Origin of the sequence: Streptomyces sp. NPDC057424, from assembly GCF_042803315.1 — a bacterium.
In the GTDB taxonomy this organism is placed as follows: Bacteria; Actinomycetota; Actinomycetes; order Streptomycetales; family Streptomycetaceae; genus Streptomyces.
On the sequence record NZ_JBHVCP010000015.1, the window covers coordinates 56,820 to 113,171 of the forward strand.

Genomic DNA, 56,352 nt, shown 5'->3' on the forward strand with positions numbered 1-56,352 from the left:
GTAGTCGTCGCCGAAGACCGAGATCGCCTCGCGCCTGCCCTGCGCGACCTGCAGGACCAGCGGGATCAGGTGGGACTCGGGGTCGTGGCGCTCGCCGTACTCGCCGTAGGCGCCCGCCACGTTGAAGTAGCGCAGCGAGACCGCGCCCAGTCCGTGGGCGGCCGCCTCGCCGGTGATCATGTGGTCGACGGCGAGCTTCGAGGCGCCGTACGGGTTCGTCGGGGACGTCGGGGCCGACTCGACGATCGGGACCTCCTCCGGTTCGCCGTACGTGGCCGCCGTGGAGGAGAAGACGAGCTTGCGGACGCCCGCCTCACGCATCGCGGCCAGCAGCGCCATGGTGCCGCCGACGTTGTTGTCCCAGTACTTCTCCGGCTGCACGACCGACTCGCCGACCTGCGAGAACGCGGCGAAGTGCAGCACGCCGTCGAACGACGCGTCCAGCCATTTGGCCGCGTCGCGGATGTCGCCCTCGACGAACGACGCGCCCGCCGGGACGCCCTCGCGGAAGCCCGTGGAGAGGTTGTCGAGGACGACGACCTCGTGACCGGCCTCCAGCAGGTGCTGCGCGACCACGCTGCCGACGTATCCCGCGCCGCCCGTCACCAGGTACTTCCCGCTCATGAACTCGCTACCTCTCGCAGTCGCTGGGCCGCGCGCTCCGGCGGCACGTCGTTGATGAACACGTTCATGCCGGACTCGGAACCCGCGAGGAACTTCAGCTTGCCGGAAGTGCGGCGGATGGTGAAAAGCTCGAGGTGCAGCGCGAAGTCCTCGCGCACGACACCGTCGAATTCCTCCAGCGCGCCGAACGGGGCCTGGTGCCAGGCCGCGATGTACGGCGTCGGAGGCTCGCCCGCGGAGCCTTCCCCTCCGTCCCGCCCATCGAAGATCCGGTCGAAGCGCCTCAAGAGTTCCAGATAGACCTTGGGGAACTCTGTGCGCGCGCCCTCGTCCAGGCCGAGCAGGTCGGGCACGCGGCGCTTGGGGTACAGGTGGACCTCGTACGGCCAGTGCGCCGCGTACGGCACGAAGGCCGCCCAGTGTTCACCCTCCAGGACGACCCGCTCGCCGGCGAGTTCACGCTCCAGGACGGCGTCGAAGAGGTTCTCCCCGCCGGTCATCTCCTTGTGGGCCGCGACCGAGCGGAGCGTCAGCGCGGTGCGGGGCGTGGTGAAGGGGTAGGCGTAGATCTGCCCGTGGGGGTGCTGGAGGGTCACGCCGATCTCGGCCCCCCGGTTCTCGAAGCAGAACACCTGCTCGACGGAGGGGAGATGGGACAGCTCCGACGTACGGTCCGTCCACGCTTCCAGCACCAGGCCCGCCTGCTCCTCGGTGAGCTCGCCGAAGGACGCGTGGTGGTCGGAGGTGAAGCAGACGACCTCGCAGCGGCCCGAGTCGCCGGCGAGTGAGGGGAAGCGGTTCTCGAAGACGACGACGTCGTACGACGCGTCCGGGATCTCGCTCAGGCGATCGCCCGCCGACGGGCACAGGGGGCACTCGTCGGCCGGGGGGTGGTAGGTGCGGCCCTGGCGGTGGGAGGCGATGGCGACGGAGTCACCGAGCAGAGGGTCGCGGCGGATCTCGGACGTGGTGACGGTGCGGTCGAGCGGGCGGCGGTCGGCCGCGTCGCGCACGCTGTCGTCACGCAGGTCGTAGTAGATGAGCTCGCGACCGTCGGCCAGCCGGGTCGAGGTCTTCTTCACGCCGGACTCCTCATCCTTCAAACATAACCCAACATATCAAAACACCACCCGCCCACATTCGTCAACATCACAATCAAACAAAGGGCATCAGCAGACGTGTTCCATCGCTGAACGCGGAGAAGGAGATCCCGCGACGTATCAGTTCGCGCAACGAAGCGAGGGCTCATGCATCCCCCCACCCACCTGGCAGCCGAGCTGCGGCTCCCCACCAACTGGCTCGACTACACGATCCTCGGCATCTACTTCGTCGTCGTCCTCGGCATCGGCTTCGCCGCCCGCCGCTCGGTGAGGACCAGTCTCGACTTCTTCCTCTCCGGCCGGTCCCTGCCCGCCTGGGTCACCGGTCTCGCGTTCATCGCCGCCAACCTGGGCGCCACCGAGATCCTGGGCATGGCCGCCAACAGCGCCCAGTACGGCGTCTACACCACGCACTGGTACTGGATCGGCGCCATCCCGGCCATGGTCTTCCTCGGCCTGGTGATGATGCCCTTCTACTACGGCTCCAAGGTCCGCTCGGTCCCCGAGTTCCTGCTGCTGCGCTTCGACAGGGCGGCACACCTGCTCAGTTCGGTCCTCTTCGCCCTCGCCGCGATCCTCATCGCCGGCGTCAACCTCTACGCCCTGGCCATCGTCGTCGAGGCGCTGCTGGGCTGGCCGGAGTGGGTGGCGATCGTCGTCGCCGGCTTCTTCGTCCTCGCCTACATCACCCTCGGCGGCCTGTCCTCTGCGATCTACAACGAGGTCCTGCAGTTCTTCGTCATCCTCGCCGCGCTCATCCCGATCACGGTGCTCGGCCTGAAGAAGGTCGGCGGCTGGGACGGCCTGTCCGACTCCCTCACCGAGAGCCGCGGCGCCGACTTCATGACGTCCTGGGGCGGCACGGGCATCGGCAGCGACAACCCGCTCGGCGCGAACTGGCTCACGATCGTCCTGGGCCTCGGTTTCGTCCTCTCCTTCGGCTACTGGACGACGAACTTCGCCGAGGTGCAGCGCGCGCTCTCCGCGAAGAACCTCTCGGCAGCCCAGCGCACCCCGCTGATCGCCGCGTTCCCGAAGATCTTCATCGTGTTCCTGGTGATGATCCCGGGTCTCGTCGCCGCGGTGCTCGTCCCGAAGATCGGCACCTCCGGCTCCGACCTCCAGTACAACGACGCCATCCCGTACCTGATGGAGCAACTGCTGCCCAACGGTGTGCTGGGCATCGCCGTCACCGGCCTGCTCGCGGCGTTCATGGCGGGAATGGCGGCGAACGTGTCGTCCTTCAACACCGTGTTCACGACGGACATCTGGGCGAAGTACGTCGTCAAGGGCCGCCAGGACGAGTACTACGTGCGCTTCGGCCGGCTCATCACCGCGATCGGCGTCCTGGCCTCCATCGGCACGGCGTTCCTGGCGCGGTCCTTCTCGAACATCATGGCCTACCTCCAGACGCTGTTCTCCTTCTTCAACGTGCCGATGTTCGTCGTCTTCATCATCGGCATGTTCTGGAAGCGGGCCTCGATGAAGTCCGGCTTCTGGGGGCTGCTCGCGGGCACCGCTGCGGCCATGGTCAACTACTTCGTCCTCTACAAGCAGGACGTCATCGACATCCCCTCCGACCAGGGCGCGAACTTCGTCTCGGCGATCGCGGGATTCGTCGCGGGCGCGGTCGTCATGGTCGCGGTGTCGCTCTTCACCGCGCCGAAGCCCGCCGAGGAACTCCAGGGACTGGTCTACGGCACGACCTCGCCCGGCATGGCGGAGCCGCCGGCCCCCGGGGACGAGGCCTGGTACCGCAAGCCGGCGCTGCTGGGCTGGGGCGCGGTCGTCCTGGCCGCGGCCTGCTACATCCCGTTCTCGTTCTGACCGAGGGAGGATCGACAGATGTCCGAGTTCTACTCCGAGAAGGACGTGCAGCGGGAAGTCACCGAGCTGCAGGGCAAGTCGGCGACCGCTGCGCGGCTGTTCGACATCCGGCGGATCATCGGCGGGCTGTTCGTGGTCTACGGCGTCATCGTCACGATCGCGGGGTTCACGGCGTCCGACGCCGACATCGACAAGGCGGAGGGCGTCAACATCAACCTGTGGACCGGGCTGGGGATGCTCGCCCTGGGGCTGTTCTTCCTGGTCTGGCTGAAGCTGAGGCCCGCGGCACCGGCCCCTCCGGGGGTTGAGCCGAAGGACGACCAGGGGGTGGAGTAGCCCGGGGTCGTCCGGTGCCCGGCGTCGGTGCCCGCAGCGGTCGGCGCGTCAACGCCAGTCGGCCGGGATGACACCCCATCGCGCCGTTCCGAGGACGGACACCCCCCGACCCGGCCCCGGCCCGCACCGGACGGCGTGCGCCACACGCTCATGGCTCCCGCTGGACCGGCCCCGCCCGGTCCAGCAGACCCGTCCGCGCCGCCAGAGCCGCCGCCTCCAACCGCGAACCCACGCCCAGTTTCATCAGCACCCTCTGCACATGCGTACGCGCCGTCGACGGTGCGATGCCCATGCCCGCCGCGATCAGGCGGGTGTCCTCGCCGTCGGCGACACGGACCAGGACCTCCACCTCGCGCGGCGTGAGCATCTGGAGCAGCCGCTGGCCCTCGTCGTCCGGTTGGGCCGCCGGGTTGAGCAACTCGCTGAACGCTCCCTGCAGCAGCTGCGGCGCCACCGCCGCCTCCCCCGCCCGCGCCTTCATGATCGCCCGCTCGACACCCTCTATGCGCTCATCGTGCCGCACATAGCCGGAGGCCCCCGCCGCGAAGGCCGCCGCGATGCCCCGAGGGTTCGGCACCGGCCCCAGCACCAGCACCGCGACCTGCGGCCGCTCCCGCTTGATCTTCACCACCGGGTCGAAGATCCCCGGCTCCGCCGGCGTCGCCGTCCCCAGCAGGCACACCTCCGGCGCCCGTGTGATCACCAGCTCGGCCGCCCCCGCGGCCGGCGCCGCCGCGGCCAGCACCCGGTGCCCCCGCAGCTTCAACGCCGAAGCCAGCGCCTCGGCCAGCAAACGGTGGTCGTCGACCACCATGAGCCGCACTCCCATCGAGCAACCCCCCAGTCACCCCAGCCCCCCATGGAAGCCCCCCGGCTCCCCCGCCTTCATGCCCCCGGAAGCTACACGCTTGTTCGACGTTGCGCTCCCCCTACCCGCGAGAATCGCCCCGGATCGCCGATATTCCTCTCACGCCAGGTTGACCGCGCCCCACACGAACGGCCCCGCCCCTGAACAGGGACGGGGCCGCATCAGCCACCAGTCGATCAAGAACCGGTCAGAGCCCGGTCAGTGCCCGATCAGCTCGTACCGAAGCCGACCGCCAGGTACTCCTTCTCCCTCGTCGTCGACCGCTTGCTCGCGTACACCTTGGACATGTAGAGGTGCCCCTCGGAGTAGAGGAACTCGGAGTACTCCGGCGACATGCTGGTCTCCACATCGCGGACCCTGTCCGTCGCGGGGTTCTCCAGCAGCACCGTCTCCTTGAAGCTGCCCCCGGCGATGCTCACGATCTGTCCGCCCTTGTCGTACGGGGGACGCTTGTACGCGATCAGGTTGCCGCCGTCCATGCGCAGCGGCGAGATCGTGTAGCCGTCGCCCGCGTCGGCCCGCTGCCCGGTCTGCTTGCCGGTGGCGAGGTCGAAGGCGACGATCTCGTTGGTCTGGCTGTACTTGCCGGTGCCGTCGTGCTCCTCGGTCGGCAGGTACAGCCGGTCGTTGCCGACGGCCAGCAGGTTGCAGGCCTCGACGCGGGTGATGCCCTCGCAGCGGGCCGCGAACTGCTCGCCCGGCGCGGAGATGCGCGTGCGCAGCTTGCCGGTCTTGCCGTCGATGGAGAAGAAGTCGGAGATGCCGCTGCCGTCGCCCGCGGAGTCGCCGACGTCGGCGGCCACGAGCAGCGGGTTGGTCGACACGATGCTCGCGTACTCGATGCCCTTGGCCATCTTGTACTCCGAGATCACCTTCCCGGACTTCGGGTCGATGGTCTGGATGTGCAGCTGTCGCTGGTCGTAGGGGCCGCACTTGCGCACCGCGACCAGCTTCTCACCCCCGCCGTACCCGGCGTCGTAGCAGGAGTCGGCCGGCTTCGGGCTCCACAGGAGCTTGCCGGAGACGTCGAAGGCGGCGCCGCCGCTGGTGCTGCCGACGGCGATGGTCTTCCCGCTGAGGGTGACGTTGTCGAAGGTGATCAGCTCGTCACCGGTCTTGACGGTCTTGGTCCAGAGCCTCTTGCCGGCGTCGAGGTCGATGAGCGCGACCTGGCTGCACCCGTGCGAGGGGTCGGCCTTGGTGGGCATCGCCGGCTGGTAGAGGATCGCCGTCAGGTTGTCGTCGGTGACGTGGCGGCTGGCCTGGCAGACCGGGCCGTCCAGCGGGATCTTCCACAGCTCGCCGCCCTTGTCGCGGTCGTAGCCGACGATCTGGGCGATGCCGCTCTTGACGTACGCCTTGTCGGTGAGCCACGAGCCGGAGACGACGACCGTGCTGTCGTTCTTCACCTCGGGCGCCGGGACCTGGAAGAGGACCTTGGCGCTGGGGTCGGACGGTGCCTTCTCCTTGCCGGAGGCGGCACCGCCGTTGTTGTCGTCCGTGCCGCCGGTGCCGCCGCTGGAGCCGGCGGTGTCGTCCTTCTTGCCCTCGTCCCCGCCGGACTTGGCGTACCAGACACCGCCGCCGATGATCAGGGCGATCGCCACGACCGCGGCGACGATGATGGCCATCTGCGCGTTGACCTTCTTGCCACCGCCCGGCTGTCCGGCCTGCGGCTGGTGCGGCATGGTCTGCTGCGGATAGCCGTAACCGGGCTGCTGCCCGTACCCCGGCTGCCCGTACCCCGGCTGCCCGTATCCCGGCTGCCCGTAGGGCGCCTGCTGCGGCTGCCCGTACGGCCCCGGCTGCTGACCGGGGTAGCCGTAGCCGGGCGGGGCCTGCGGAGGCTGGGGCGCGGGTGCGCCCTGCGGATAGCCGTACCCCTGCGGAGGCTGGGGCGGGGTCTGCGGGGCGGCCGGCGGAGGGGTCTGCGGCGCCTGGGGGTAGCCGTATCCCGGCTCCGGGGCCTTGCCGAGGTCCGGCCCGGCCGCGGGCGGCGGCGGGGTCTGCGACTGCTGGTCCTGGGGCGGCTGGCCCTGGGGCGGCCCGAAGCCGTCCCCCTGCGGGGGCTGCTGGGGCGGCGGGGGCGGCGGCTGGGTCATGGCGTGGACACCTCGGGGAAGGGGACGGACGACGGGGGAGTTCGGAAGGAGGAGGAGTCACTTGCCGTAGGCGAGCATCAACTTCTCCTTCGTGTCGTCGTTCCCGCTCAGCCGGGTCGTCGAGATGTAGAAACGCCCGTCGGCCCAGTCGATGTCCTTGGAGAAGAAGCTGTCCTCGATGTCCGCTGCATTCTGCGGGTTCTGCAGCAGCTTGGACGGCTTGTGGCTGCCGCCGCCGGTCGGGATGGACACGATCTGCCCGCCCGCGTCGTACGACGGCTCCACATAGGCGATGAGCTTGCCGCGCTCGGTCTTGACCGGCAGCATCGACTCGTCGGAGGGCGACTTCACGCGCCACTTCTCCTTGCCGTCGGCGAGGTTGACCGCGACGATCTCGTTGGCGCCGGAGGTGGCCTCGGTCGGCAGGTACAGCGTGGTGTCGTCGACGGCGACGCCCTCGCAGCCCGTGAGGTCACGTTCGAGGATGGCCCAGCCGCACTCGGGAGCGAAGTCCTCGTCGAAGCCGACCTGCGAGCGGAACTTGCCGCCGGAGGTGAAGCTGGAGATGTTCCAGGCCTTCTTGTCCTCGTTGGTGCTGTAGACGACCAGCGGGCTGACCGAGTAGGTGCGCGCGACCCGCCAGCCCTTGTCGAACGGCTGGGTCCACTTGGCGTCGCCGGTCTTCGGGTCGAGCTCCTGGACCTCGTCGTGTTGCTTGTCGGTGCCGGCACCGCAGGAGGAGACGGCGATCAGCTTCTCGCCGCCGGCGAACGCGACGGGGAAGCAGGCGTCGCCGTACTTCTTCTTGTCGAAGAGCTTGTCGCCGTCGGTGACGTCGTACGCCGTGCCGGACTGGGAGCGGCCCACCATCAGCGTCTTGCCGGTGATGGACAGTTCGACGGAGCGCGTGGAGTCGAACAGGGCGCCGTCGGCGACCTCTTCCTTCCAGCCCTTCTCGCCGGTGCCGAGGTCGATCTCCTGCAGCTGGTTGCACTTGGCGCGGTCGCTGCTGCCGCTCATGTACGCGACGACGATCTTGTCGTCGGTCGTCTTCTGCGGAGTCGTCGCGCAGATCTTCTGCGGGAAGGTGATCGCGTCCCAGGCCGGTTTGCCGTCACCGACGTTGTAGGCGAAGAGCTGCTTGTAGGCAGCCTTCACGGCGGTCTTGCCGGTGATCCACATGCCGTCGGCGTCCGCGCCGGAGCCGGGGGCGTCGGGCGCCTCCTTGTACCAGAGGACCTTGGCCTCGCCGGCCTGGCGGCCCTCGTTGAGGTCCTCCGGGTCCTCGCCGCCGTCGCCGCTGCCGTCACCGGGGTTGACCGGGGCGGAGGAGGCGGGCTTGGCGTCGTCGGTCTTCTGGGCGACCGGCTTCTTCCCGCCCTTGCCGTCGTCGCCGGTGACGGCCCACACGGTGCCGCCGACGACGAGCAGCGCGACGACGGCCGCGCCGATGATGAGGGCCGGCCTGCTCTTGAAGGGGTTGCGCGAGCCCCCGGGCGGGGTGCCGGGCGCGCCGGGGTACTGCGGCTGCTGCGGGTAGCCGTAGCCGGGCTGGCCGTACGGCCCGGGCTGCTGCGGCTGGCCGTAGGGGCCGGAGTTGTACGGTCCCGGCTGCCCGTACGGACCGGGCTGCTGCGGAGGCTGCTGCGGGTAGCCGTACCCGGGCTGCGGCGGGCCCTGCGGGGGCGGCGGCGTCTGGGGCGGGCCCTGGGGCGGTGGCGGGGTCTGCGGTGCCCCGTAACCACCGCCCTGCGGCGGCTGGTTCTGCGGTGCTCCGAAGCCACCGTGCGGTGGCTGACTGGGCGGCTGAGTCATCAGCGGCTCCCCCGTTCGATCACTGATTTTTAGCCACGCCCTGAGGTACACAATGGGCTCAGAGTCGCTTCATGAAGTTCTAAGACGACTCTTTCTATCACCAGGTTCCGACAGGCACCGGGCCCGATCAGCCCCTGTTCCCAAGGGAGGACCGGCCCGTGATGCCGTCGTTATGCGCCTTCACGCACCCTTCACGCATCCTCGGCGAGTTCCAGCCAGCGCATCTCCAGCTCCTCGCGCTGACCGGCCAACTCGCGCAACTCCGCATCCAGTTCGGCGACCTTTGCGAAGTCCGTGGCGTTTTCGGCGATTTGGGCGTGGAGCTTGGTCTCCTTCTCGGAGACCTTGTCGAGCTGCCGCTCGATCTTCTGGAGCTCCTTCTTGGCGGCGCGCTGGCCGGCGGAGCTCTTCTCCGGGGCGGCGGCCTGCGAGACGGCGGCGGGGGCCGAGGCGGCAGCGGCCTCCTCCATGCGCCGGCGCCGCTCCAGGTACTCGTCGATGCCGCGCGGCAGCATCCGCAGGGCGCCGTCGCCGAGCAGCGCGAACACCCGGTCGGTGGTGCGCTCGATGAAGAACCGGTCGTGGGAGATGACGATCATCGAGCCGGGCCAGCCGTCGAGCACGTCCTCCAGCTGGTTCAGCGTCTCGATGTCGAGATCGTTGGTGGGCTCGTCGAGGAAGAGGACGTTGGGCTCGTCCATGAGCAGGCGCAGCAGCTGGAGCCTGCGGCGCTCACCGCCGGACAGGTCGCCGACGGGCGTCCACTGCTTCTCCTTGGTGAAGCCGAACGTCTCGCACAGCTGGCCGGCGGTCATCTCGCGGCCCTTGCCGAGGTCGACGCGCTCGCGCACCTGCTGCACGGCCTCCAGCACCCGCGTGGCCGGGGCGAGTTCGGCGACCTCCTGGGAGAGGTAAGCCAGCTTCACCGTCCTGCCGACACGGACGCGCCCGCCGACGGGCTGGGTCTCTCCGTCCGATCTGGCGGCCTCGGCCATGGCCCGCAGCAGGGACGTCTTCCCGGCGCCGTTGACGCCGACGAGGCCGATCCGGTCGCCGGGCCCGAGCTGCCAGGTGACGTGCTTGAGGAGGACCTTGGGGCCCGCCTGGACGGTGATGTCCTCCAGGTCGAAGACGGTCTTGCCCAGCCGGGTGGAGGCGAACTTCATCAGCTCGCTGCTGTCCCGGGGCGGCGGTACGTCGGCGATGAGCTCGTTGGCGGCCTCGACGCGGAAGCGCGGCTTGGACGTACGGGCGGGAGCCCCGCGGCGCAGCCAGGCCAGCTCCTTGCGGACCAGGTTCTGCCGCTTGACCTCCTCGGTCGCGGCGATGCGCTCGCGCTCGGCCCGGGCGAAGACGTAGTCGGAGTAGCCGCCCTCGTACTCGAAGACCGATCCGCGCTGGACGTCCCACATGCGGGTGCACACCTGGTCCAGGAACCACCGGTCGTGGGTGACGCACACCAGCGCCGACCTGCGGTTCTGCAGATGCTTGGCCAGCCAGGCGATGCCCTCGACGTCGAGGTGGTTGGTGGGCTCGTCCAGGACGAGCAGGTCCTGGTCCTCGATGAGCAGCTTGGCCAGGGCGATCCGGCGCCGCTCACCACCCGAGAGCGGGCCGATGACGGTGTCCAGCCCCTTGGGGAACCCCGGCAGGTCGAGCCCGCCGAACAGGCCGGTCAGCACGTCCCTGACCTTGGCGACGCCCGCCCACTCGTGGTCGGCCATGTCGCCGATGACCTCGTGGCGGACGGTGGCCTCGGGGTCGAGGGAGTCGTGCTGGGTGAGCACGCCGAGGCGGAGCCCGCCGGAGTGTGTGACCCGCCCGGTGTCGGCGCTCTCCTGCCTGGCGAGCATGCGGATGAGCGTGGTCTTGCCGTCGCCGTTGCGGCCGACGACGCCGATGCGGTCCCCCTCGGAGACGCCGAGGGAGACGCCGTCGAGCAGGGCGCGGGTGCCGTACACCTTGCTGACGTTCTCGACATTGACCAGGTTGACGGCCATTACTCTCCTGCCAAGGGGGATGGATCGACCCCCAGGGTAGTCGCGCGCGGGGGTGCTCCGGCCGGGGCGGTCAGCCGCCGTCCGCGGCTTCCCGGCGGCGCTGGTAACGCCACACGTCCATCAGCATCTCGTCGAACGGCGACTCCGGGTCGAGGGGGCCGATCCGCTGTCCGGCCTCCACACAGCGCGGATCGTCACGCCAGGCCAGGCCGGACACGGCATGGATACGGACCGGCTGCCGCTCGTCATGGGTGAGCGTGACCAGCGCGTCCGCCACCTCGGGCTCGCTCCCCCGGTAGTGCGCGAGCCAGCGGCACGCCGCCTCGCGAACGCCGGGGTCCTCGTCACCGGCCAGGGTGAGCACCATGGTGAGGCTCTCGGGGCGGATCCGGGACCTGCCGTCGCCGGGCTGGTGCACGGTGTCCGGCACGAGGGCGCGCACCGCCGGGTCCGGGTGGGAGAGGTACGACAGGCCGACGGCCTCGATCTCCGGGGCGCTGTCATGGGTCATCGCGTGGAGCAGGACCGCCAGCACCTCCGGGTCCTGCTCCTGCTCCGCCCAGGGCACGAGGTCCCTCCCCCGCTCCCAGAACGGGGCATGTCCCGTGACGATGTCTCCGAGGATCAGGGACAGCAGCACGTCGGCGGCGAGGAGGCGGTGTTGCCGGCCGGGGTGGTTGAGCAGGTCCCTGGACCACTGCCAGGTCTCCTCGTCGGTCCTCCGGCCGAGCGTGAACATCACGTCCGACCACACGACGTGGTCCCGGTCGGGGTGGGCGAGGGCACGGGCGACCAGTTCGTCGAAGGGGGTGCGGACGCCGTAGCGGGCCTCCATGGAGGTGAGCACCGCCCGGTGCGCGTCGCGCACGGTCAGCCCGCCGAGGGTGAGCTGTTCACACCAGCAGCCGGCCTCGTCGTCCTCGACCCGGATCCGCTCGACCGGCCCCGTGAGGCCGGTCCTGCGGCGCAGTTCCGCCTCCACTCCCACTTCCGTCCAGTGCCGGGCCCGGGCCAGCATCTCCGCGCGCTCCGGCGCCGGAAGCGGTGTCCGGCGGCAGGCGAGCGTGTAGGTCAGGGGGTTTGACCCGCCGTCCACCGCCCGCAGCAGCGGGGTGGTTCCGTCGGGCAGGCGGCGCAGGGGGTCGGCACCGGCCTCCAGCAGTGCTTCGGCGACGGGTTCGTCGTAGGCGGCCACGGCCAGGCAGAGGAGCGGGAGGCCACCGACGAAGGTGTCCGGATCGGCCCCCGCTTCCAGAGACGCCCGGACTCCGTCCACATCGCCGCGCCGTACGGCCGCGACCAGTTCCCGCACGCCTGTGCCCCCCTCGTGTGACAACCGGGGGAGCCTAGGCGCCCGGCAAGGGCCGGGGCACGTGATTATCGCCCGGCGACCGTCGCCCCGGGCGCCGGGCCCGATGCCGTGCGCACCGTCCGGCACGTCCCGGACGCGAGGAGGGCCTGCGCCACCGCGGCGGCCGACTCCGGGTCGCGGACCAGGAACGCCGTGGTCGGGCCGGAGCCCGAGACGAGGGCGGTGAGGGCGCCTGCGGCGCGGCCGGCGGCCAGGGTGCCGGCGAGTTCCGGGAAGAGGGAGAGGGCCGCGGGCTGGAGGTCGTTGGAGACGGCGGCGGCGAGCGCGTCCGGGTCGCCCTTGGCGAGGGCGGCGAGGAGTTCGACGGAGGCGACGGGATCGGGGATGTCCGTGCCCTCGCCGAGCCGGTCGAACTCGCGGAACACCGCCGGTGTGGACAGGCCCCGCCGGGCCATCGCGAACACCCAGTGGAAGGTGCCGCCGACCTCCAGGGGCGTCAGCTGCTCGCCCCGCCCGATGCCGAGGGCCGCCCCGCCGACCAGGCTGAACGGCACGTCGCTGCCCAGCTCGGCGCAGATGTCGAGGAGTTCGTCACGGGAGGCGCCGGTCTCCCACAGCGCGTCGCAGGCCAGCAGGGCGCCGGCGCCGTCCGCGCTGCCGCCCGCCATGCCGCCGGCGACGGGGATGTCCTTGGCGATGTGGAGGTGCACGTCGGGGCTGCGGCCGTACCGCTCGGCGAGCGCTTCGGCCGCCCGTGCCGCCAGGTTCGTACGGTCCAGGGGGACCTGGTCGGCGTCCGGGCCGTCGCAGGTGACGCGGAGCTCGTCGGCCGGGGTGACGGTGATCTCGTCGTAGAGGCCGACCGCGAGGAAGACGTTGGCCAGCGGGTGGAAGCCGTCGGGGCGGGCGGCCCCGACCGCCAGCTGGACGTTGACCTTGGCCGGGACGCGGACCGTGACGCTCACGCGGGCTCCTTCTCCTGGTGCTGGTTCGTCTTGTGCTCGGCGATACGCGCGAACTCTTCCACGGTCAGCGACTCGCCCCGGGCCTGCGGCGAGACCCCGGCGGCGACCAGGGCCTCCTCGGCGGCGGCGGCGGATCCGGCCCAGCCGGCGAGCGCGGCCCGCAGCGTCTTGCGGCGCTGGGCGAAGGCCGCGTCGACGACGGCGAACACCTCGCGCTTCGAGGCCGTCGTCTTCAGCGGCTCGGCCCGGCGCACCAGGGACACCAGGCCGCTGTCGACGTTGGGCGCGGGCCAGAACACGTTCCGCCCGATGGCACCGGCGCGCTTGACCTCGGCGTACCAGTTGGCCTTGACCGAGGGGACGCCGTAGACCTTCGAGCCGGGCGGGGCGGCGAGCCGGTCGGCGACCTCCGCCTGGACCATGACGAGGGTGCGTTCGATGGTCGGGAAGGTGTCCAGCATGTGCAGCAGGACCGGGACGGCCACGTTGTAGGGCAGGTTGGCGACGAGCGCGGTCGGGGCGGGGCCCGGCAGCTCGGTGACGTGCATGGCGTCCGAGTGGACCAGGGCGAACCGGTCGGCGCGCTCGGGCATGCGGGCCGTGACGGTCGCGGGCAGCGCGCCGGCGAGCACCTCGTCGATCTCCACCGCCGTGACCCGGTCGGCGGCCTCCAGCAGCGCGAGGGTGAGCGAGCCGAGCCCCGGGCCGACCTCGACGACCACGTCGTCGGGGCGGACCTGTGCGGTGCGGACGATACGGCGGACGGTGTTCGCGTCGATCACGAAGTTCTGTCCGCGCTGCTTGGTCGGGCGTACGCCGAGGGCTGCCGCGAGCTCGCGGATGTCGGCGGGGCCCAGGAGGGCGTCGGGGGTGGGGCTGCTGGTCACGGGACAAGGGTACGGGGGTCCGGTTCCCCCTATCCGCGCAGTCGCCCCCCGCAGTGCGGCCACGGACTGGCTCCCCGCCGCACGTACAGCTTCTTGGCCCGGTACGTCTGCTCCGCCGCCGGGGCGTCCTGGGGGCGGCCGCTGCCGCCGAGGGCCTGCCAGGTCTGGGTGTCGAACTGGTAGAGGCCGCCGTAGGTGCCCGAGGAGTCGACCGCGTCGGGGCGGCCGCCGGACTCGCAGGCCGCGAGGCCCTGCCAGTCGAGGTGGTCGGCGCCCCGCACGGACGCCGGGCGCTGTCTGGTGCCGACCTTCACCACCTGCGGGCGCGGTTCGCGCACCACCTCGGACCTGATCCGGCGCGGCGTCTGCCTGACGCCGTTGACCGTGCGCAGGGAGAAGGTGACCCGGCGCAGGCCCGGCTCGCCCGCGCGCTCCACGACCTCCGTGCCCCGGAACAGGGCGGGGTCCTCCGTCCGCCGCACCTGGAACGGGATCGGCTCCTCGCGGACCTCCCTGCCGCCGGTGATCCGCAGCACCGTCACGGTCTGCCCGTCGCGCGGGAAGCTCCCCTGCGGGACCGACGTGGTGTCCTGGCCGCGCAGCGTGATCCCGGCCTCCTCGACGGCCTCCCGTACGGTCGCCGCGTTGGTGCGCACGGTGCGGGCGCGGCCGTCCGCCATGATCGTGACCGTGCGCTCGGTCCGCACGTCCAGGGCGAGCCCCTCGCGCCCGATGTGCCGGGAGCGCGACGTGGACACGTACGCGCCCTCCTGCCGCACACCGAGCTGCCGCAGCGCCCCCGCCACCGTGTGGGCGGTCGTCCACACCTCACGGCGGTGTCCGTCGAGGGTGAGCCGCACGGGGCGGGCGAAGTGCACGGCGACCTCGTCGCCGCTGCTGAGCTCCGTGCCGGGGCCGGGCGCGACCACGTCGTGGGCGCCGACCTCGACGCCTTCCTCCACCAGCAGCTCGGTGACGTCGTCGGCGAAGGTGTGCAGGGTGCGCGCCTTGCCGTCGACGTTCAGCTCGATCGCCTTGTCCTTGGCGACGAAGGCCGTGGTGCCGCCCGCCAGGAAGGCGACGACCAGGGCCTGCGGGAGCAGCCTCCGCATGGGGCTGTCCGGGCGCTCGGCGTAGCGCGCCTTGCGCCGGCGTGCGGCCCTGCGGTGCGAGCCGGTGCGCGCCGCGGCACGCGATCCGGCGCGCGTTCCCGGGCCCGGATCGGGGTGCCCGGCGGAACCGGGCGCGGGTTCGTCGTCCGCAGTGCCCTGCCGGGGCAGCCCGGGCAGGGTCGGCGCCTCGTAGGCGGGCCGGTAGGTGTCCTCGTGGGCGCCGGGTGCCCCGGGCGTCCCGTAGCCGAGTGTCTCGGCGCTGTGCAGGTCGGCCGGCGGCGCGCCGAAGCCGCCGTACACCGGGTCGGCGTAGGCCGGGCCATACGTCTCGTACGTCTCGTACCGCGAGTTGCTCACGCCGACACGCTCCAGGGGCCGGAGGGGTCCAGAGGGGTCCGGATCGGGCCCCCAGAACCTAGCGGAGCGTTCGTCACTCTCCAAAGCGACGCGGCTACGCACAGTCGTGCGGCGAGCTCGGCGGGCGGGGTCAGTAACCGAACGCGCGTGCCGTGTTGGCGCCGAGGGCGGTGGCCAGCGTGTCCTCGTCGACGCCGCGCACCTCGGCCATGGCCCGCACGGTGACCGGCACCAGATACGGGGCGCCCGGCCGCCCGCGGTAGGGCGCCGGGGTGAGGAAGGGCGCGTCCGTCTCCACGAGGAGGAGCTCCAGCGGGGCCACCGCCACCGCGTCCCGCAGGTTCTGGGCGTTCTTGAAGGTGACGTTGCCGGCGAAGGACATGAAGTAGCCCGCGCCGGCGCAGATCTGCGCCATCTCGGCGTCGCCGGAGTAGCAGTGGAAGACGGTCCGCTCGGGGGCGCCCTCCTCCTTCAGCACGCGCAGGACGTCGGCGTGGGCCTCGCGGTCGTGGATGACCAGGGCCTTGCCGTGCCGCTTGGCGATCTCGATATGGGCGCGGAAGGACCGCTCCTGCGCGTCCTTGCCCTCCGGCCCGGTGCGGAAGTAGTCGAGACCCGTCTCACCGACGCCCTTGACCTGCTCCAGCGCGGCCAGCCGGTCGATCTCGGCGAGCGCGTCGTCCAGCGCCGCCTGGCCGCCGGGTTCGCGGGCACCCTGCCTCGACCAGCCGTCGGGGTCGCCGTGGACGATCCGGGGCGCCTCGTTGGGGTGCAGGGCGACCGTCGCGTGGACGGCGTCGTGGGCCGCCGCCGTCTCGGCCGCCCACCGGGAGCCCTTGAGGTCGCAGCCGACCTGCACGACCGTCGTCACGCCGACCGACGCCGCCTTCGCCAGCGCCTCCCCGACCGTGCCGGACTGCATGTCCAGGTGGGTGTGGGAGTCGGCGACCGGCACCCGCAGGGGCTCCGGGAGGGGCGGGGCCGCGTTCTTGTCCTGGCGGCCGGAGTCGTTCGAAGGCATGCCCCGATCCTACGAAAGGGGCACGCCCTCCCCGGTGGAGGAGGGCCGGGGAGGGCGTCCGCCAGGGAAGCCGGACGGGTCAGCTCGCCTTGCGGTGGAAGGGGTGCAGCAGGTCGGAGAGGTGCCAGTGGTGGTGCTCGCGCTGCTCCCGACCGGCCGTCGGCCCGGCCTCGGCGCCCGTGGTGGGGGCCTCCACGGGCCCGGCGGGCCGCGGCACCCGGTGGGGCCGGTGCGCCGCGTCGCGCGCCGACGCGACCCGCCCGGGCCGCATGATCCGCACGACGTGACTGCCGCAGTTCTGGCATTCGGGCCTGCTCAACGGGGAGGGCACCACCTTGCCGTCCGCCACGTAGAGGACGAACTCGTGACCCGCGGCGTCCGTGTGGTGCTCTATCTCGTACGACTGCTCCCAGCCGTGCCCGCACCGCATGCAGGCGAAGGAGTAGGACTCGTCGACGACTGCGGTCGCACCGGCGCGGAGCCCGGTCTGCCCTGCGATCTCACTCATGCCAGCTCCTGTTCCGCTGTGGCGTGAGGACGGTTCCGTCCCCGCACCCCAGTGGACTCCTCGGCCGGACCGATGGCAGCAGACCTGTCGACTGTTGGCCCCGATTTGGGCGTCCCTTGCCCCTGCACCCCTTGCGCTTTACCCACCCATGGGGCGCCCGCTCATCCGACATGCGCCCTGCTCAGAAGGGGCTCACGCCCCGCCTGGAGGCGCGGGGCCGTAGCCATGTGCGGCTCCGCCGCCTGGCGCGATCGACCTCACACGACCCGCGCCCCGCAGAGCATCCCGAGCCCCACCCCGAACCCGGTCACCCCGCCGCGTTCTTCGCGGCGACCACCGCATCGAAGACCACCCGCTTCGGCACCCCGGCCTCCACCGCCACCGCGGCGATCGCCTCCTTGCGCCGCTCCCCCGCTTCCTCCCGCACCCGCACCCGCCGCACCAGCTCCTCCGGCCCGACCTCATCGGGCCCCTTCTCCGGCGCCCCCTCCACCACGACGGTGATCTCGCCGCGCACTCCCTCCGCGGCCCACGCGGCGAGCTCGCCCAGCCCGCCCCGCCGGACCTCCTCGTACGTCTTGGTCAGCTCCCGGCACACCGCGGCCCGCCGCTCGGCCCCGAACACCTCGGCCATGGCCGACAGGGTGTCGTCGAGCCGGTGGGGAGCCTCGAAGTAGACGAGCGTGCGCCGCTCCCCGGCGACCTCCCGCAGCCGCCCCAGCCGCTCCCCCGCCTTGCGCGGCAGGAACCCCTCGAAGCAGAACCGGTCGACGGGCAGTCCGGACAGCGCGAGGGCGGTGAGGACCGCGGACGGCCCGGGCACGGCGGTGACCCGCACGTCCCGCTCGACCGCGGCGGCGACCAGCCGGTACCCCGGATCGGACACCGACGGCATCCCCGCGTCGGTCACCAGCAGCACCCGGGCCCCGCCCACCAGCTCCTCGACCAGCTCCGGCGTCCGGGCGGACTCGTTGCCCTCGAAGTACGACACCACCCGGCCCTTGGGTGTGACGCCGAGCGCCTGGGTCAGCCGGCGCAGCCGCCGCGTGTCCTCGGCGGCGACGACATCGGCTCCGGCCAGTTCCTCGGCGAGCCGGGGAGGGGCGTCCGCGATGTCGCCGATGGGGGTGCCTGCGAGTACGAGGGTTCCGATCACGTTCCCATCCTCCCAGGGGCAGACGGTGCGGACTCCTCCCAGGGGCGGAGGATGCGGACGCATACCGGCCATGCACGGGACTCACACAGAACGGTTCCCTACGATGGCGCGGTGACCAGTACCGCGTCCTCCACGGACACCCGTCAGGGCCAGGCGCCGCTCGACCAGCGGCCGTCCTGGCAGCAGCGGCTGCGCCGCTTCGGCTACCAGGGGCAACCCGGAAGCGACGCCGGCGACGTCCGTGACCGCCTGGTGCCGCCGTACACCGAGCCCTCCCCCCGCCTGTGGGCGTGGCTCGGCGTCCCGCACCCGCTCGCGGGGCGGCTGGTGCGCTGGTCGGGCTGGATCGGCCCGCTGCTCGTCACGCTGCTTGCGGGTGTGCTGCGGTTCTGGAACCTGGGCAGCCCCAGGGCGGTGATATTCGACGAGACGTACTACGCGAAGGACGCGTGGGCGCTGGTCCACCGCGGGTTCGAACTCAACTGGGACAAGAACGCCAACGACCTGGTCCTGTCGTCGGGTGGGAACGTCACGCTCCCGACGGACGCGGCGTACGTGGTGCACCCGCCGGTCGGCAAGTACGTCATCGGGCTCGGCGAGCTGTTGTTCGGGTTCGATCCCTTCGGCTGGCGGTTCATGACGGCGCTGCTCGGCACGCTGTCCGTGCTGCTGCTGTGCCGGATCGGCCGCCGCCTGTTCCGCTCCACCGCCCTGGGGTGCCTCGCGGGCGCGCTGATGGCGGTGGACGGCCTGCACTTCGTGATGAGCCGCACGGCACTGCTCGACGGCGTGCTGATGTTCTTCGTGCTGGCCGCGTTCGGTTGTCTGCTGGTCGACCGGGACAGGGCCCGCGAGAAACTCGCGGCCGCGCTGCCGCTGGACGGCGACGGCCGGGCCCGGCCCGACCGGCACACGGCCGAGACGGCCCGCCTGGGATGGCGCCCCTGGCGCTGGGCGGCGGGCCTGATGCTGGGCCTGGCCATCGGCACGAAGTGGAACGGCCTCTACATCCTGGCCGCGTTCTGCCTGATGGCGGTGTTGTGGGACGTCGGCTCGCGCCGGGTCGCCGGTGCCCGCCACCCGTACTCGGCGGTCCTCAAGCGCGACACGGGCCTCGCGTTCCTCGCCACGGTCCCGGTCGCCCTGGTCACCTACGTCGTGTCCTGGACCGGCTGGATCCTCTCCGCCACGAACGGCTCCGGCGGCTACTTCCGCAACTGGGCCGCGACCAGCGGCGAGGGCGGCAGCTGGACGTTCCTGCCCGACTGGCTGCGCAGCCTGTGGCACTACGAGCACCAGGTGTACGAGTTCCACGTCGGCCTGTCCTCGCCGCACACGTACCAGTCCAACCCGTGGAGCTGGCTCGTCCTCGGCCGCCCGGTGTCCTACTTCTACGAGTCCCCGGCGCCCGGCAAGGACGGCTGCCCCTCCGACGCCGGCGAGAAGTGCGCCCGCGAGGTCCTCGCCCTCGGCACGCCGCTGCTGTGGTGGGTCGCCTGCTTCGCGGTCCTCTACGTGCTCTGGCGCTGGTTCTTCCGCCGTGACTGGCGGGCGGGCGCCATCGTCTGCGCCATCGCGGCCGGCTACCTGCCCTGGTTCATGTACCAGGAGCGCACGATCTTCTTCTTCTACGCCGTCGTCTTCCTCCCGTTCCTGTGCCTGGCGGTGGCGATGCTCCTCGGCGCGATCATCGGACCACCCCGCTCCACCGACACCCGCCGCGTCGTGGGCGCCACAGCCGCGGGCGTCCTGGTCCTCCTGATCACCTGGAACTTCATCTACTTCTGGCCCCTGTACACCGGCCAGGCCATCCCCATCGACGACTGGCGGGCGCGGATGTGGCTGGACACCTGGGTCTGATCTACGTTCGGTCACAAATCGAAACTCCCTGCCCGGTAGCAACCGCTTACACATAGAGTGCTCCCGGGACCGAGCTTTCTGAACGCGTTCAAAGGAGCGCGTGAGGCTCAACGGGGAGGGGGCCGCCCTATGACCAAGGGGGTCAAAGCCGCCGTCATAGGCGGGGTGTTCGCGGTGATGGTGGGCGGGGCCGGGTACGGCACCTACAACATCGTGAGCGCGCTGAACGGTGACGGGGGCGGCACGAACGGGGTGTCCGCGGAGAAGAGGACGGGGCCGCCCGGCAAGGACGAGGTCGAGAAGACCACCGCCAAGTTCTTCGCGGCCTGGCAGACGGGAGCGACCGCGACGGCGGCGTCGTACACGAACAACGACGCGGCCGCCGAGCGGCTGCTCACCGCCTTCAGCGACGACGCGCACATCACCGACGTGAAGATCACACCGGACGCGGCCCGGGGCACCACCGTGCCGTACACGGTGAAAGCGAAGGTGGTGCACGACGGGAAGTCCAAGCCGCTGAGCTACCGGAGCACGCTGAAGGTCGTGCGCGGACTGACCACCGGGCGGGCGCTGGTCGACTGGCAGCCGTCCGTGGTGCACCCCGAGCTGAAAAAGGAAGACACCCTCGTCACCGAGCAGTCGGCCACCCCGCCCATCGAGGCCGTGGGTCGCGACGGCTCCGAGCTGACGAAGGAGAAGTACCCCTCCCTCGGCCCGGTCCTGGACGCCCTGCGCGACAAGTACGGCGAGAAGGCCGGCGGCACACCCGGCATCGAACTGGTCGTCCGGCACGACGGCAACGGCGCTCCCGACACCCCGCTGCTCACCCTCGCCGAGGGCAAGCCGGGCAAGCTCACCACCACGATCAGCCCGAGCGCGCAGGCGGCGGCCGAGAAGGCGGTCAAGCGGTTCGCCCAGTCGTCGGTGGTGGCCGTCAAACCGAGCACCGGCGAGGTGCTGGCCGTGGCCAACAACCGCACGGACGGCTTCAACGCGGCCTTCGAGGGTCAGGCGGCCCCCGGCTCCACCATGAAGATCATCACCGCCGCGATGCTCATCGACAACGGCGTGACGTCGATGAACGGTCCGGCCCCCTGCCCCGACACCGCCGTGTGGCAGAGCCAGACGTTCAAGAACCTGACCGGCATGAAGCCCAACGAGAGCGCGACGCTGGCCAACAGCTTCATGCGGTCCTGCAACACCGCCTTCATCAAGCTCATCGACGAGAAGCCGCTCACGGACGCCTCGCTGACCCAGGAGGCCGAGGAGCGCTTCGGGCTGGGGCAGGACGACTGGAAGACCGGCACCGTCTCCTTCGACGGCCGTGTCCCCGCGGTCGGCGGGCCGGACCGGGCGGCGGGCGCCATCGGGCAGGGCCAGGTCCAGATGAGCCCGCTGAACATGGCCTCCGTGACCGCGACCGCGATCACCGGCGCCTTCCGCCAGCCCTACCTGGTCTCGCCCGAGCTGGACGGCCGGGAGCTGGCCCGGGCCGAGGGCTTGCGGGCGAGCACCGCCGCCCAGCTCAAGCAGATGATGCGGCTCACCGCCACGCAGGGCACCGCCGAGAAGGCCATGCGCGGACTCGGCGGCGACATCGGCGCCAAGACCGGGTCCGCCGAGGTCGACGGCAACGCAAAGTCCAACAGCTGGTTCACAGGGTTCCGGAACGACATCGCCGCGGCGGCCATGACCGAGGAGGGCGGCCACGGCGGCGACGCGGCCGGGCCGATTGTCGCAGCCGTGCTACGAACGGGTGGCTGATCTCACCTCCGCGGGAGGGGACTCTAGGGTGGTGGCCGTCGTTGGGACAGCTGAGGGCAACGGGGACCCTGGGGAATCGCGGAGGAAAGAACGACAGTGGGCAACAGAAGGCGCGTCGCCGAGCGACGGAAGACGAGACCCGCCGTGATCGGCGGGGTGATCGCCGTGGTCGTCGTGGGCGCCGGGGCCGGTGCCTACGCGCTGTACGGCGGTGGCGCCGCCGCCGACGACGGGGCGCGGGCGTCGGACCAGAAGGCCGAGGTGAAGACCGGCCCGCTGTCCCCGGCCGAGGTCACCACCACCGCCCGCGCCTTCCTCACCGCCTGGCAGTCCGGAAAGGTCCCGCAGGCCGCCGCGGCCACCGACGACGCCTCCGCGGCCCAGCGGCTGCTCACCGGCTTCGCCAAGGACGCCCGCATCAAGAACGTCACCCTCACCCCGGGCAAGCCCACCGGCGACAAGGTGCCGTTCTCCGTCAAGGGCACGGTGTCCTACAAGGGAACGGACAAGCCGCTGGCCTACGACAGCGCCCTCACCGTCGTGCGCCGCACTGCCGACGGGAAGCCGCTGGTCGACTGGCACGCGGCGGTCGTGCACCCAGCCCTGAAGGACGGCGACACGCTGGTCACCGGCGCGGCCGGCACACCCCCGGTCAAGGCCCTCGACCGGGACGGCGGCGAACTGACCAAGGACGCGTACGCCTCGATCGGCCCGATCCTGGACGGACTGCGCGAGAAGTACGGCAAGGTGGCCGGCGGCAAGGCCGGCATCGAACTGCGGGTCGTGCGCGGGAAGTCCGCCAAGGCGAAGGACCTCTCCGACAAGACGCTGCTGGAGCTGAGCGAGGGCACTCCCGGCACGGTGAAGACCACGCTGGATCCCGCCCTGCAGGCGGCGGCCGAGCGGCAGGTCGCGAAGAAGGCCAGGTCGTCGGTGGCCGTGGTGCGGGCGTCGACCGGCGAGATCCTGGCCGCCGCCAACGCCTCCCGCGGCTTCAACACCGCCTTCCAGGGCTCCCTGGCCCCCGGTTCCACGATGAAGGTCATCACCACCTCGCTGCTGCTGGAGAAGGGGCTGGCCTCGGCGGACAAGAAGCACCCGTGCCCGAAGTACTTCACGTACGGGCACTGGAAGTTCCAGAACCTCGACAAGTTCCAGATCAAGAACGGCACCTTCAAGGCCAGCTTCGCCCGCTCCTGCAACACGGCCTTCATCAGCCAGGCCCCGAAGCTGAAGAACGACGACCTGACCAAGGAGGCCCAGCAGGTCTACGGCCTGGGGCTGAACAACTGGGCGATCGGTGTGCCGTCCTTCGACGGGGCGGTGCCCGTGCAGTCGGCGGCCCAGATGGGCGCCTCGCTGATCGGGCAGGGCGGGGTCCGCATGAACCCGCTGAACATGGCCTCGGTGTCGGCGACCGTCAAGTCCGGCACCTTCCACCAGCCGTACCTGGTCTCCCCGGACGTGGACGGGCGCAAGCTGGCCAAGGCCTCGCGCACGATGCCGGCGAGCACCCTGTCCCAGCTGCGTGAGCTGATGTCGTACACGGCCGCGTACGGCACGGCAGCGGAGGCGATGGCCGGGGTCGGCGGCGATGCCGGTGCGAAGACCGGGTCCGCCGAGGTCGACGGGCAGAAGAAGCCGAACGGCTGGTTCACGGCCTACCGGGGCGACCTGGCCGCCGCGGGCGTGGTCCAGCAGGGCGGGCACGGCGGCTCGACGGCCGGTCCGATCGTGGCGGCACTGCTGAAGCAGGGGGACTGAGCACCGGTTTCAGTGCGTGACGGGTTCCGCGACGGCCATGTACGTCCGCCGCAGGAACCGCAGCAGCGCCTGCCGCTCGAACTGCACCACCGACACGCCCTGCGCGGAGTGGAACTCCACCACGACCTGCACCCGGCCGCACGGCCACACCCGCACCTCGCCGCTCCCGGCGGGGGCCCGCAGCCCCTCTTCCAGCAGCTCGCGGCCGAAGGTCCACTCGCGTCCCCCGGCCCCTGGCAGCCCCATGCGGACCACCCGGGGGTCGTGGTCGGGGTCGTACCGCAGGGTGACCGGAACCGCCTCCAGCTCGTCGACGAGCGGCACGGCCGCGTCCGAGACGATGTGGGCTCGCGCGTACTGCTCGACTACGGACATCGGACAGCCCCTTCACCGTGCGCAATCCGAGTGGAAACCATGCGCCCACTCCCCCTCCAATGTCGCATGTTTTCCGGATTGCGCCCCTGGAGCCGGACATATCCCCGGTGAGATAAAACGAGCGGCCCGCTCTTGCAAACCATTCGCATCAAGCCACATCATCGAACGGTGCATGTACCTGACGGATTCATCAACGCGCCCACCTCCGCCGCCACCGGTGTGATCGCCGCGGGCGCCATCGCCGTAAGCCTGCGCGGCGCACGCCGCGAACTCGACGAGCGCACGGCGCCGCTGGCCGGGCTCGTCGCGGCGTTCATCTTCGCGGTGCAGATGCTGAACTTCCCCGTCGCGGCGGGGACCAGCGGCCATCTGCTCGGCGGTGCGCTGGCGGCGATACTCGTCGGCCCCTACACCGGGGTCCTGTGTGTCTCCGTCGTCCTGCTGATGCAGGCCATCCTCTTCGCGGACGGCGGGCTGACCGCGCTCGGCGTCAACATCACCAACATGGCGATCGTCACGACGGTCGTCGCCTACGCCCTCTTCCGCGGCCTGGTGAAGGTGCTGCCCCGCACCCACCGTTCGGTCACCGTCGCCTCCTTCGTCGCCGCCCTGGTCTCCGTCCCGGCCGCCGCGCTGGCCTTCACGCTGATGTACGCCGTCGGCGGCACCACCGACGTGTCGATCGGCAAGGTCGCCACCGCCATGGTCGGCGTGCACGTCCTGATCGGCATCGGCGAGGCCGTGATCACCGCGCTGACCGTCGGCGCGGTCATCGCCGTACGCCCCGACCTGGTCTACGGGGCGCGCGGACTGACGCAGAGGCTCAAGCTGCGGGTGAACGGCGAACTGGTCGACGCACCCGGTGCCGAGCCGGAGACCGCCCCGGTGGCCGCCCGGACCTCGCACCGCAAGGTGTGGGCCGCCGGCCTGGTCGCCTCCCTCGTGCTGGCCGGCTTCGTCAGCTTCTACGCCTCCGCGAACCCCGACGGTCTGGAGAAGGTCGCCGCCGACCACGGCATCGACAAGAAGACCGAGGAGCACGCGGTGGCCGACTCCCCGCTCGCCGACTACGGGGTCAAGGACGTCGACGACGCCCGCCTGTCCGGGGGGCTGGCGGGCGTCATCGGCGTGGGGGTCACGGTCGTCGCGGGCACCGGTGTGTTCTGGACCGTGCGCCGCCGCCGTACGGCCGACGCCTCCCCGCCGAACACGACGAGCGTCTGACATGGGGGCGGGGCACGCGCACAAGCTGTACCGGCACGGGCACTCGCCCGTGCACGGCCTGCCGCCGCACACCAAGCTCGCGGCGGTGTTCACCTTCGTGGTGGTCGTGGTGTCGACGCCGCGCGAGGCGATGTGGGCGTTCGGGCTGTACGCCGTGCTGCTCGGGGCCGTCGCCTGCGTCGCGCGCGTGCCCGCCGCCTTCCTGCTGAGGCGGCTGCTGATCGAGGTGCCGTTCGTCGCGTTCGCGGTGCTCATGCCGTTCGTGGCGGAGGGCGAGCGGGTCGACGTCCTCGGCCTGTCCCTGAGCGTGAACGGCCTGTGGGGCGCCTGGAACGTGCTCGCCAAGGGCACCCTCGGCGTCGCGGCCTCGGTGCTGCTGGCCGCCACGACCGAGCTGCGCGAACTGCTCCTCGGCCTGCAGCGCCTCAAGCTCCCGCCGCTCCTCGTGCAGATCGCGTCCTTCATGATCCGCTACGGCGACGTCATCACCGACGAGATGCGGCGCATGCGGATCGCCCGGGAGTCACGCGGCTTCGAGGCCAGGGGCATCAAGCACTGGGGCGTCCTCGCCAAGTCGGCCGGCGCGCTGTTCATCCGCTCCTACGAGCGCGGCGAGCGCGTCCACCTGGCCATGGTCAGCCGCGGCTACGCCGGCTCCATGCCCGTCATCGACGAGGTGACCGCGTCCCGGGCGCAGTGGTCGTACGCCCTCGCCCTCCCCTGCGCCGCTCTGCTCGTCTGTCTGCTGGGATGGATGCTGTGACTGATGTGACGCCTTCGCTCGACGTGGCCGGACTGGCCTTCGCCTACCCCGACGGCCATCAGGCCCTCTTCGGCGTGGACTTCTCGGTCGCGCGCGGCGAACGGGTCGCGCTGCTCGGGCCGAACGGCGCCGGCAAGACGACTCTCGTGCTGCACCTCAACGGCATTCTGACCGGCGGCGCCGGCACGGTGGAGGTCGCCGGGCTGTCCGTCGACAAGCGGAACATGGCCGAGGTGCGGCGCCGGGTCGGCATCGTCTTCCAGGACCCGGACGACCAGCTGTTCATGCCGACGGTCCGGGAGGACGTGGCCTTCGGGCCCGCGGCGGCCGGGCTGAGGGGGACAGAGCTGGAGGAGCGCGTGGACCGGGCGCTGGAGCGGGTCGGCATGGCCGGGTTCAAGGACCGCCCGCCGCACCATCTCTCCTTCGGCCAGCGCCGCCGCGTGGCCGTCGCGACCGTGCTGGCGATGGAGCCGGAGATCCTCGTCCTGGACGAGCCCTCCTCCAACCTCGACCCCGCCTCCCGCCGCGAGCTGGCGGACATCCTGCGCTCCCTGGACGTGACCGTGCTGATGGTCACGCACGATCTGCCCTACGCCCTGGAGCTGTGCCCGCGCTCCCTGATCCTCAGTGACGGGGTGATCGCGGCCGACGGTCCGACCGGTGAGCTGCTCTCCGACGAGGAGCTGATGCGGGCCCACCGTCTGGAGCTGCCGTTCGGTTTCGATCCGCGTTCCGTCCCGGCGGCTGCGGCCCGTCCCTGACAATGGGCGCGTGACGAACGAGGAGAGCGACGGATCACTGCTGCTGGACGAGCAGCTGTGCTTCGCGCTGTACGCCGCCCAGCGCGCGGTGACGGCGGCGTACCGCCCGCTCCTCGACGAACTGGGCCTCACCTATCCGCAGTACCTGGTCCTGCTGGTCCTCTGGGAGCGTGGCGAGACGACGGTGAAGGAGCTGGCCGCGGCCCTGCGCCTCGACTACGGCACGGTCTCGCCGCTGCTGAAGCGGCTCGAGGCGGCCGGTCTGGTCCGGCGTGAGCGGTCGGCGCGGGACGAGCGGTCGGTGCTCGTGGCCGTGACCGGGCGCGGGGAGGAGCTCCGGGAGCGGGCGGGGCGGGTGCCCGGCGCGCTGGTCAGGGCGACCGGGCTGGACGCGGCGGAGGCCGGGCGGTTGCGTGCGGAGCTGTGGCGGCTGGCCGAGCGGGCGGAGTCGGCGGCGGGCCGGGCCCGCTGAGGGTTACCCCCGGTTGCCGCCCCCTGGTCACGACAGGGGAGTTACCGGCCAGTACCTTGTGCACGATGTGTTTGTGCACACCTGGTTCCGGGGGAGGACAGCATGACTGACGGCCCCGCCGTCGACACCCGCCCGACGAAGATCATGTTCGTGGCGGAGGCCACCGCCCACGGCGGTCGCGACGGCTACGTCACCAGCCAGGACGGACAGCTCGACCTCAAGGTCGCGATGCCCCCGCAGCTCGGCGGCGACGGCAACGGCACCAACCCGGAACAGCTCTTCGCGGCCGGCTACAGCTCCTGCTTCCACAACGCCCTGATCCTCGTCGGCAACCGCGAGGGCTACGACCTGACCGGCTCCACGGTCTCCGCGAAGGTCGGCATCGGCCCCAACCAGCAACGCGGCTACGGCCTCGCGGTCGCCCTCAGCGTCTCCCTGCCGGTGGTCGACCCGGACCTCGCGACCAGGCTGGTGGACGCCGCCCACGAGGTGTGCCCGTACTCGAACGCGACCCGCGGGAACATCGACGTGACCATCCTGCTTGGCTAGTGCCGAGCAGCCGAGCCATTCGAGGAGTGCGGACGTGGACGTGAACGGCACAGTCGCCGAGGGCTTCGAGCCGGTCAGGGAAGCGTTCATACGGAACTTCGAGACGCTCGGGGACCGGGGCGCGGCGGTCGCCGTCTACCGGGACGGGCAGAAGGTCGTCGACCTGTGGGGCGGCACCAAGGACGTCGACGGCACGGCTCCCTGGGAGCGCGGCACCGCCCAGGTGGTGCGCTCGGCGACGAAGGGGGTCGCCGCCGCCGTCCTCCTGCTGCTGCACCAGCGCGGGCAGTTGGACCTGGACGCGCCGGTGGGGCACTACTGGCCGGAGTTCAAGGCGCAGGGCAAGGAGCGGATCCTGGTCCGGCACGTGCTGAACCACCGGGCCGGGCTGCCGGTCCTCGACCGGCCGCTGACCCCGCAGGAGGCCCTCGACCCGTCGAAGGGGCCCGCGGCCCTCGCCGCTCAGGCCCCGGCCTGGGAGCCCGGCACCGACCACGGCTACCACGCACTCACCTACGGCTGGCTGCTCGACGAACTGGTGCGGCGCGTCACCGAGCAGGGCACCGGGGAGTGGCTCGCGTCGCAGGTCACCGGCCCGCTGGGGCTGGACCTCTGGCTCGGTCTGCCGGAGTCGGAGGCCGGCCGGGTCGGGCGCGTGGGCCGCGTCGAGGGGGCCGAGCCGACCGGGGGTCTGCGGGCCCGTCCGAAGCGCTCGGTCACCGAGGCCTACGAGGACCCGGCCTCCCTCACGCGCCGGGCCTTCGCCGCGATCTCCCCGTTCCCGGACCAGAACGACCCCGCCTACCACGCGACCGCCCTACCCGCGACGAACGCCATAGCGACGGCGGACGGGCTGGCCCGCTTCTACGCGACCCTGATCGGCGACACGGCCGGGGCCGCCCGCCTCTTCACGCCCGGGACGGTGGAACTGGCCCGGGCCGAGGAGTCGGCGGGCCCCGACCGGGTTCTGGTGGTCGGCACCCGCTTCGGCCTCGGCTACATGCTGCACGGCAGCGCCTCGCCGTTGCTCACCCCGGGTTCCTTCGGCCACCCGGGCCGCGGCGGCGCCCTCGGCTTCGCCGACCCGGAGACGGGGATCGCCTTCGGCTACGTCACCAACGGCTTCCGCAAGACGGTGACGGCGGACCCACGGGCGCAGGGGCTGGTGCGGGCGGTGCGGGGCGTGCTGAACCTCTAGACGTGGATGGGGTGCGAGGTCCGGCCGGACGCCTGGTCGATCTCCTCGTGGGCTTTGGTCAGCAACGCCATGGCGAGTTCGTTGAGTGCCCGGGCCCCGGCGATCTCCTCCCCGACCCGCGGCTGATTCGCGTCGGTCCGGTGCCGGCTGGCGTGCCCGTGCGCCCGTACCTCGCTGCCGTCGGGCAAGCGGACCAACGCGGCCGCGCGCGTGTGCTGGTCGTCCTCCGTGAACTCCATCTCGACGTGCCACCCCACTGTGGTGTGCATCATGACGATCACCTCCGGAACGCTTAGTTCCAGGGTGCTCCTCGCACGGGCCGGACGCACCCGCCCGGCGGGCCCCTATCCGGCGTGCAGCATCAGCCCGATCCCGACGACCAGCAGCCCGGCCGCCGCGATCCTCGGCGCCCCGAAGCGTTCCTTGAAGAACACGGCCCCGATCGCCGCGCCGACGATGATCGATGTCATACCCGGCTCATACAGTGATTGACATGACCCGACCCAAGTTAGCCAGGGCCGCCATCACGCCGGGCGAGCCTGCAGCGATCTACTGCCGCATCTCGCACACCAGGGACGAGGACCAGACCGGCGTCGACCGGCAGGAACGCATCTGCCGGGACATCGCCGAACGCCTCCAGCTCCGCATCGAGCCCACACACGTCTACATCGACAACAACCGCTCGGCGTGGCAGCGCGACCGGAAACGCCCCGGTTGGGAAGCAATGCTGAGGGCGATGGGGGCCGGGGAGATCCGGCACGTCATCGTCTACCACCCCGACCGCCTCATGCGGCAGCCCAAGGACCTTGAAGAGCTGCTCTCCATCGCCGACGACAAGCGCGTCCTGCTCCACGGCGAGGCGAACCGCCGCGATCTCTCGGACCCCGACGACCGCTTCATCCTCCGCATCGAGGTCGCCCACGCGTGCCGCTCCTCAGACGACTCGTCCCGCCGTCTCAAGGACGCCCTGAAGGATCACGCCCGCGAAGGCCGGCCACACGTGGGCAACCGACCCTACGGCTACACCCGCGACGGCCGCGCAATAGTCGAGGAAGAGGCAGAGATCGTCCGTGAGGTCTACCGCCGCTACCTGGACGGAGAATCGCCGCTCGGCATAGCGCAGGATCTCGTAGCACGGGGCATCCTGACGTCGAAGGGCAAAGAGTGGAACCCCGAAAACGTGCGGCATCTGTTGTCGTCCCACTTCGTGGCCGGGCTGCGCTTCCACCTGGGCGAGGAAGTGGCCGTCGGGACGTGGCCCGCCATCATCGACCGCGGGCAGTGGGACGAGGTGCAGCGGCTCAGGGAGTACCGCGCCCAACAGCACCAGGACACGAAGAAGCGCCCGGTTCGAAACTACCTTCTGCGCGGAGTCGCCACGTGCACGTGCGGCGCCCGCATGGGCGGCACGAACAGCGGCAGGTACGCCTACTACCGGTGCACCCGCTCCGACAACACCGACCAGCAGAAGTGCAACCGCTCCATCTCGGCCGGGCCGCTCGAAGACTTCGTTCGGGATGTGGCAATCAGCGTCCTGACCAAGCTGGACACCTCCGGCTACGAGCCCGCCACAACCACGCGCCCCGAGGCAGACATCACGGCGGACGAGAAGGACAGGGCCAAGCTGAACGAACTGAAGGAGATGTGGCTCAACGACGACAACTTCACGACTGCCGACTTCCAGGCCATGCGTGGGCCAATCGTCAAGCGGATGAAGGAGCGGCAGCGGAAGACCGTCAAGCGACCGGTCGTCGTCCTGGAGGGGATCGCCGGGCCAGAGGCCGAAGCCAACTGGAGGAAGCTGGAGGAGGCGGAGGAGCACGCGCGCATGAACGCGATCTACCGATACCTGTTTGCCGCCGTGATCGTCCGTTCGCCGACGCGGAAGGGCAGGGGGTTCGACACGGACCGGGTGGAGATCGAGCCGAACCCTCTGGACTGAAGAATCCGGTCAAGGTCGGCAGCATTGCAAGCGCACGTACGTCTCTGCCATAACCCGAAGTTTTCCGAAAGTCAGCACGACACCGCGCCTGTCACTTCTTATGGTTCGGCGGCAGAGAGATGACCTTCAGCCCGACCTGCTGAGCGCGTAGACGCATGCCGAAGTCATCGGTGAGCACACGGCAACCGGTCCCAGGGTGAAGGTTGTCCAGGTCTGCGGCACAACGCAAGATCGCCAAATCGGCATCGCCACCGCGATCATCTGTATTGACCCACACCTCCAACGTGGCACCCGGGCGAAGCTGCACAGCCTCGCCGGGCTTACCTCCCTTGAGGAAACGCTCAAGGTAGCGGATGGCCGTAGTGGCCCTCTTGGCGAGTTCCCCTTGACCGTACTTCTGCTTGTCCAGCTCATCGATCACGCGCAATGGAATTACGAGTCGCGCATCTTGGACTGTCTCGCCTTGAGCCTTGAAGATGTCCCGCCACAGAATGTCACCTGGCTGCGACCAGTGGTTGAGCATGTTGGTGTCGTAGACAACAGGGAGGCCCGGCCGGGCAGCGAGCTTCTTCAGCTCGTCAAGCTCGGAACGGGCCTGCTCTAGGCACTTCACCTGATTCTCGATCTCGGTAGCGATCGCCTGGTTCTCAGCGCGGACGGCTCGCATCATATTCGCTGCCACACTGGGGTCATTGGTGAAACTAGTGGCCACGTGTGATTGCGCAATCGGCAGCAAATTCCAATAAGCCACAGAGTGCATGGTTGAGGCCAGATCCGGCGTCGCGAAAACCCGCTTTAGTACGGGGTAGGTATCGTGGACAGCGTCGGTGTAGGCACGAAATTGGTCTTGGGCGCCACGCGCATTGCCCCAAATCGTCTCGGCGCGGCGAAGCACGTCATCTGCGTGGGCGATGGTAATGCCCAGGTTCAACCTCATACCGAGAGCTTGGCAGAAGAGGAGCAGCACCGCGCCGGAATTCAAGAACAGGACCGAAGGCGGTGACACATCACCGCGCAGGCCCGAGGAGTCGTGCTAGCCGCGCCGCACTTTTCACCCCGATACGTGCGGGGAACTTGGCCGCCTGACGCTCGACCGCCCGAGCCCACTGCTCATTGTGGCGTCTCGTCATCGGGACACCTCACGCTCTTCGCGAGCGATCTCGCGATTCATGGCTATGTCTTGGCGACTCCGGCCGTGATGAGGGCCGCGCCAGGAGTGTGGCCGGACCCGACGTAACGCCAATACCGCTCGGTGACCATGGCGGCAGGGTCGGTGTGGCCCATGTGCTCAGCACGTTCGGCGCGGAGCGCAGCGTACGTCGTCGAGTAGGCGCGGGATTTGGTGAGGATGTGGCCCCGGTAGCCGAGGGTGTGAGTCCAGGCGCGCAGGCGTAGGGGTTCGTACTCAGGGAGGCCTCCGAGGCGCCAGCATGCCCGCATGAGGGCGCGGACGTGTTCGCTCACAGGTGCCGCGTCGATGTCGTCCCAAGCGGTGACCTTGTGGTCGGTGCCGGCCCCGGTCTCGTCCGCGCCCTTGGAGACGTACTTGGCGACGTATGCGGCTACCGCGTCATAGTCGGGGCCGTCACCGTGGGAGCGCAGGGGGCGGATGTCGGTCTGAGCACCCCAATTGAGAGTGAGTTCGCCGAGGGCCGGACTGTAGGGGGTGCGGACAAGGACCCGTCCGGCGGAGGCCCGGACGGCATCGGTGAGGTGCTCGGCGGTCCCCCAGGCCGGAGGTTCGTCGTCTGGCCCGTTGGGGCCGTCGAGGCGGACCACGGCGTGAATGTGGACGGCAGCGCGTTTCTGGTACTCGGCGACGCGGGCGAAGGACAGCCGGGCATGGGCTGCGAAGCGGGACTGCACGAGGCCGGCCGAGGAGGCGAGGCGTCGTCGGACGTCTATGACGAAGCGGTCCCACAGCTTGGAGGCGTGCGCGTGCCACAGGACGTGGGCGATGTAGTCGTAGCAGTCCGGGCAGAGGGGTTGTCCGACAGCGGGGGCGTCGGGAGCGTGGGCGGCCCCGCAGCCGAGGGAACGACCGTGCTCGCAAGTACCGCCGTCACGGCGGGGGCGGCATATCAGGCCCGCGCGGTGGACCGGACCGAAGGAGGGTGCGGTGAGGGTGACGAAGAGGCGAGGCCGCGTGCGCACGGTGGCGGGAACGTTCTTGCCGCCCGTGAGACCGGCGCGGACGAGATGGAAGGTGTCGCCCGCGTGGAGACGGGAGCAGGCGGGGCAGACCGTTGCCCGGCGGTTGCGGCAGCGGACCAGGAGGCGTTCGCCGGGTTCGTTGCGGGTGTCGTAGTGGTGGAGGATTTCGCCGGTTGGGCCGTCCAGGGTGGTGGTGGAGCCGGAGAGGTGCACGGGGTGGGCGCAGCCGCCGGTTTGGGTGATCTGTCGCAGCCAGCGGGGGAAGTCGGGGTCTTGGGCAATGCGGAGGGCGTCTCGGTCGGCTTCGGGGAGCTGACGCAGGCGCGCCGCGCGGTCGAGGGCGGCGCGCCGGTCAGCCGGGGCGGTGGGGTGCGGGGTGATGGTGGTGACCTTCCAGGGTGGGCCGCCGCAGCGGCACGGGTGGTGAGTGGTGGCGCGTCATCGGTCATGGGGATCACTCCTGGTCGGGTCGGTCGGGGTGGTGGGGTTAGCGGATGGTTCCGGTGCCCCGGCAGACGCGGCAGCGGCGCAGTCGTCCGGTCCAGGTCTTGCGGGCTCCGTCGCCCTTGCAGTGGGTGCACCTCACGCGGCGCATGGTCATGGAGGGGTCCTTGTCTCTCAGGTGTGGGAGAAGCCGCTGACGGCCCAGGTGACGAAGCCGTGGATGGTGAACAGGACGGGGGTCTGGCCGAGGTAGAGGCCGAAGAGGCCGACGCAGACCGCTTCCCAGCCGCGTACGTCGCGGGAGCGGACGAGGAGGACGGTGATGATCCCGAAGACCACCGCGAACGTGAACGCCGTACCTTCGCTGATCACTTGACGTCTCCTTCCAGCGCCACCAGGGCGCGCTCTATGGCGGGGAGTTCGGGGGTCATGCCGGAGTGCTTCCGGGCCGTGGCCACGGCCTCATCCGAGGGGGTGAGGTGGGATCGGGCACGGGCCCAGCCGCCGTCAGGGCGGGTGCACACGGCCACGCCGCGTTCCTGAGCCGTGATCGCCTGTGCGACTGCCACGGCGTCCTTGTTGAGGTCGCCCAACGTCATCTCTGCCGTGCCGGGGTCGTTGACGCGGTGGCAGATCCGGCCGCCGAGCTGGGCACGCAGAGCGGTGACGCCGGGGCCGAGGTCGGATCCGACGCGTTGGCCGGCAACCACCAGGTGCAGGCCGAGCGCGGCACCGAGCTGCGCCAGCCGCAGCAGCAGCGTCGAGCACTGCTCTGCTTCCGCCTTGCTCTGCCGGGTGCCGTCGGACAGGTACAGCTCCGCGATCTCGTCCACCAGGACCACGACCGGCACCGGCCGGAGCTTGTCCGGCAGCTCCCACACGGAGCGCACCCCGGCCGTGCGGCAGGCGCTCATGCGCTCCTGCATGTCGACCACCAGGGCCGTCAGCACGGCGACCGCTTCGCGCCTCGATGTGGCGAGCACGCTCAGCCGCGAGGCGAAGAGGCCGAGTTCCATACCGCCCTTGCAGTCGATGCCGACCAGCGCGACGGGTTGGGGCGCGAGTTGGGTGATGACCCGGGCGAGCAGGGTCGACTTGCCCGAGCGGGTGGCCCCCACGATGAGCCAGTGCGGGACCAGGCGCAGGTTCATCACCCACGCCCCGCCCGTCTCCAACGCTCCGATCAGCGCGGAGAGCAGTTCCGCCGGGGCGCTGGCTAACCCGGGCCGCTCCAACGGGTCTATGGCCGTGGCCGTCAGTAGCACAAGGCCGCGTTGCGGCGAGGTGACCCGCACGGCGTGGACCTTCCACGCGTGGACCAGCGCGTCAGCCGCCTGCATGTAGGTGGCCGGGGTCTGGCCCGCGTGCAGCCGCACCACCACCGTCAGCCCCATACGGGTGGCGCGCGGGAACGAGATCCGCGGGGCCACCGGCCGCACCGGGTCGCCCTTGACCAGCAGATGCCCGACCAGCGTGCGGGCCGGGAGCCGGGACACGGCGAGGTCGTTGAGCAGGGCGACCCGCCGCCAGGTCGACGCCACCCGCCATGCCGTGACCGGGTATCCGGTGAGGTACCAGTGCCAGGCCGGTCGGTGGCGGCGCACCAGGTCACCGACGACCAACAGCCACGCCACCACCGCCAGCGCGAAGGCGATCAGGATCGGTTCCATCAGGCGTCACCGCCCTTGCCGTGCGCCGTCGCCGTGGCGGGTACGGGGGTGATGGCGTCGGCACGGAAGCTGACGCCGTGACGGTCGCCCATCGCCCAGGCGAACGCCGTCAGGCCGGTCACCTTGACGATCTGGCCCTCTTGGATGCCCTTGGGTTCACCGCTCACGGCGATCTCGATGACGGAGATCCGCCGCCGGTCCTGCCGCACGGTCACGGCGACGGTGTAGACCGGGTTGCCGTCCCGGTCCTTCTTCACCTCTTGCGTCTCGGGGTTGCTGAGCTTTGCTTCCGGCGCGATGGCGCAGCGCATTACGCCTAGCCGCGTCGTGTCCACGGGAATGGACTGCATTTCTGTGGCCTCCCTGGCCAATCAGGACGCCCGACCCATACGGACGTCACTTGTCCTTACGAGTGACAAGCCTGGAGCACTGTACGGCGAGAGTGCAAGTACTTATGCTGACGAGTGATGTCGCGCGTGCGACGTGCCTACGACACCGAACCGGAGATGCCGAGATGACGGAGATCCAGCGCCCCGGAGCCCTCTACCAACAGGTGGCCGCCGCCATCCGGGAAGCGATCCTGTCGGGCGAGTTCGCCCCCGAGTCCCTGCTGCCGTCCGAAGCGCAGCTCATGGCCCGCTACCAGGTCTCCCGCCCCACCGTCCGCAACGCCATCGCAGCACTGCGCGCAGAGGGACTGATCGACGTCCGGCACGGCAAGGGCAGCTTCGTACGCTGCGACGGACATCCCGCCCTCAGCTTGGATCGCCGCATCAGCCATGCTCCGGCCGGTCAGTTCTTCATGCCCGGCGGCGACGTCTGGGACGAGGCCGAGGAACCGAGCGTGCACCGCACCCGCACGACGAAGGCGACTGGGCGACTCCTCGGTCTGGGCGAGGAAGAGGAGCTGTTCGGCTGTGACCGTCTCCTGACCGACGCCGCCTCGGGCACTCGGGCGATGCACCGGATGCTGATCCCTTTCGAGGTCGCCGAGAGTGTGCCGGCACTTGCCAAGGAGCCTGGCCAGCAGCCGACAGCGGCATACGCCGCGCTTGCTAAGGCGGGGCACAAGCTGTGGTGGTCGGAGACGGTGCGCGCCCGCATGCCGGTGCCCGACGAGCGCGTCACGCTCCAGCTCCCGGACGCGACCCCGATCCTGCACCTGTCCCGCATCACGCACGGCACCGACGACCGCCCGCTGATCCTCGAAGAACTCCGCATCGGAGCCGACCGCGCCGAAGCCGCCTACCGGATCACCGCCGACAAACAACCCACCCGACGCCGCCACACCTGACCGGCAACGATGATCGGTCGAAACCACCTTCACTTCCTCAAGGGCGCGCCTGCGGCGCGCCGGGGCGCCCGGCCGCCCCGGCCGGGCATGCGGCGTGACCGCCGATCCCGTCCGGTCGCCCGACGCCCGACACCGCAGCACGGCCAAGGAGTCGAGGCAACGCCCGCCCGCCGGAGGCTGGGGCGTGGTCGGCTGAGGGTCGCCGGGCTCCGAGACTTTAGGCAGCCACCATGGGGCGAGCCTCGAAGAACAGGGGGCCCATCGGGCACAAACGCGGGCAGGACCAGTGCCTGCCCGATTCGCCGGGCGAGCGTAAGGCCCCCTGTTCACTCGCCCCATGGCAGCTCCCGCCCAAAGTCTCTCCACCCGACGACGTGCCCACCCGCACCGCCCACCCACCACGGCGCCCATCACCGCGCACCGCCGTCGTGGCCAGCCAGCGCCTCCAGGAGCACGGCGAGCCGATCCGCCGCCTCCGGCCGGCCCGCCAAACGCACCACACCGCGCCCCGTATCGTCCGCCGACGCCACGGCCCGCACCGCGGACAACTCGAAGCCCGCGCCCAAGAGCGCACGATTCAGCCGATCCGCAGACTCACGCGCCGACCGCCAGCCCCCGACGTAATCGACCCCACGCACCCACAGACCCGACCCCGCGTCCGCGATGTCGTCGAGGCCGTCACGCAGCCAATCCTCACCCGCGCCAGTCACTTGGCCACTCCATCCGCTTAACCGACGGATCATCAACTCTTCGTGGCCCGGGGCGTGTAGACAGCACAGCGACCCCGGTACCATCGGGCACCGGGGAACGCTGTGTCCCCTCCCGGACCACCCCGGTTGCTGCCAGGCGCGGGGGTGGTCCGGTCTCGGTATGAGGTTGTGAAGCGCGGCCCCTTGCCCGGGTGGGGAACCCGGTAGACAGTTCGCAAGGGACCGCGCCCCGTGGGCCGGAGAGGTCAGACTCCGGCCGGTGTCCGGGCCGTCGCTCCGCTCCTGATCGCGAAGGAGTGTTCGGGAGGCGACGGCCCGGAGATCAACGAGGTGAGCCGGCCCCTGCTCCTTGGGCCACATCCATGCGGCACCACACCGTCTTGCCGCCGCCCTCTCCCGGCGTCCACCAGACAGCGGACGCCAGCCGCTGAACGATCAGCAGCCCTCGACCGTTGTCGGGCAGCACTGCCTCTGACAGCTCACCCATCAGTCCAGGCGAGAAGACATCTCCCACAGGGAGGAGCGGCGGCGTCGAGTCCTCATCCGTGACCCCGATGAAGAGCCACTTCGGCCACAGCTTGAAGCTCACGTCCATACGACGGGACCCGCCAGGCTGAGCCAGAGCAGGTTCCGGCACCACGTGATTCACCACGTTGCCGACCAGTTCCGAGACGATCAGCCGAGCGTCGTCCACCATGGCATCCGCACCTGCGCCCCGCAGGAACACGGCCGTCATGTCTCGCGCCACGCGCGCCGAGTCGGCGGCCTCCGCAAAGAGGGTCACAGTCAAGAAGTGCCCTGCGGAGAGATCAGGCTTCGCGAACCAATGGGCGAACGCCTCGATTTCCGCACCCATGTGCTCGCGCTGCCGCGTTTTCCTCGCGTCCATGACGTCCCCTTGTCAGCTTCGACGGCCCCTTCCCGGACCACTTGCTACGCGGAAGCCAGTACACGGCGAACGGCGTCTGACCGGGAGTGTCCACCGGGGGGTTCAGATGAACACCGGCAAAACCCGCGGGGGTTCACCAATGAACCCCCCAACCCCTCACGTTGTGACACGATGAACACTCGCCGTCATTTCTCGGGTTGGCAGGGGAGCATGAGCCGAGAGCCGAACGCGCAACTGATCGCCGTCATGAACGAAGCGCAGGTCTCGAACAAAGGGCTTGCGAAACGAATGAAGGACGCCGCAACGCAACGCGGCGTGCCCCTGGGAACCACTCACGTCGCCGTCCAGCGTTGGCGCGACGGCGCAGGCATCCAGCCTCAGACGGCAGCGATCATGGCTGATGTCCTCAGTGCCAAGCTGAACCGTCGCGTCACGCCCGGCGATCTCGGATTCTTCGATCACGCGAAGCAGCCCACCCCGGACTCTGTCGGTTACCCGCGCACTGTCCCCGACGCGCTGTCCATGCTTGACGGACTAGCCCAGGAACGCGCCGAAGACACACCGGACGATCGAGGTCTGATCGTCGCTGACGCAGACCTGAGTTCCACCGTCCTGTCGTGGATGATCAGTAGGCCGGACGGCATCCAGGCCGACAGGCCGGCACACCAGAGAATCGGCATGCGCGACGTCCGGGCAATCCGAGACGCAGCGGACATGTTCATGCAGCTCGACTTCAAGTACGGAGGCGGCCACGGCCACCGCGCCTTACGCCACTACTTCCGGCACGAAGTCCTCCCTCTGCTCAGCGCGAGCTACAGCCAGAAGGTTGGCACCGCGCTCTACGGCGCAGCCGCCGAGGTGTCCCAGCTCCTCGCATGGACCGCGTACGACACCGGCAACCACAGACTCGCCCACCGCTACCTGACCTCCACTCTGCGCCTGTCTCAGGTCATCGATGACCGCATGTTCGGCGCCCGCATTCTCGGCAACCTCAGCCACCAGGCCAACTACCTCGGCCACCACACCCAGGCCATCCAACTGGCCCGAGCCGCCGTCGAGGGAGCCAAGGGCAGAGCCACCCCACGTGCCATGGCGAACTACGCCGCCATGGAGGCACGCGCCCTGTCGAACGCAGGCGACCGAATCGCCGCAGGACGCGCCATGAACGAAGCGGAACGCCACTTCGAGCGCGCGGACACCGGAGAAGACCCGGCATGGCTGGGCTACTTCGACTCAGCGGAACTCATGGGCGAACTCTGCCATTGCTTCCGCGACCTCAAGATGCGCCGCGAAGCCATCGAGCAGGCGCAGCGGGCCGTGGACAGTACCGACCCGAAGTACGCCCGCACGCTCGGGTTCTGCCGCATGGTTCTCGCCCAGAGCCAGCTACTCAACGGCGAACTGGAACCCGCCGTCCAGACAGCCAGCCTGGCCGTGGACGGCGGCGACAGCCTTCAGTCAAACCGCTTCCAGCGCTACGTCACCGACTTCCAGGCCGAGGTCAGCGGACACGGGGGCAACCCCGTGGTGGCCGCCTTCAACGACCAGGTACGCGATGCACTGGCCCGTCTGGACGACGACGAGTAGCCCCCTACCAGGGACGCCAGTCCCGCGGAGCAGCATCATCACGAAGCGCCGCGATACGCCGGCGGTACTCAGCAGCCGTCCTCTCGTCCTCCCGGATGTTCTGCATGAGCCACGTCGTCATGCCGAACTCCTGAAGACCGCGCAGCGTCTCGTACCCAGGCCAGTCATGCAGGTCCCGCCCATATGCGCTCACGAAGTCGGCGTACTGCTCGTCGCTCTGCCACCCAAGGCTGTGATGCTCAACGGCCGTGACCATCAAATCCCACTCCGGGTGGTCGTAGCAGAAGGCCTCGAAGTCGATCAGCACCACCTGCCCTCGGTCGTCCACCATCAGGTTTTGCACGTGAGCATCCCCGTGCACCGGCCCCCGAGGAGTCTCAAACCTCAGCTCGGCATACCGATCCTGCAGTTCACGCCACCGCTTCCGCAGAAACGTCCGGTCATCCTCGGGAATCGGCGCACGATCGATCCGCAGCTCTTGCTTACCGAAGGGGTCAAAGCGAGGCAGCTCAAGCCTGGCCGGCGCCTTGAGCGAGTGAAGGTCACGCAGCGCCGCCCCCAGTTCCCCGTAGGCAGCCTTCCGATCACCCTCCACGATCCGGTGCCAGAACGTCACCGGATGCCCGTCGATCAGCAGGGGCTGTTCCACATCCTCCACGATGCGTGCCGCGCACACCCCCTCTTCTTCCAACCACCGGGCAACTGCAACTTCCTTCTGCGCCGTTGGCAGCCACTCCCGCCCCCGAGCCACGCGGACGATCACCGGTGCCTCAGTCAGCCGGAACAGCGCATTCTCACCAAGCCGGATCAACGCAGCGCCTCTGTCGTTGAGCCCCACTGCCCGGCACGCGGCAACCATCACCCGCGTAACCGCCGCCGACGTGAACCCCTCGTCCGATCGAGCAGCGTCAACCGCCATGCCCGTACCAGCTCCCCTAGTCGCGCGATCAATCGGGTGCGTCACGGGTGACCAACCCGACGCACGCCGAACACACGCTGACGCTACCCGCCTACGAGCGAGTAAGGCCTGGCGACCACTGGAGGCCGCTTCGCAATCACCCACCTATCGCGAAGAGTTACGGGCCACGACGGTACGAAAGCAGTCGAAGTCCTCTAGGTCCACGAGATCGTCTGCTCCTCTTCGTGAGCTTCTCCAGCCTCGGTCCACCGATGTACCACGGTCCCCTGCAAGGCGAACCCTAGCCCCGTTGCTGCTACTGGAAAATCGACGTGCGAGCGAGGGAGGATGCTCGATGCCGTCATGTCTCCGAACGCGATTGGAGCCTCCCCTTCCGCAGCAGAGCGAAGCTCCAGCTCTACATCTTCTGCGACCGTGTCGCCCAGATTCTCCACGCGGAGGCGTTCTCTCACTGACTTCATTTTCACTCGCCCGCGATTATCGGTCACCGGCTCTCGATCGAAGAGATAAGTGGACCGCAAAATCGCTCCCGAAACCGAGGCAGGAGCCTCAGCATCATCGTGACTCAGATCACTCAAATCGTAGGCGTCACGCTCTAGGCTTCTGCGCACTTTGGTGACGAGGTCGTCTGGGGAGACATAGGTTCCCGTCAGACCGTACTCCTGCATTTCCAATCGGAATTCTTTTAGCGCTTTGAGCTGATCAGGATCATGGTCGCGCGGCACAGAACCTTCGGAAAAGAAGACATGAACCACAGCACCACGTTCACGAGCCCGGAGAATCTCCTCTGCCGTGCCAGAGGCTGCACGAGCAGTCGCCTTACCAAGACGACTATTGAATACCGCAATTACAATGTCCGCCGCATCAGCAAACTGCTCATTAATCTCCTGCTGGGCATCATTACGCCCCATCATCGGAACAGCGTCCAACTCCCACCGCAACGGCAGCATGTGAACCTTGCGTCGCAGCGTGTGATCACTGTTCCAGCTACGAATTACATCCTCAACGAGGTCACGCTCGGAGGCCGTGTCGCCCGGAGATGCGATCAAAACGCTCAATGTGATTGTTTGCAGAGCCATGAACAACAGACTAAGGGCACGCACTGACAGCGAGGGGGCGCATCACCGAAAAGGCGGGCAATCGCGCTATCGACCAGGTCACGCTGACGTTGCCACCTCGGGAGGGAGCCTGGCACCCCCAGAGGTCCCCTTCCGCCACATGTGGGGCATTTACCCGATTCGCCCCACCAGCTGCGTCACCAGCCTTCCGGCCCCTTCGTTCGATCTGACTTGCATCTAAACAGCCGCACGTCACAGCGTGTGTGTGCTAAGCCTAATGACATGGCTGACTACGAACTGGCTCACCCCCTATACCTCGACGTGCAGATGATGGTTAGTTTCCTTGCCTACCTCGAGGGAGGGGTGCACCTATCCAGCGAGCAGACCGTCCAGAAGGAAAAGCTACGAGCGGGAAAGCCAAACCGCGAGGGCGAGATGAAGCTACCTTCCTTGGGGGCGCTTCTGGGATTGGAATCCTCCCTTAGCACGGAAGGCGGCCACCCTGTTGCCGAAACTGCTGAGACCAAAGTGGCGCGTCACCACACCGCAGCCAGCCTGTTCAATGGGCTATATGCTTTTCTTCACCAGGACGATGCAATCCTGGCACTTGAGAACCGAGACCAGTTGGCCGCGGTCACGCCCGGCACTTTCGTAAAGCTCTCAGGGCGGTACACGGGTAATCCACTGGAAGAAATGCTGGCCATCTTCACTCAGGCGATGTCGTATATGGGAGACATTTCTCAAAGTGTTGAGGAAAAGCGCTCCCAAAAATCTGCGAGCCGCAAGTCAGGGAACCCGCAAAATCGCGAGCAGGCAGGCCAGAAAGAAGCGCATCCATACGCCGAGATGGCAGAGCAGTTCCGACAGTTCGAACAAAGCATCGAGATGAGGTTCATGAGGAAGATGAAGGAAGAGTTGGAGTCGTCACCCATTCACGACGTAGTTCTTGAAACAGCATCAGGAGTTAGGGCGGTTCTGACCGTATCGTCAGAATACTACGACGCCGCCGTTGCGGAAAAACTCAGCTCGGGGGACTTCATCGTCTTGGGCAAGGTCACCCGCGTGGTACGTGAGGGCGAGTCCATTAATCTTTCGCGTCGAAGTGTCGTGGGGAAAATGGAAGACATGTCAGGTTCTGTGACCGACGCCATGACCAATATCCCGGGATTCAACTTGCAGTCTAACGAACCGTTCGTCAGGTACCCGGCGGTTCAAATTTTGCCGATGGCAATCTTTGTATAACTTCGCCTAGCCCACCTCAGCAGAAATCGGGGCAATCGCTGGTAGTGGCGGTGCCGACCTCACCGCCGCTACCGTCAGAGTGTTCTAAGGAACCTCTCTACATCTACCAAGTTCACAGCATGGCGATCTTTCGGATGCACCACGATAGTCAATTTCCGAGATACTATCTCCTCGCGCGATGAGGCAACGAACGAGAGAGCGATCATCTTTATCAGACTTGTTCGATCCAGCGACCCCACTCGTGCCAACTCCGATCCTATTACAGGGATGGCTACCGGATCGAGCCCGCCATGAACCCGGACTGAGTTCCAAGCCGCCGTGAGGCTCGCCCAGAGCGCATCCACGGAGCAACTAACTCGCAAGTCGTTTCTCATGTACCCGTAGGCTACGGCATAGAATCGTTTTCCTGAGCACTCAAGCATTACCGTCGTTCCTATTGGATATCGGTCCCGCTTTCCCCTCCGTTTATTATCGACATCCTCTGACGCACTCAGCTGAACGCCAGACAGCCGTCTACTTAGATCAGAATCAAGATCTCCGGTAGAGCCAATATAGTATCTTTCTTGAAACTGACCCTGCACACTTCGAGGACTGATTACGACCCCACCCTCAAGGTCGGTATCAAAAGTGTCCGTGAAGCCAATAATCACATTCTCCGGCTCATCCAGTACGTCTCCACATTTTACTTGGATCACGAAATCCGGATACCTATACCTGTGATCTGTTTCGAATTTCGGCCAGGCATGCCAGACTCCCGCGGCGAGACAACTGCTGGCCAGCAATACTAAAATCCATATGTCATGTCGGGTCAGACTTGGCCATACTGCGAGAGCCACCTGAAATGCCGCACTCAGTAGACCGAATGCGGCCAGCGATGCCGCCGCAATAGCACCAACGCCTTGTCGAGTGAGCATGACTTCGCGCGCACCCCGTCGCACACGCACCACCCCCTGCTTTCTCGTTCATCGCAGTTTTCTGCGGTGAGCCTCCCCAGGAACGCGGTCTGAGACTCTCACGTTGAACAGACGGCAGGCTCACGCACAGCGGGAAGGACCGGGCCGTCAACGGCGGCTAGCCCAGAGGCAACGGGATGCAAATGTACGAGGGCGCAAGGTCGCTGAGCTCGGCAGCCTTCATACTCATGGGCAACGCAGCCTGAGCAAAGCTTGACTGACGACTCGCGCAGGGCCGCGATGGGGGCGAGCTCGGCCCTGGTCTGCGCCCACAGGACGAGGGCGTAGGCGGCGACGGACAGCGCGGCGCCGAGCAGCCCGACCCCGGCGAACGGCCGCAGCAGCGCGAGGGCTTTCCCGCGCCAGCGCCATGCTGCGTACGCCGGGATGACGACCCCCTGGACCGCCATGAGCCAGGCGATGTAGCCGAGGGAGGACCCGGAGGCCCGCACGCCCAGCCCGTCCACGACGGTGTACACCGCTATGGTCAGCCCGGTCGCCAGGGCCGCCCCGATCGCCGCCCAGTCGGGCCGCCGCCCGCGCAGTCCCCACAGGGCGACGCCGGTCAGCCCGGCGCACGACAGGGCGATTCCGGCGGCGGCCCACCCGTCGGGCACCTCGTGGGCGAAGAGGGCGGCGAGCAGGGTCACGACGAGGGGCGCGGTGCCCCGGGCGATGGGATAGGCCTGCCCGAAGTCCCCCAGCCGGAAGGACTTCATCAGCAGGGCGTAGTAGGCGACGTGGACGGCGGCGGAGGCGAGCAGATACGGCCACGCCCCGACCGCCGGGAACGCCACGAAGGGCGCGAGGGCCAGCCCGATCAGGACGCCGCCGCCCGAGATCAGCGCGAACCCGGCCAGCTTGTCGGTGATCTTGTGGGCGATGGCGTTCCAGCTGGCGTGGGTGACGGCGGCGAGCAGAACGGCAGCGGTGACCAAAGGGGTCACAGGGTGCGCTCGCGCACGTCCACCAAAGTGCCGTCGGCGTGGGTGACGAGGTCCTCGGGGGCCATGGGGAAGACCGTGTACGGCGTACCAGCCGCGGCCCAGACGACGTCGTGCTCCAGCAGGGAGCGGTCGGCGAGCACGCGGGTCCTGGTCCGGTGCCCGAAGGGCGGCACCCCGCCGATGGCGTACCCGGTGGTCTCCCGCACGACGTCCACCTTGGCCCGGGTGACCTTGTCGGCGCCGAGCTCCTTGCGGACGAGCTCCAGGTCGACGCGGGAAGCCCCGTCCATGAGCACGAGCACCGGAACCCCGTCCGCGGCGAAGATCAGCGACTTGCAGATCTGGCTCAGCTCGCACCCGACCGCGGCGGCGGCCTCGGAGGCGGTACGGGTGGCATCGGGAAACCGTCGGACCTTGCTCACGAGATCCCCGAGCCCGAGCTCCCGCAGGGCCTCGGCGAAACGGGGGTGGGCTCCTGAGCCCTCAGCGTCAGTGGCGGCTGTCGTCGTCATGCCGTGCACGCTAGCGGTAGGTGTACGGGACACGCGAAGCCGTTTCAGCCGGTGGCGTCCTCCGGCCGGACGTCCGCGAACTCCCACCAGGCGAGCGGCAGCCAGTCACCGTCGACGAAGCCGTCGACGGATCCGCCGGTGCCCTGGATGGCCACGCGGGTCCCGACGGGGTAGGTGGTGCCGGACAGTCCGGAGACCGCCACGAGAAGGGTGCCTATACGACGAGACAAAGCCCTACTTCCTTTCTCCTCTAGGTGCAAATCGTCTCATCATGCACCAGCCTGGTATATGAGCCACGGCACAGACGGAGGTGCTTGACGATGAGGGCTGTCGTATACAAGGGGCCCTTCGAGGTAGCGATCGAGCAAGTGGAGGATCCACGGATTCAGCACCCGAACGATGCGCTCGTCCGGGTCACGTCAACGGCCATCTGCGGCTCCGACCTGCACATGTACGAGGGCCGCACGGCCGCGGAGCCGGGCATCGTGTTCGGCCACGAGAACCTCGGGGTGATCGAGGAGACAGGAGAGGGGGTCACCACCCTCAGCAAGGGCGACCGGGTGGTCATGCCGTTCAATGTGGCCTGCGGGTTCTGCAAGAACTGTTCGGCGGGCTTCACGGGCTTCTGCCTGACGGTGAACCCGGGCTTCGCCGGCGGCGCCTACGGCTATGTCGCCATGGGCCCCTACACGGGCGGCCAGGCGGAGTACGTACGGGTCCCGTACGCCGACTTCAACTGCCTCAAGCTCCCGGAGGGCACCGAGAAGGAGACCGACTTCGTCCTGCTCGCGGACATCTTCCCGACGGGCTACCACGGCAACGAACTGGCCGACGTGCGCCCCGGTGACTCGGTCGCCGTCTACGGCGCCGGTCCGGTCGGGCTGATGGCCGCCTACTCCGCGATGCTGCGCGGTGCGAGCAAGGTGTTCGTGGTCGACCGGGTGGCGGAACGTCTCCAGAAGGCCCGGGAGATCGGCGCGATCCCGATCGACTTCACCCAGGGCAGCCCGGCCGGGCAGATCAAGGAGCAGACCGGCGGCGAGGGGACGGACAAGGGCATCGACGCCGTGGGCTACCAGGCCCAGGCACAGGGCGAGGACCGTGAGGAACCGGCGATCGTACTGAACTCCCTGGTCGAGACGGTCCGGCCGACGGGTGCTCTCGGAGTGCCCGGCCTGTACGTCCCGAGCGACCCGGGCGGTCCGGACGAGCAGTCCAAGAAGGGCATGCTCATGGTCGCCGTCGGACGCCTCTTCGAGAAGGGGCTCCGCATGGGCACCGGGCAGTGCAACGTCAAGCGGTACAACCGCCACCTGCGGGACATGATCATCGAGGATCGCGCGAAGCCCAGCTTCGTCGTCTCGCACGAACTGCCGCTCGACCAGGCGTCGTCGGCATACGAGAAGTTCGACAAGCGCGTCGAGGGCTACACGAAGGTGGTCCTCCACCCACAGGCGGCGTAGGAGGCCCGCCCGGGGCGGCTGTCAGTCGGTGACGTACGCGAGGAACGACTCCCACGTGGCGGAGGCGACCGTCACGTGGGGAGTCTTCGGGGTCTTGGAGTCCCGGACGTGGGTCATGGCGGGGGTGAGGGCGACCTCTACGCAGTCGTTTATGTCGCTGCTGCTGCTGTAGCTGCTCTTGAACCAGTGGAGTTCCGGGACACTCATAGTTCTCCCAGCTGCCGCTCGATGAAGGCCAGCGACTCCCTCGGCGTGAGAGCCTGCGCCCGGATCATTCCATAGCGCAACTCAAGGATACGAAGATCCCGAGGACTTGAGACCGGGCGGCCGTTGAACGCGCCTTCGGAACGTCCGATCGCCGTGCCATCGGCGAACTTCAGCACCTCGATCAAGCCTTGGACTCCCGCGTGCTCCTCGCGGTCGGTTGGCATGACCTGGAGCATGACGTTCCTCAACTGCCCTACCTCCAGAAGGTATTCGAGCTGTCGACGCAGGACCATCTTCCCACCGTGAGGGCGTTCCAGCGTCACCTGCTCCTGGACGAAACTGAGCGTGGGAGCGGGCTCCCGCTCGAAGACCGACTTCCGGGCCGCACGCGCGGCCACTCCCCGCTCGACCTCGCTCGGCGCGTAAGCGGGCTGGTGCATCTCGAACAACGCCATCGCGTACTCCGGCGTCTGGAGCAGTCCGTGGATGTTGTGGTTGCTGTAGAGCAGCATCTCCACCGCCCGCTCCTCCAACTGCGCCAGCTCCCGCACCCTCTTCGGATACCGGGCCCTCTCCATGTCCTTCGTGAACGCCCTCAGATGCCCCTGGGCGTTCAGCACCTGGTCCGCCCTGTCCAGGCACTCCGGTCGGGGAATCCGCGTGCCTCGTTCCATCTTGCGGATCATGTCCTCGCCGTAGCCGAGCACCTCGCCCAGGTCGGCGACCCGCATCCCCGCCGCCTCCCGGCAGACCTTCAGCAGCTTCCCCACCGCCTGGACCAGCGGCTCGATCTCGTCCCCCGGCTCGACATCCCAACCGGCCTCGTCCACAACCTCGTTCATGCCCCACCTCCATCGCGCAGCCGTACCCGTACAACGACCGGGACAGCCGAGACAGCACGAGACAAGCTCCGGACAGTCGCGGTACGCACACCTGCTGCCGCTGATCACTGCGCGCAGACCCCGGGGAGCCCGGCTCACCCGTCTCCTCGCCACGGAGCACCTCCGCTCGTGGGGGCTGCCCTTGGGCCCTGCCGAGCAGACCGTCGCCGAGCTCGCGACCAACGCCGCCACCCACGGGCGCGTCCCCGGCCGGGACTTCCGGCTGACGCTCTACGTCGTCGGCGGCACCCTCCGTATCGAGGTCACGGACACGCGCGGTGACCGGCTTCCCCACCCCACCCGGCCGGCCCCGGACGCCACCACCGGCCGGGGCCTCCCCGTCGTGGACACCCTCTCCGACCGTTGGGGCGTGACACCGGGCCCGCACCCGCGCAAGACGGTGTGGGCCGAAGTCGACGTGCCCAAGTGAAAGGCCGGTGAGGGCGCACCGTCCCCACGGTGCCCTCACCGGCCGGTCTCTCGCGAGCGGTCAGACGCGGACCAGTTCCCTGTCGCCGCCGTCGTCGCCGGAGGCGGCGCGCAGGCCCTCGCCCTCCACGTCCACGTTGGGCAGCGCGCGGTCGAGCCACTTGGGCAGCCACCAGGCCTTGCGGCCGAGGAGGGCCAGGACGGCCGGGACGATGGCCATGCGGACGACGAACGCGTCGAAGAAGACCGCGATCGCCAGGCCGAAGCCGATCATCTTGACCATCGACTCGGACGAGCCGATGAAGCCGGCGAAGACGGCCATCATGATGACCGCGGCGGCGGTGACGACCCGGGCGCCGTGCCGGAACCCGGTGACCACGGCCTGGGCGGGCTTCTCACCGTGGACGTAGGCCTCCCGCATCCGGGTCACGAGGAACACCTCGTAGTCCATCGCCAGCCCGAAGACCACGCCGACCATGAAGATCGGCATCATCGACATGACCGGCCCGGTCTGCTCCACGCCCATCAGGCCGGACAGCCAGCCCCACTGGAAGACCGCGACGACCGCGCCGAGGGCCGCCATCACCGACAGCAGGAAGCCGAGGGCCGCCTTCAGCGGGACCAGGATCGAGCGGAAGACCACGATCAGCAGGAGGAAGGCCAGGCCGACGACCAGCACCAGATACGGCACCAGCGCGTCGTTGAGCTTCTGGCTGACGTCGATGTTCATCGCCGTGCTGCCGGTTACCAGGACGTTCGCGTCCGTGTCGGCCTTGATGTCCGCGCCCGCGTCCCGGATGCCGTGCACCAGGTTCTCCGTCGTGACGGAGGACGGCTTGGAGCCGGGGATCACGGTGATGGTGGCGGTGTCGCCGGCCTTGTTGGGCTGCGCGGGCGTCACCGTCACGACGTCCTTCAGGCCCTTGATCTCGTCGCCGGTCTCGGTGAAGACCGCCTTCGGGTCGTCACTGCCCTTGGCGTCGACGACGACCATCAGCGGGCCGTTGAAGCCCGGCCCGAAGCCTTCGGACAGCAGGTCGTAGGCGCGGCGCTGGGTGGTGGAGGTCGGCTGGGAGCCGTCGTCGGGCAGGCCCAGTTCCAGGCTCGTCGCCGGGACGGCCGCCGCGCCGAGGCCGATGACGCCGAGCAGCAGGACCGCGATCGGGCGGCGGACGACGAAGCTCGCCCAGCGCGTGCCCAGGTTCGGCTTGGCCTGCTTGACCGGCTCGGCCGTCTCGCCCTGCGGCTTCGCCCGGCCGAGGAGCTTGCCCTTCTCCCCCATCGGCTTCACCTTCCGGCCCGCGTATCCGAGCAGTGCCGGGATCATCGTCAGGGCGATCAGCACGGCGATGGCCACCGTGCCCGCCGCCGCGACGCCCATCTTCGTCAGCATCGGGATGTTGACGACGGACAGGCCGACCAGGGCGATCACCACCGTCAGACCCGCGAAGACCACCGCGGATCCCGCCGTGCCGACGGCCCGGCCCGCCGCCTCCTCGCGCTCGCGGCCCTCGGCCAGTTCGGCGCGGTAGCGGGAGACGATGAACAGCGCGTAGTCGATGCCGACCGCCAGGCCGATCATCATCGCGAGGGTGGAGGTGGTCGTGCCCAGGTCCAGCGCACTGGCCAGGCCCGTGATCGCGGAGACGCCGATGCCCACGCCGATGAGCGCGGTCAGCAGTGGCAGTCCGGCCGCGACCAGCGAGCCGAAGGTGATGACGAGGACGACCGCGGCGACCGCGATGCCGATGATCTCGCTGGAGCCGGTGTGCGGAACGGCCTGGAGCGCGTCACCGCCGATCTCGACGGTCAGCCCGGCCTTCCGCGCGTCCTGCGCGCTGTCCTCCAGGGCCTCCTTCGCGGCGTCGTCCAGCTCCATGCCGGAGACCTTGTACGACACCTGCGCGTACGCGATCGTGCCGTCCTTGCTGACGGCCTTCGCCTGGTACGGGTCGGTCACGCGGACGACCTCGGAGCCGTCGGACAGCTCCTTCACCGTGTCCTGGACCGTCGCCTTGTTGCCGGGGTCGGTCATCTTCTCGCCGCTCGGCGCCTTGAAGACGACGCGTGCGGTGGCCCCGTCGGCGCTCGTGCCGGGGAAGCGCTGCTCCAGCAGGTCGAAGGCCTTCTGGGCCTCGGTGCCGGGGATGGAGAACGAGCTGTTGCCCGCGGCGGGGGCACTGGCCGCGCCGACACCGGCGAGGGTCAGCAGGGCCACCCATATCAGGGCGGCGAAGTGCCGCCGCCGGAACGAGAGCCGGCCGAGTTTGTAGAGGAATGTGGCCACGAGGGCGTACTCCCGGTCAGTCGTGGGGTCTTCAGGGCAGGGGTGATCAGCCCGACGACATGAGCGGAGACGTCAGGTAGGGGCTGGCTGGGGACTACTCGGTGGGTACGCCGAGGGCGGGGAGGACCACGGCGTCGATGTACGAGGTGAGGAATGCCGCCGTCGGCGGCTTGTCCTCAAGGACCGCGCAGGTGACGAAGGCGCCGAGCATCATGTGCACCACGAACTCCAGCGCGGGGCAGTCCGCGCGGACCTCGCCCCGGTCGACGGCGCGCTGGAGCACGCGGCGCGAGTCCGCGATCTCCGGCTCGATGATCTGGCTCTTGAACTCGCTGTGGAGGTCCGGATTGGCGTGCATCGCCGTGGCCAGGCCCCGCATCAGCGCGCCGTTCTGCTCCATCTCGGCGTCGTCCGCGCGCTCCATGAGGGCGTGGAAGTCGCCGCGCAGCGAGCCGGTGTCGATCTCATCGACGTTCTTCACCGGCTTGATGTGGCGGAGCGCCTTGACGACCAGCTGGGCCTTGCCGCCCCACTGGCGGTAGAGCGTGGCCTTGCTGGACCGGGTGCGGGCGGCCACGGCGTCCATGGTGAGGGCGTCGTAGCCGACTTCGCGAAGCAGGTCGAGCACGGCCGCGTACAGCTCGGCCTCACGCTCGGGGGTGATCCGACTGCGACGCGCGGTGGCGACCTCAGCCATCTCTCTCACCTTCCTGCTCCGAACGACACGGTTTCGTACGTCACGAATGTAGCGCACCTCTCATGAAAACGAAACGGTTTCGTACGTGGGCTGGCTCACGACCGGTTGTTTGCCTTGACTTGCCCCGGTCCGTCCCCCGGCAAAGCATGAGGACGTGACCTATCTGCGTCTGCCGCACCTCCATGACGACCTGCTGTGCTTCGTGGCCGAGGACGACCTTTGGCTCGCCCCGCTCGACGCCCCCGGCCGGGCCTGGCGGCTCACCGTCGACCGCACCAAGACCGGCCACCCGCGCTTCTCGCCCGACGGCCGCCACCTCGCGTACACGACCTGGCGCAGCCTGGTGCCCGAGGTCCATGTCGTCCCGGTGGACGGCGGCCCGGGCCGCCAGGTGAGCCACTGGGGCAGCGCCGACACCCGGGTCTGCGGCTGGACCCCGGACGGCGAGATCCTGGCCGTGGCCTCGCACGGCGAGCCCTTCTCCTACTTCACCTGGGCCTACAAGGTCTCCCCCGGCGGCGACCCGGGCCGCAAACTGCCCTGGGGGCCGGTCTCCGACATCCAGGTCGCCGACGTGGCCGGGGAGCGCAAGTCCCTGCTCCTCACCGGCACCCCACCGCACGAACCGGCCTCCTGGAAGCGCTACCGCGGCGGGGCCACGGGCCGGCTCTGGCTGCACGGCGAACGGCTGCTGGAGGGCCTCGGCGGCCATCTGCACTCCCCCATGTTCGTCGGCGGCCGCATCGCGTTCCTCTCCGACCACGAGGGCGTCGGCAACCTCTACTCCTGCGCCCACGACGGCTCCGGCCTGCGCCGGCACACCGACCACGAAGCCTTCTACGCCCGGCACGCCGCGAGCGACGGCACCCGGGTGGTGTACCAGTGCGCCGGCGACCTGTGGCTGGTCGACGATCTGTCCCCGGACTCCGAACCGCGCCGGCTGGACGTCCGGCTGAGCGGGCCGCGGGCGGGGCGGCGCCCCTACCAGGTGGCGGCGGCCCGGCACGTCGACGGACTCTCGGTCGACGAGACCGGACGGGCCAGCGCCGTCGTCGTGCGCGGCAGCCTGTACTGGCTGACCCACCGGGACGGCCCGGCCCGCACCCTCACCGACACCCCCGGCGTCCGGGTGCGGATGCCGGAGATGCTCGGCGGGAGCGGGCGGGTGGCGTACGTGACGGACGCCGAGGGCGAGGACGCGATCGAGATCGCCTCCCTGCCCCGGGCCAGCGGCGTCCGGGCGCCCCGGCGGCTGGCCCGGGGTGCGCTGGGCCGGGTGCGCGAGCTGGTCTCGGACCCGGAGGGCGAGCGGCTGGCGGTCGCCTCGCACGACGGCCGGCTCCTCCTCGTCGACGTCACCGAAGGCTCCGACGGCGAGGTCACCGAGCTGATCCGGTCCATCAACGGGCCCGTGCGGGACCTCGCGTTCTCCCCGGACGGGGCGTGGCTCACCTGGTCGCACCCGGGCATCGGGCGGACCCTGCGGCAGATCAAGATGGCCCGGCTCGCCGGCACGCCGGACGGCGACCGGCTGATCGTCGACGTCACCAACGGCCGCTTCGAGGACGAGAACCCGGTCTTCACCCGCGACGGCCGCTACCTCGCCTTCCTGTCCTGGCGCGGCTTCGACCCCGTCTACGACGTGCACACCGGCGACCTGTCCTTCCCGCTGGGCTGCCGCCCCTACCTCGTGCCGCTGTCCTCCGCCACCCCCTCCCCGTTCGCGGTGAACCCGGAGGGCCGCCCGGCCGCCGGGGGCCTGGACCCGGTGGAGGACGACGACAACGGGGACAACGGGGCCGTGACCGTCGAGGCCGAGGGACTGGAGAGCCGCGTCACGCCGTTCCCGGTGGCGGCATCCAAGTACTCGGCGCTGCACCCGGTCGCGGGCGGCGGGCTGGTGTGGCTGCGCTGGCCGATCTCGGGCGCCCTCGGCGAGACGTTCGCCAGCCCGGACGACACCAGCGGCCGGCCGACCCTGGAACACTTCGGCATCACCAAGGCCAGGAAGTCCGAACTGGCCCAGCACCTCGACTGGTTCGCGGTCAGCGGCGACGGCAGCCGGCTGGTGATCGTCGACGAAGGGGAACTGCGCGCCGTACCGGCCAACGAGCCGGGCGACAGCGACTCCACCGTGTGGATCGACGCACGCCGCATCCTGCACACCGTCGACCCTGCGGCGGAGTGGCGGCAGTCGTACGACGAGGCCGGACGGCTGATCCGGGCCTACTTCTGGGAGCCGGGCATGTGCGGCATCGACTGGGCCGGGGTGCTGGACCAGTACCGTCCGCTGGTCGAACGGGTCGCCTCCCCCGACGAGTTCGCCGACCTGCTCCGCGAGGTCCTCGGCGAACTGGGCACCTCCCACGCCTACGTCACCGCCGCCCGGCGCAACGAGGGCCCTCCCCACTACCAGCGCCGGCAGGGCCTGCTGGGCGCCAACTTCGTACGCCGGAACGGCGGCTGGGCCGTCAAGCGGATCCTGCTCGGCGACTCCTCCGACTCCAAGGCCCGCTCCCCGCTGGCCGGCACGGGCATCCGGGAGGGCGCGGTCCTCACCCACGTCGACGGCCGCCCGGTGGATCCGGACGCGGGCCCCTATCCGCTGCTGGCGGGAGCGGGTGGTACGACGGTGGAGCTGACCTTCACCCCGGCCGAGGACTCGGCGCAGGGCCTGGCCCCGCCCCGGCGGGTCGCCGTCGTCCCGCTCGTCGACGAGCGGCCGCTGCGCTACCAGGACTGGGTGGCCAAACGCCGGACGGTGGTGCGCGAGTTGAGCGGGGGCCGCTGCGGCTACCTGCACATCCCGGACATGGGCGGTTCGGGCTGGGCGCAGTTCAACCGCGACCTGCGCATGGAGGTCTCCCGCCCGGCACTGATCGTGGACGTGCGCGGCAACGCCGGCGGCCACATCAGCGAGTTGGTCATCGAGACACTGAGCCGGACGATCCTGGGCTGGGACCTGACCCGCGACGCCCAGCCGGTGTCGTACACCTCGAACGCGCCCCGGGGCCCGGTGGTGGCGCTGGCGGACGAGGCGACCTCCTCCGACGGCGACATGATCACCGCCGCGTTCAAGCTGCTGAAGCTCGGCCCCGTCGTGGGGCAGCGCACCTGGGGCGGCGTGGTCGGCATGACCGGCCGCCACGAGCTGGGCGACGGCACGGTGATCACGGTGCCGATGAACGCGGCCTGGTTCGACGCCTACGGCTGGTCGGTGGAGAACAAGGGCGTCGCCCCCGACATCGACGTCCTGCGCACCCCGCTGGACTGGGCCGAGGGGCGGCACGCCCAGCTGACCGACGCGGTGGAACTGGCGCTCGGGCTGCTGGAGACCAACCCGCCCGCGACACCGCCGACCTACAGCGACGTACCGGACCGCTCCCGCCCGAAGCTGCCGCCCAGGACGTGAACGCCCGGGGCCAGGACCCGGCGCACACGGGAAAGGGGCGCCCCGCACGGGGACGCCCCTTTCCGCTCAGCACGCAACGTCAGGCGTCGAAGTCCTGGTCGAAGCGGTCCTCCTGCTCGCGCTCACGGTCGCGGTGCGGCTCCGTGCGCTCACGGTCGCGCTGCGGCTGCGAGGGGTCCATGTCCTCGTCGCGCCGGCGACCGCGGCCCGGCACCTGCTCGCGAGCCTGGTCCGCCTTCTGGCGGGCCTGGTTCTGCCACTGCTCGGACTTCTCCTGGAACTGGTCCTTCATACCCATGTGGGTTCACTCCCGTTGGGGGTGAGGGGATCTGGCTCGTTCAGATTCACACGGGTCGTGACGCTGCGCATGTCGATCACTCACGCAGCGTAGTCCGCTGCTGCTCGTCGGCCGCTCCACCGGCTCCGACCAGGCCCGTGCGCATGCCCGTCAGCCGGTCCGCGAACCGCCGCATCTCGCGCTGGCCCACCGCCCCGATGACCGCGGGCAGGTAGCCGCGCACGCCCTGCATCCCGCGCAGCCACCGCTGCCCGTACACATGACTCGACCGGCGCTCGATGCCCTCCACCAGCCGGTCCACGGCCGGCCCCAGCGGGTACGTCTTGCTGGACGGCCAGGGCAGCCGCTGCCTCAACTCCCGCATGACGTCGTCCTGGTCGGCCCCGCGCACCATGTCGGTGTCGGTCCACGACAGGTATCCGACACCCACCTTCACGCCCCGGTGCCCGACCTCGGCCCGCAGGCTGTGCGCATACGCCTCCACGCCCGACTTGGACGCGCAGTACGCGGTCATCATCGGTGCCGGGGTGATCGCGGCCAGGGACGCGATCTGCAGCAGATAGCCCCGGCTCTGCGTCAGCAGCGGCAGGAAGGCGCGGGCGGTCACCGCCGAGCCGATCAGGTTGACCTCGATCACCCGCCGCCAGGACTCCGGGTCGGAGTCCGCGAACGGCCCGCCGGTGGCCACGCCGGCGTTGGCCACGACGATGTCGACCCGGCCGAAGCGCTCCTTGACCTCGCCCGCGACACGGGCCATCGCCTCGTGGTCGGTGACGTCGGCGTACCAGTGGTCGCTGTCGCTGTGCAGCCGCCCGGAGACCTGCTTGAGCACGTCCGGCTCCAGACCGACCAGCGCCACCTTCACGCCGCGAGCGGAGAGCTTGCGGGCCAGCAGCTCACCGACGCCGCGCGCCGCCCCGGTCACCACGGCGACCCTGCCTTCGAGGCTCACCCTGCTCATGCGCTCTCCTCGGATGCGACCTGGATGTGTGCGTGGACGAGTTCCCGGACGGTGGCGGTGACCAGTTCGGGCGCCTCGATGGGCGTCATGTGGCCGATGCCGGGCAGTTCGGCGATCCCGGTGCAGTGCGGCAGCGCGGCGGCCAGGGCCCGGGCCTGCACCGGCGGCGTCAGCCGGTCCACCGTCCCGACGATCACGGCCGTGGGCACGTCCAGCTCGCGCACGCCGTGGTCCAGGTCGAGCAGATCGAGCACCTGCGACCAGGCGTGGCGGACCGTACGGGGGCAGGCGTGCACGATCCGGGCGCACGCCTCGATCATGTGCGGCGCCGAACCCGGGCCCATCGTCCCGTACTTGAGGATCCGGCGGGCCAGCGGTGTGACCGGCCCGAGCGGGGCACGGGAGCCGAGGATCCGCCGGGTCAGCCAGGTCCGCACCCGCCCGGCCCGCAGGGGGACGACGGTGGAGGCCGCGACCAGCTGCGAACTGCCCGTGCTGCACAGCAGGACGGCTGCCGCGTGCGCCCGGAACGCGGCTCTCCCGGAGGCCGCCATCACGGTCATCCCGCCCATGGAGTGCCCGGCGATCACGGCTTGTTCGCCGGGCGCGAGGGCGGCTTCGAGGACGGCTTCCAGATCGTCGGCGAGCGCGTCGGAACTGCACGAGGGGCTCG

General features: G+C 69.7%; 52 protein-coding genes and 2 pseudogenes (2 of these 54 running past the window's edge). 18 read left to right on the forward strand and 36 right to left on the reverse strand.

Features of this window, described 5'->3' with window-relative positions; genetic code table 11:
- Together galE and galT are read right to left on the reverse strand one after the other, a co-directional pair.
- Positions 1 to 624: the 5' portion of a UDP-glucose 4-epimerase GalE gene (galE, locus tag ACFU3E_RS15165; protein WP_384156965.1), read on the reverse strand. 339 nt of this gene lie to the left of the window's left edge; only the first 624 of its 963 coding nucleotides appear in the window; it begins with the start codon at positions 622 to 624; its stop codon lies off the left edge, out of view.
- Entirely contained in the window at positions 621 to 1,706 is a 1,086-nt protein-coding gene (gene galT / locus ACFU3E_RS15170) for a galactose-1-phosphate uridylyltransferase (protein WP_384156968.1), read from the reverse strand. The genes galE and galT overlap by 4 nt, the downstream gene beginning before the upstream one ends.
- Positions 1,707 to 1,871: 165 nt before the next feature.
- Here galT and ACFU3E_RS15175 point away from each other — a divergent pair, with 165 nt between their 5' ends.
- Positions 1,872 to 3,551, forward strand: a complete 1,680-nt coding sequence (locus ACFU3E_RS15175) for a sodium:solute symporter family protein (RefSeq protein ID WP_384156971.1) — start codon at positions 1,872 to 1,874, stop codon at positions 3,549 to 3,551.
- An 18-nt stretch (positions 3,552 to 3,569) separates the two neighbouring features.
- Positions 3,570 to 3,887 carry a hypothetical protein gene (locus ACFU3E_RS15180; RefSeq protein ID WP_384156974.1) on the forward strand — a complete coding sequence of 106 codons (318 nt, stop codon included), beginning with the start codon at positions 3,570 to 3,572 and terminating at the stop codon, positions 3,885 to 3,887.
- Between the two features lie 148 nt (positions 3,888 to 4,035).
- Here ACFU3E_RS15180 and ACFU3E_RS15185 read toward each other — a convergent pair whose 3' ends face one another.
- From ACFU3E_RS15185 to rsmI, 11 genes are all read right to left on the reverse strand, one after another.
- Positions 4,036 to 4,716 carry a LuxR C-terminal-related transcriptional regulator gene (locus tag ACFU3E_RS15185; protein ID WP_384156977.1) on the reverse strand — a complete coding sequence of 227 codons (681 nt, stop codon included), beginning with the start codon at positions 4,714 to 4,716 and terminating at the stop codon, positions 4,036 to 4,038.
- Positions 4,717 to 4,964: 248 nt separating this feature from the next.
- Positions 4,965 to 6,857 (reverse strand): PQQ-binding-like beta-propeller repeat protein, encoded by a 1,893-nt coding sequence (locus ACFU3E_RS15190; RefSeq protein WP_384156980.1) that lies wholly within the window; start codon positions 6,855 to 6,857, stop codon positions 4,965 to 4,967.
- Between the two features lie 57 nt (positions 6,858 to 6,914).
- Positions 6,915 to 8,672, reverse strand: a complete 1,758-nt coding sequence (locus ACFU3E_RS15195) for a PQQ-binding-like beta-propeller repeat protein (protein WP_384156983.1) — start codon at positions 8,670 to 8,672, stop codon at positions 6,915 to 6,917.
- Positions 8,673 to 8,863: 191 nt separating this feature from the next.
- A complete protein-coding gene (locus ACFU3E_RS15200) occupies positions 8,864 to 10,672 on the reverse strand; it encodes an ABC-F family ATP-binding cassette domain-containing protein (RefSeq protein ID WP_384156986.1) in 1,809 nt (602 codons plus the stop codon).
- Between the two features lie 70 nt (positions 10,673 to 10,742).
- Complete coding sequence (locus ACFU3E_RS15205; RefSeq protein WP_384156988.1) at positions 10,743 to 11,984, reverse strand: HEAT repeat domain-containing protein; 1,242 nt, start codon at positions 11,982 to 11,984, stop codon at positions 10,743 to 10,745.
- A 65-nt stretch (positions 11,985 to 12,049) separates the two neighbouring features.
- Positions 12,050 to 12,949 carry a 4-(cytidine 5'-diphospho)-2-C-methyl-D-erythritol kinase gene (locus ACFU3E_RS15210; protein WP_384156991.1) on the reverse strand — a complete coding sequence of 300 codons (900 nt, stop codon included), beginning with the start codon at positions 12,947 to 12,949 and terminating at the stop codon, positions 12,050 to 12,052.
- Positions 12,946 to 13,836: a 16S rRNA (adenine(1518)-N(6)/adenine(1519)-N(6))-dimethyltransferase RsmA gene (gene rsmA / locus ACFU3E_RS15215; protein ID WP_384156994.1), complete on the reverse strand. Its 891-nt coding sequence runs from the start codon at positions 13,834 to 13,836 to the stop codon at positions 12,946 to 12,948. Before rsmA ends, ACFU3E_RS15210 begins: the two co-directional genes overlap by 4 nt.
- A gap of 29 nt (positions 13,837 to 13,865) precedes the next feature.
- The gene (locus ACFU3E_RS15220; protein WP_384156997.1) at positions 13,866 to 15,305 is read right to left on the reverse strand and encodes a ubiquitin-like domain-containing protein; all 1,440 of its coding nucleotides are present in this window, start codon (positions 15,303 to 15,305) and stop codon (positions 13,866 to 13,868) included.
- A gap of 130 nt (positions 15,306 to 15,435) precedes the next feature.
- Positions 15,436 to 16,326 (reverse strand): TatD family hydrolase, encoded by an 891-nt coding sequence (locus ACFU3E_RS15225; RefSeq protein ID WP_384157000.1) that lies wholly within the window; start codon positions 16,324 to 16,326, stop codon positions 15,436 to 15,438.
- Positions 16,327 to 16,405: 79 nt separating this feature from the next.
- Positions 16,406 to 16,834: a hypothetical protein gene (locus ACFU3E_RS15230; protein WP_384157004.1), complete on the reverse strand. Its 429-nt coding sequence runs from the start codon at positions 16,832 to 16,834 to the stop codon at positions 16,406 to 16,408.
- Between the two features lie 307 nt (positions 16,835 to 17,141).
- Entirely contained in the window at positions 17,142 to 17,990 is an 849-nt protein-coding gene (gene rsmI / locus ACFU3E_RS15235; RefSeq protein WP_384157007.1) for a 16S rRNA (cytidine(1402)-2'-O)-methyltransferase, read from the reverse strand.
- A 111-nt stretch (positions 17,991 to 18,101) separates the two neighbouring features.
- On the opposite strand from rsmI, the gene ACFU3E_RS15240 reads away from it, so the two are divergent.
- From ACFU3E_RS15240 to ACFU3E_RS15250, 3 genes are all read left to right on the forward strand, one after another.
- A complete protein-coding gene (locus ACFU3E_RS15240; protein WP_384157010.1) occupies positions 18,102 to 19,850 on the forward strand; it encodes a dolichyl-phosphate-mannose--protein mannosyltransferase in 1,749 nt (582 codons plus the stop codon).
- Positions 19,851 to 19,979: 129 nt separating this feature from the next.
- Positions 19,980 to 21,614: a penicillin-binding transpeptidase domain-containing protein gene (locus ACFU3E_RS15245; RefSeq protein WP_384157012.1), complete on the forward strand. Its 1,635-nt coding sequence runs from the start codon at positions 19,980 to 19,982 to the stop codon at positions 21,612 to 21,614.
- Positions 21,615 to 21,710: 96 nt separating this feature from the next.
- Positions 21,711 to 23,378, forward strand: a complete 1,668-nt coding sequence (locus tag ACFU3E_RS15250) for a penicillin-binding transpeptidase domain-containing protein (protein ID WP_384157016.1) — start codon at positions 21,711 to 21,713, stop codon at positions 23,376 to 23,378.
- A 9-nt stretch (positions 23,379 to 23,387) separates the two neighbouring features.
- Here the strand turns inward: ACFU3E_RS15250 and ACFU3E_RS15255 are convergent, their stop codons facing one another.
- Positions 23,388 to 23,753, reverse strand: a complete 366-nt coding sequence (locus ACFU3E_RS15255; protein WP_384157019.1) for an SsgA family sporulation/cell division regulator — start codon at positions 23,751 to 23,753, stop codon at positions 23,388 to 23,390.
- A gap of 168 nt (positions 23,754 to 23,921) precedes the next feature.
- Here ACFU3E_RS15255 and ACFU3E_RS15260 point away from each other — a divergent pair, with 168 nt between their 5' ends.
- The 6 genes from ACFU3E_RS15260 (at position 23,922) to ACFU3E_RS15285 (ending at position 28,723) form a co-directional block, all read left to right on the forward strand.
- On the forward strand, positions 23,922 to 24,977 hold the full coding sequence (locus ACFU3E_RS15260; protein ID WP_384157022.1) for an energy-coupling factor ABC transporter permease: 1,056 nt from the start codon (positions 23,922 to 23,924) through the stop codon (positions 24,975 to 24,977).
- Position 24,978: 1 nt separating this feature from the next.
- Positions 24,979 to 25,740 carry a cobalt ECF transporter T component CbiQ gene (cbiQ, locus tag ACFU3E_RS15265; protein ID WP_384157025.1) on the forward strand — a complete coding sequence of 254 codons (762 nt, stop codon included), beginning with the start codon at positions 24,979 to 24,981 and terminating at the stop codon, positions 25,738 to 25,740.
- A complete protein-coding gene (locus tag ACFU3E_RS15270; protein WP_384157028.1) occupies positions 25,728 to 26,504 on the forward strand; it encodes an energy-coupling factor ABC transporter ATP-binding protein in 777 nt (258 codons plus the stop codon). Before cbiQ ends, ACFU3E_RS15270 begins: the two co-directional genes overlap by 13 nt.
- Positions 26,505 to 26,514: 10 nt before the next feature.
- Positions 26,515 to 26,976: a MarR family winged helix-turn-helix transcriptional regulator gene (locus ACFU3E_RS15275; protein ID WP_384157031.1), complete on the forward strand. Its 462-nt coding sequence runs from the start codon at positions 26,515 to 26,517 to the stop codon at positions 26,974 to 26,976.
- A gap of 102 nt (positions 26,977 to 27,078) precedes the next feature.
- Complete coding sequence (locus ACFU3E_RS15280) at positions 27,079 to 27,525, forward strand: organic hydroperoxide resistance protein (RefSeq protein ID WP_384157034.1); 447 nt, start codon at positions 27,079 to 27,081, stop codon at positions 27,523 to 27,525.
- 34 nt (positions 27,526 to 27,559) lie between these two features.
- A complete protein-coding gene (locus ACFU3E_RS15285) occupies positions 27,560 to 28,723 on the forward strand; it encodes a serine hydrolase domain-containing protein (protein WP_384157038.1) in 1,164 nt (387 codons plus the stop codon).
- On the opposite strand, the gene ACFU3E_RS15290 is transcribed toward ACFU3E_RS15285, so the two are convergent.
- Both ACFU3E_RS15290 and ACFU3E_RS15295 read right to left on the reverse strand, forming a co-directional pair.
- The gene (locus ACFU3E_RS15290; RefSeq protein ID WP_248503805.1) at positions 28,720 to 28,995 is read right to left on the reverse strand and encodes a DUF1876 domain-containing protein; all 276 of its coding nucleotides are present in this window, start codon (positions 28,993 to 28,995) and stop codon (positions 28,720 to 28,722) included. The two genes, ACFU3E_RS15285 and ACFU3E_RS15290, sit on opposite strands and share 4 nt — an antisense overlap.
- A gap of 72 nt (positions 28,996 to 29,067) precedes the next feature.
- A pseudogene (locus ACFU3E_RS15295) lies at positions 29,068 to 29,190 on the reverse strand (EamA family transporter); the annotation flags it as partial.
- A 26-nt stretch (positions 29,191 to 29,216) separates the two neighbouring features.
- On the opposite strand from ACFU3E_RS15295, the gene ACFU3E_RS15300 reads away from it, so the two are divergent.
- The gene (locus ACFU3E_RS15300; protein ID WP_384157177.1) at positions 29,217 to 30,665 is read left to right on the forward strand and encodes a recombinase family protein; all 1,449 of its coding nucleotides are present in this window, start codon (positions 29,217 to 29,219) and stop codon (positions 30,663 to 30,665) included.
- Positions 30,666 to 30,756: 91 nt separating this feature from the next.
- Here the strand turns inward: ACFU3E_RS15300 and ACFU3E_RS15305 are convergent, their stop codons facing one another.
- The 5 genes and pseudogenes from ACFU3E_RS15305 to ACFU3E_RS15325 form a co-directional block, all read right to left on the reverse strand.
- Positions 30,757 to 31,602 (reverse strand): PIN domain-containing protein, encoded by an 846-nt coding sequence (locus ACFU3E_RS15305; protein WP_384157042.1) that lies wholly within the window; start codon positions 31,600 to 31,602, stop codon positions 30,757 to 30,759.
- Positions 31,603 to 31,791: 189 nt separating this feature from the next.
- Positions 31,792 to 33,140, reverse strand: a pseudogene (locus ACFU3E_RS15310) (replication initiator).
- Positions 33,141 to 33,437: 297 nt separating this feature from the next.
- Positions 33,438 to 33,635 (reverse strand): hypothetical protein, encoded by a 198-nt coding sequence (locus ACFU3E_RS15315; protein ID WP_136207521.1) that lies wholly within the window; start codon positions 33,633 to 33,635, stop codon positions 33,438 to 33,440.
- On the reverse strand, positions 33,632 to 34,933 hold the full coding sequence (locus ACFU3E_RS15320) for an FtsK/SpoIIIE domain-containing protein (RefSeq protein WP_384157046.1): 1,302 nt from the start codon (positions 34,931 to 34,933) through the stop codon (positions 33,632 to 33,634). The genes ACFU3E_RS15315 and ACFU3E_RS15320 overlap by 4 nt, the downstream gene beginning before the upstream one ends.
- The gene (locus ACFU3E_RS15325) at positions 34,933 to 35,283 is read right to left on the reverse strand and encodes a hypothetical protein (protein ID WP_384157049.1); all 351 of its coding nucleotides are present in this window, start codon (positions 35,281 to 35,283) and stop codon (positions 34,933 to 34,935) included. The genes ACFU3E_RS15320 and ACFU3E_RS15325 overlap by 1 nt, the downstream gene beginning before the upstream one ends.
- 164 nt (positions 35,284 to 35,447) lie before the next feature.
- Between ACFU3E_RS15325 and ACFU3E_RS15330 the strand changes: the two genes are divergently transcribed.
- Entirely contained in the window at positions 35,448 to 36,227 is a 780-nt protein-coding gene (locus tag ACFU3E_RS15330; protein ID WP_384157052.1) for a GntR family transcriptional regulator, read from the forward strand.
- Between the two features lie 410 nt (positions 36,228 to 36,637).
- On the opposite strand, the gene ACFU3E_RS15335 is transcribed toward ACFU3E_RS15330, so the two are convergent.
- Entirely contained in the window at positions 36,638 to 36,937 is a 300-nt protein-coding gene (locus tag ACFU3E_RS15335; protein WP_384157055.1) for a hypothetical protein, read from the reverse strand.
- Between the two features lie 322 nt (positions 36,938 to 37,259).
- Positions 37,260 to 37,826, reverse strand: coding sequence for an ATP-binding protein (locus ACFU3E_RS15340; RefSeq protein WP_384157058.1), 567 nt, complete (start codon positions 37,824 to 37,826; stop codon positions 37,260 to 37,262).
- Between the two features lie 210 nt (positions 37,827 to 38,036).
- Between ACFU3E_RS15340 and ACFU3E_RS15345 the strand changes: the two genes are divergently transcribed.
- Positions 38,037 to 39,413 carry a sporulation protein gene (locus tag ACFU3E_RS15345; protein WP_384157061.1) on the forward strand — a complete coding sequence of 459 codons (1,377 nt, stop codon included), beginning with the start codon at positions 38,037 to 38,039 and terminating at the stop codon, positions 39,411 to 39,413.
- Between the two features lie 4 nt (positions 39,414 to 39,417).
- Here the strand turns inward: ACFU3E_RS15345 and ACFU3E_RS15350 are convergent, their stop codons facing one another.
- Together ACFU3E_RS15350 and ACFU3E_RS15355 are read right to left on the reverse strand one after the other, a co-directional pair.
- Positions 39,418 to 40,332 (reverse strand): phosphotransferase enzyme family protein, encoded by a 915-nt coding sequence (locus ACFU3E_RS15350; protein ID WP_384157064.1) that lies wholly within the window; start codon positions 40,330 to 40,332, stop codon positions 39,418 to 39,420.
- Between the two features lie 194 nt (positions 40,333 to 40,526).
- Entirely contained in the window at positions 40,527 to 41,411 is an 885-nt protein-coding gene (locus ACFU3E_RS15355) for a hypothetical protein (protein ID WP_384157067.1), read from the reverse strand.
- Positions 41,412 to 41,672: 261 nt separating this feature from the next.
- Between ACFU3E_RS15355 and ACFU3E_RS15360 the strand changes: the two genes are divergently transcribed.
- The gene (locus ACFU3E_RS15360; protein ID WP_384157070.1) at positions 41,673 to 42,632 is read left to right on the forward strand and encodes a hypothetical protein; all 960 of its coding nucleotides are present in this window, start codon (positions 41,673 to 41,675) and stop codon (positions 42,630 to 42,632) included.
- A 74-nt stretch (positions 42,633 to 42,706) separates the two neighbouring features.
- Here the strand turns inward: ACFU3E_RS15360 and ACFU3E_RS15365 are convergent, their stop codons facing one another.
- From ACFU3E_RS15365 to ACFU3E_RS15380, 4 genes are all read right to left on the reverse strand, one after another.
- Positions 42,707 to 43,546 carry a macro domain-containing protein gene (locus ACFU3E_RS15365; RefSeq protein ID WP_384157073.1) on the reverse strand — a complete coding sequence of 280 codons (840 nt, stop codon included), beginning with the start codon at positions 43,544 to 43,546 and terminating at the stop codon, positions 42,707 to 42,709.
- A 98-nt stretch (positions 43,547 to 43,644) separates the two neighbouring features.
- On the reverse strand, positions 43,645 to 44,532 hold the full coding sequence (locus ACFU3E_RS15370) for an EamA family transporter (RefSeq protein WP_384157076.1): 888 nt from the start codon (positions 44,530 to 44,532) through the stop codon (positions 43,645 to 43,647).
- Complete coding sequence (locus tag ACFU3E_RS15375) at positions 44,529 to 45,044, reverse strand: YbaK/EbsC family protein (RefSeq protein WP_384157079.1); 516 nt, start codon at positions 45,042 to 45,044, stop codon at positions 44,529 to 44,531. The genes ACFU3E_RS15370 and ACFU3E_RS15375 overlap by 4 nt, the downstream gene beginning before the upstream one ends.
- A gap of 44 nt (positions 45,045 to 45,088) precedes the next feature.
- The gene (locus ACFU3E_RS15380) at positions 45,089 to 45,274 is read right to left on the reverse strand and encodes a hypothetical protein (RefSeq protein ID WP_102910814.1); all 186 of its coding nucleotides are present in this window, start codon (positions 45,272 to 45,274) and stop codon (positions 45,089 to 45,091) included.
- A gap of 90 nt (positions 45,275 to 45,364) precedes the next feature.
- Between ACFU3E_RS15380 and ACFU3E_RS15385 the strand changes: the two genes are divergently transcribed.
- Complete coding sequence (locus ACFU3E_RS15385; protein WP_384157083.1) at positions 45,365 to 46,507, forward strand: glutathione-independent formaldehyde dehydrogenase; 1,143 nt, start codon at positions 45,365 to 45,367, stop codon at positions 46,505 to 46,507.
- A gap of 21 nt (positions 46,508 to 46,528) precedes the next feature.
- Here the strand turns inward: ACFU3E_RS15385 and ACFU3E_RS15390 are convergent, their stop codons facing one another.
- On the reverse strand, positions 46,529 to 46,714 hold the full coding sequence (locus ACFU3E_RS15390) for a DUF397 domain-containing protein (RefSeq protein WP_384157086.1): 186 nt from the start codon (positions 46,712 to 46,714) through the stop codon (positions 46,529 to 46,531).
- Entirely contained in the window at positions 46,711 to 47,556 is an 846-nt protein-coding gene (locus ACFU3E_RS15395; RefSeq protein WP_384157089.1) for a helix-turn-helix domain-containing protein, read from the reverse strand. The genes ACFU3E_RS15390 and ACFU3E_RS15395 overlap by 4 nt, the downstream gene beginning before the upstream one ends.
- Between ACFU3E_RS15395 and ACFU3E_RS15400 the strand changes: the two genes are divergently transcribed.
- Positions 47,555 to 48,025, forward strand: coding sequence for an ATP-binding protein (locus ACFU3E_RS15400; protein WP_384157092.1), 471 nt, complete (start codon positions 47,555 to 47,557; stop codon positions 48,023 to 48,025). The genes ACFU3E_RS15395 and ACFU3E_RS15400 overlap by 2 nt on opposite strands.
- 60 nt (positions 48,026 to 48,085) lie before the next feature.
- Here the strand turns inward: ACFU3E_RS15400 and ACFU3E_RS15405 are convergent, their stop codons facing one another.
- Entirely contained in the window at positions 48,086 to 50,311 is a 2,226-nt protein-coding gene (locus ACFU3E_RS15405) for an MMPL family transporter (protein WP_384157095.1), read from the reverse strand.
- A gap of 94 nt (positions 50,312 to 50,405) precedes the next feature.
- Positions 50,406 to 51,008, reverse strand: a complete 603-nt coding sequence (locus ACFU3E_RS15410) for a TetR/AcrR family transcriptional regulator (RefSeq protein WP_384157098.1) — start codon at positions 51,006 to 51,008, stop codon at positions 50,406 to 50,408.
- 154 nt (positions 51,009 to 51,162) lie between these two features.
- Between ACFU3E_RS15410 and ACFU3E_RS15415 the strand changes: the two genes are divergently transcribed.
- Complete coding sequence (locus ACFU3E_RS15415; RefSeq protein WP_384157101.1) at positions 51,163 to 54,420, forward strand: S41 family peptidase; 3,258 nt, start codon at positions 51,163 to 51,165, stop codon at positions 54,418 to 54,420.
- A 79-nt stretch (positions 54,421 to 54,499) separates the two neighbouring features.
- On the opposite strand, the gene ACFU3E_RS15420 is transcribed toward ACFU3E_RS15415, so the two are convergent.
- From ACFU3E_RS15420 to ACFU3E_RS15430, 3 genes are all read right to left on the reverse strand, one after another.
- The gene (locus ACFU3E_RS15420; protein ID WP_384157104.1) at positions 54,500 to 54,718 is read right to left on the reverse strand and encodes a hypothetical protein; all 219 of its coding nucleotides are present in this window, start codon (positions 54,716 to 54,718) and stop codon (positions 54,500 to 54,502) included.
- Positions 54,719 to 54,794: 76 nt separating this feature from the next.
- Entirely contained in the window at positions 54,795 to 55,679 is an 885-nt protein-coding gene (locus ACFU3E_RS15425; protein ID WP_384157107.1) for an SDR family oxidoreductase, read from the reverse strand.
- Positions 55,676 to 56,352 carry the 3' portion of an alpha/beta fold hydrolase gene (locus ACFU3E_RS15430; protein ID WP_384157110.1) on the reverse strand. The gene runs 247 nt beyond the window's last position, so the window shows 677 of its 924 coding nt (coding positions 248-924); the start codon falls outside the window, past its right edge; its stop codon occupies positions 55,676 to 55,678. Before ACFU3E_RS15430 ends, ACFU3E_RS15425 begins: the two co-directional genes overlap by 4 nt.

Excerpts from the sequence above, each read along its gene's own strand:
- ACFU3E_RS15175 (WP_384156971.1), top strand. The coding sequence starts at position 1,872 with ATGCATCCCCCCACCCACCTGGCAGCCGAGCTGCGGCTCCCCACCAAC.
- ACFU3E_RS15180 (WP_384156974.1), top strand. The coding sequence starts at position 3,570 with ATGTCCGAGTTCTACTCCGAGAAGGACGTGCAGCGGGAAGTCACCGAG.
- ACFU3E_RS15185 (WP_384156977.1), bottom strand. The coding sequence starts at position 4,716 with ATGGGAGTGCGGCTCATGGTGGTCGACGACCACCGTTTGCTGGCCGAG.
- ACFU3E_RS15190 (WP_384156980.1), bottom strand. The coding sequence starts at position 6,857 with ATGACCCAGCCGCCGCCCCCGCCGCCCCAGCAGCCCCCGCAGGGGGAC.
- ACFU3E_RS15195 (WP_384156983.1), bottom strand. The coding sequence starts at position 8,672 with ATGACTCAGCCGCCCAGTCAGCCACCGCACGGTGGCTTCGGAGCACCG.
- ACFU3E_RS15200 (WP_384156986.1), bottom strand. The coding sequence starts at position 10,672 with ATGGCCGTCAACCTGGTCAATGTCGAGAACGTCAGCAAGGTGTACGGC.
- ACFU3E_RS15225 (WP_384157000.1), bottom strand. The coding sequence starts at position 16,326 with ATGCCTTCGAACGACTCCGGCCGCCAGGACAAGAACGCGGCCCCGCCC.
- ACFU3E_RS15230 (WP_384157004.1), bottom strand. The coding sequence starts at position 16,834 with ATGAGTGAGATCGCAGGGCAGACCGGGCTCCGCGCCGGTGCGACCGCA.
- ACFU3E_RS15245 (WP_384157012.1), top strand. The coding sequence starts at position 19,980 with ATGACCAAGGGGGTCAAAGCCGCCGTCATAGGCGGGGTGTTCGCGGTG.
- ACFU3E_RS15255 (WP_384157019.1), bottom strand. The coding sequence starts at position 23,753 with ATGTCCGTAGTCGAGCAGTACGCGCGAGCCCACATCGTCTCGGACGCG.
- cbiQ (WP_384157025.1), top strand. The coding sequence starts at position 24,979 with ATGGGGGCGGGGCACGCGCACAAGCTGTACCGGCACGGGCACTCGCCC.
- ACFU3E_RS15270 (WP_384157028.1), top strand. The coding sequence starts at position 25,728 with ATGGATGCTGTGACTGATGTGACGCCTTCGCTCGACGTGGCCGGACTG.
- ACFU3E_RS15280 (WP_384157034.1), top strand. The coding sequence starts at position 27,079 with ATGACTGACGGCCCCGCCGTCGACACCCGCCCGACGAAGATCATGTTC.
- ACFU3E_RS15290 (WP_248503805.1), bottom strand. The coding sequence starts at position 28,995 with ATGATGCACACCACAGTGGGGTGGCACGTCGAGATGGAGTTCACGGAG.
- ACFU3E_RS15300 (WP_384157177.1), top strand. The coding sequence starts at position 29,217 with ATGACCCGACCCAAGTTAGCCAGGGCCGCCATCACGCCGGGCGAGCCT.
- ACFU3E_RS15305 (WP_384157042.1), bottom strand. The coding sequence starts at position 31,602 with ATGAGGTTGAACCTGGGCATTACCATCGCCCACGCAGATGACGTGCTT.
- ACFU3E_RS15320 (WP_384157046.1), bottom strand. The coding sequence starts at position 34,933 with ATGGAACCGATCCTGATCGCCTTCGCGCTGGCGGTGGTGGCGTGGCTG.
- ACFU3E_RS15325 (WP_384157049.1), bottom strand. The coding sequence starts at position 35,283 with ATGCAGTCCATTCCCGTGGACACGACGCGGCTAGGCGTAATGCGCTGC.
- ACFU3E_RS15330 (WP_384157052.1), top strand. The coding sequence starts at position 35,448 with ATGACGGAGATCCAGCGCCCCGGAGCCCTCTACCAACAGGTGGCCGCC.
- ACFU3E_RS15340 (WP_384157058.1), bottom strand. The coding sequence starts at position 37,826 with ATGGACGCGAGGAAAACGCGGCAGCGCGAGCACATGGGTGCGGAAATC.
- ACFU3E_RS15345 (WP_384157061.1), top strand. The coding sequence starts at position 38,037 with ATGAGCCGAGAGCCGAACGCGCAACTGATCGCCGTCATGAACGAAGCG.
- ACFU3E_RS15350 (WP_384157064.1), bottom strand. The coding sequence starts at position 40,332 with ATGGCGGTTGACGCTGCTCGATCGGACGAGGGGTTCACGTCGGCGGCG.
- ACFU3E_RS15355 (WP_384157067.1), bottom strand. The coding sequence starts at position 41,411 with ATGGCTCTGCAAACAATCACATTGAGCGTTTTGATCGCATCTCCGGGC.
- ACFU3E_RS15360 (WP_384157070.1), top strand. The coding sequence starts at position 41,673 with ATGGCTGACTACGAACTGGCTCACCCCCTATACCTCGACGTGCAGATG.
- ACFU3E_RS15365 (WP_384157073.1), bottom strand. The coding sequence starts at position 43,546 with ATGCTCACTCGACAAGGCGTTGGTGCTATTGCGGCGGCATCGCTGGCC.
- ACFU3E_RS15375 (WP_384157079.1), bottom strand. The coding sequence starts at position 45,044 with ATGACGACGACAGCCGCCACTGACGCTGAGGGCTCAGGAGCCCACCCC.
- ACFU3E_RS15385 (WP_384157083.1), top strand. The coding sequence starts at position 45,365 with ATGAGGGCTGTCGTATACAAGGGGCCCTTCGAGGTAGCGATCGAGCAA.
- ACFU3E_RS15390 (WP_384157086.1), bottom strand. The coding sequence starts at position 46,714 with ATGAGTGTCCCGGAACTCCACTGGTTCAAGAGCAGCTACAGCAGCAGC.
- ACFU3E_RS15400 (WP_384157092.1), top strand. The coding sequence starts at position 47,555 with ATGCCCCACCTCCATCGCGCAGCCGTACCCGTACAACGACCGGGACAG.
- ACFU3E_RS15395 (WP_384157089.1), bottom strand. The coding sequence starts at position 47,556 with ATGAACGAGGTTGTGGACGAGGCCGGTTGGGATGTCGAGCCGGGGGAC.
- ACFU3E_RS15410 (WP_384157098.1), bottom strand. The coding sequence starts at position 51,008 with ATGGCTGAGGTCGCCACCGCGCGTCGCAGTCGGATCACCCCCGAGCGT.
- ACFU3E_RS15420 (WP_384157104.1), bottom strand. The coding sequence starts at position 54,718 with ATGGGTATGAAGGACCAGTTCCAGGAGAAGTCCGAGCAGTGGCAGAAC.
- ACFU3E_RS15425 (WP_384157107.1), bottom strand. The coding sequence starts at position 55,679 with ATGAGCAGGGTGAGCCTCGAAGGCAGGGTCGCCGTGGTGACCGGGGCG.